Below are 57,671 nucleotides of genomic sequence, written 5' to 3' on the forward strand. Positions count from 1 at the left end.
GAAGAAGAAAATAAAGAAGAAACAACAGAAGAAATAGAAGAGTCATTAAAACCGGAAACACCAAAGGTGACAGAGGAACCAAATGTATTAGAGAAGCCAGAGGTAACAGACAAACCGGAGATCTTAGTAACACCAGAGGAAGAAGAAAATAAAGAAGAAACAACAGAAGAAATAGAAGAGTCATTAAAACCGGAAACACCAAAGGTGACAGAGGAACCAAATGTATTAGAGAAACCAGAGGTAACAGACAAACCGGAAACACCAAAGGTACAAGATGTACAAGATAAAGTAGAAGTACAAAGTAAACAAGATGTACAAAATAAATCTGAAGTACCAACTAGTAAAGAAAATAATAAGCAATCAAAATTACTTCCTCAAACAGGGGGAGCATCAACTGAAGCTACTTCTATTATTGCAGGTATGTTCGCATTAATTTTTGGAGCGATGTTGTTTAGACGTAAAAAAAATTAATGAGCCTGAGAGTTAGTTCGGAAACAATATGTATGTAAAAAAGCGGAGACTATGGGTCTCCGCTTTTTTTATCCCGCATTAACGGGCAGTAAGACTCCCACCTCGAAAATCGGCGAATGTGAGGAAGTTAGGTGGGAGATAACTGCCCGTAAACCCCCCACTGATTAAAGTTTTACTTTATTATTTGCGTAATCAGCTAAGCTGGATAATGTTTATGGATGAACGATTTTAATAACATGCTGCACGTTTAATTTAGATTTTTTATAAACACATGCTTTATTTTTTTGCGAAATCGAGTGATTAGCGTAATGATAATAATACCGAAGATAATTTTCCAAATGTGTTGTTCAAGTACGATGAATATATCTTCTAAGTTTTCCCCTAACCAGTAACCACCGATTAAGAAGAATGATACCCAAAATAGGGCACCTGAATAAATTGTCATCGCAAAGCGGCGAAACGGTAAGTTGATAATTCCTGCAAAGTATCCTGTAAAGTGGCGGACGCCTGGAATGAAAAAGGCGATAAAGATTAGAAAATATCCGTATTTATCAAACCACATTTTCGTTAAATTAATTTTTCGTTCTGTTAAAAATACATATTTCCCGTATTTCTGAATGAAAGGCATGCCAAGTTTATTTCCTAAAAAGTATTGGAATGTCATACCTACGCTTGTCCCAATAAAGGATAAAATAATTAAAATTGGTAAACTTAAATCACCTTGATGTGATAAAAATCCTGCATAGGCTAATGTTGGCTCTCCTGGAAACGGAAGAGCAATATATTCTAAAAGTAATCCAATAAGTACTACATAATACCCATATTGCTGAAATAATTCGTGAATCCATTCCATGTTGTGCGCTCCTTTTTAAATTGAAGTTGTTACACATCTTCCTCTTTTTCACACTAATCGAACTGAAACAATAGTAGTAGAAGAGTTTGGCTGGAGGATTTAAGCTAGTATGATTTTTTGACAACCACTCGTGAGTGATATCATACTTAATATAGCTCTTTGCTAATTAGCAAAGAGCATTGAAGTGTAAATGTTACTATTAGTTAAAGTTATAGCGGTACAAAAATATGTTGAAATCTTCTTCTTTTGGTCCAAAATTAACTGCTTTTTCTTGTATACGTTGGAAGTTTTGTCTGTCATAAAATTCATAGTTGCATTCATTATCTGTATATAAATATAAAGATGTCACTTCTTCTTTTTTCATGTATTGGAATAAGTGATTTAATAAAGATTTCCCAACTCCAAGACCTCTAGATTCTTCGGATACGATGAATAATTGTATACAGCCTTGAAAATGATCTTCTTTTCCTTGAATTAGTTCTTTATATGTTTTTTGAACTTTTATAAATGCTTTTAAAAACTCTCTATTCTCTTTATTCGTCATGAATAGTTTCAGCGTGTTAAAGGCAAAGCTAACAGTATTATGGAATCTCTTTAAACGGTTTTTATCTTTTTCGGAATCGCCTAAAATGACACCGATAATTTTATTATCTTTTTCAGCTACCTTACTAAAGGAGCTTCCTAAAATGCAACTGTGTAGGTAGAAGTTTAATATTGAATTTAAAAATTTTTTATCTGTAATGAATTCATTAAATCCAAATGCCTCACCAATTAAATGTTTTATAGGCTCATAGTCTTCTTTGACAAGATTTCTATATTTTACTGTGTTCATAATTGTATACTCCCTTTATTAATGTAAATGACTTATTATAAATAGTAATGTCTCCTCTAAGGGGAGAGTCAATAGTTGCATGCGAAAAAATAAAAAGGAAGAGATTCAGGTGAAAACATTATTTTCTATTGGAGAAGTTGCAAAAATAAAGGATATTACGATAAAAGCGTTAAGGTACTATCATAAGATGGGAATTCTTATTCCAAAATATATTGATGAGTCAACAGGATATAGATATTATTCTATAGATCAATTCATTCACATTGATATTATAAAAAGCTGTAGAGAGTTGAATACCAGTATAGTAGAACTTCAAGAGATTTTTAAGGAATGTGATATGGATAAATTGCTGCAATTTTTACAATTAAAGAGAGAGGAAGCGGAAGAGCATATAAAGAAAATGGAAGAGGTAATGGAAACGATTGATGACTTACATGCGAAAGTAGGGAGTTCGCGGGAAATATTAAAGAGTGATGAAATCTCTATTGAATTTTTTGAACAGCGTTATGTCGTTGTTGCGCCTTGTAAAGAAGTAGGAAGTTTACAGGAGTTACTGTATTATTCCGATTTAGAGAAGATCGTGCAAGATTATGAAGAGAAAATGGCAATGGAAATGGGGATTCTCTACAATGTAAATGAAAATTGGGATGTAGAGCCGAAGTATGTTTTTAATAAAGTACAAGACCATGTACATATGGAAGAGATGCAAAATATAAAAGTATTACCGGGCGGGAAATATGTAACATTAGCGTATAGTAAAGAAAATGAGGAAGAACGTCGAAATACCATAATTAAATACATAAAAGAAAATAATATAGAAGTGGAGAGTTTTATTGAAGTGGAGTTAGTTAGTGATATTTTTAATACGGAGACGTATAGTTGTCAAATTCAAATTTTTATAGGGGATAGTGAGAATAAGAAGTTTTGATGCCATAATTTAATGGATGGAACTGTTCCAAAAGCCTAATTCCTAAATATATCGACTTAACTGCAAAATACGACAATAATAACCTGCCTATTAATAAGAGAGGCCGTCCCAAAAAACTTTTGGGACGGCCTCATTGGATCGTATTATTTACGTGAGAAACCTTCTTCATCAAGGTATTCCGCAGCTTCTGGATAAGAGTTGAATGTACCGTCTAAGTTTACGCCAGCGTAAACGTTCCACATGTCATCCTCTTGAATAAGAGTTAGGATATGTCCGTCTTCGTTACGCCATTCTTCTTCGGCAGCAGGTTCCATTGGTGCTACAATTTCCTCTTGCTCCTGTGATAGACGTTCAATTACTTTTTCAATTAATGAACGCAGTTCTTCTTCTGAAAACTCGCGGATGTTAATCATGCCTTTATCATCTGTTCTATAACCTTTAATGAAGTTTGCATATACAAATCCGTTTCCATTTGGGTGTAAATGATATACAACGTTCTTTTTATCTAAACGACTTTCTTCAAAGTGAAAGTTTACGCGTTTTAATGATACGTTCTTTCTTTCTAATTCCGGGAAAGATTCAATAATTGATAATTTTTCTTCAAAAGTTAGCATAGTGCCTCCAAGTATATAGTAAAAGATTTAATTTGTTCATTATAGCATAGTCAAGTTTGTTTCCAAAGGTAGATTCGTCATATTGCTGTTTTTTAGTTTGACTTGGGAAGGCCATTTGTAAATGTAGACGCTTACTTCACGAGACTGTAAAGAGTTTTTTATAAATACGCTAACGAATGATTTGTTTTAGATGTACAATGGAACGTGGACTTTATACGAAGGTGGTTATTTATATGTTTCAAAAAATAGCAAAGGAATGTTTAGCAGGCTTTACTGTTGCGATTGTTGCCTTGCCGCTAGCGATTGCATTTGGTATTGCTGCAACGGGAACGTCTGAGGGAGCACTTGTCGGATTGTATGGTGCAATTTTTGCAGGTTTGTTTGCGGCGTTATTTGGCGGTACACCGGGGCAAGTAACGGGTCCTACTGGGCCGATTACAGTAATTGCAACGGGCGTTATTGCAACTCACGGATTAGAAGCAAGTTTTATTGCATTTATGATGGCAGGGTTATTTCAAATTTTATTTGGTGTATGTAAGCTCGGCTCTTACGTTCGTTACATTCCGTATCCTGTTGTTTCAGGGTTTATGAATGGGATTGCACTGATTATTATTTTAGGTGAAATGAAGCACGTACAAAATAGCTTTCTGCTTGTGTTATTAACGATCATTGTAATGATTGTTTCTGGAAAATGGATTAAGGCCATTCCATCAAGTTTAGTAGCATTAGTAGGTGTTACAGTAACGTTGCCGTTATTTTCTTCTATGCTACAAGGAATTACGGTAAACTTACCAGTTGTAGGAACTCTTTCTTTAAATAAGATGATTGAAAAAATAGGTGCAATTCCAGAGGCGATGCCATCTCTTCACGTACCGAATTTAGACGCAAATGGCATGTTAGCACTTGTATTACCAGCACTTAGTATTGCTTTACTAGGATCAATTGACTCGTTATTAACGTCTGTCGTAATGGATAATGTGACGGGGACACGTCATAAAAGTAATAAAGAGTTAATCGGACAAGGTATTGGCAATATTGCGAGTGGTTTGTTCGGTGGATTAGCAGGAGCAGGTGCAACTGTTAGATCTATCGTCAATATAAGAAGCGGGGGGAAGACGGCACTGTCGGCTTGTATGCATAGTGTCATATTATTTATTTTCATTATGGGACTCGGTTCAGTGGTACAATATATTCCGCTTGCTGTATTATCAGGTATTTTAATTTTAACTGGCATCGGGATGTTTGATTGGGAAAGCATGAAGAAAGCACATGTAGCACCAAGAGGTGATGTGATTGTTATGTTCGTGACGATGGTTGTGACAGTGAAATTCGATTTAATGGTTGCTGTTGCGTTTGGCATTATTCTTTCCTTCATTATATACATGGTGAAGTGTAAAGAACGTAAAGCTTCTATTATAAAAGAAAAAGAAGCGACGTATACGATTCAGGGACCACTTTCATTTCTATCAGTAGATCGTATTTTTGCTTCTTTACAAGATGTGAAGTCACCAGTTAGTTTGCGTATGAAAGGTGTACATTATATGGATGTATCAGGAGCTATGGCCTTATTAAACTTTGTTGAGCAATCGGATAAAGCAGGAGTGCGTGTGACACTTGAACATGTACATCCGCATGTTGAAAAGACGATAGTAATGATGGCGAATGATGAGCAAAAAGAGAAGCTGCAGTTTTTAAAAGTTAAGGCAATATAACAATAAGAACCTTCACATGAATTGCGTTATAGAGTGTGAAGGTTCTTGTTATTTGTATATGTGCTTACTATGTATAAAATCATTATATCTAAATGTTATACGTCTGTTGACAATTGGTTTTCTACACAGTATAGTAACATCTTAGATTAGCAATGTGCTATTATAAGAAGGTATATGAATTTTGAGATTCCTTTATATTCAGAAGGAAGAGCTTTAAGCTGGAGGGAATATTTGATGTACAAACAGTTACCACATGGAGTGAAGATCGGGATTACACGATCAATTGTTGTTTCTTTTGAGAGATATATGAAAGAAATTGAATGGAATGAAGAAAAATTTGATATGCAGCAATTTGTTGAACAGTGGAAACAATATTTATACACAAAATCAACTTGGATTAATAAAGTAGATGACGAGTTGAAAGGACATCCAGATTTCCATCAAGCATTAGCGATGAAAGTAAATGAAAAAATTAATGAGCTTATTAGTGAGCAGCCGAGCGAAGAACAATTAGAGCTGTTAAACAAGAGCGAAGTAAAGCATGTAGATGAAATGTGTAAACTAGAAGCTGAGTATCATATTGAACGTTTATTAGTAACGAAGTAGATTTTACATAAAAAATAGAGCCTATCCTAAAGGTGTGATGACCATCTTTTAGGATAGGCTTTTTTGTATATTAGTCTTGTGGTACAAATGCTTTCCAGCTAGATAAATCCATATTTTGTTTCAAGATGGATGAAGCAGGGAAAACAAATGACCACGGTTTTGTAGTATTCGCTTTAATTTCAAGATTCGGTAACGTGAAAGCACCTTTAACAACGACTTCTCCAGAAGCATCTTCAATATGAAGAGGAAGTTGTTCTAGTTGAATGTTATCTTTACAGCCGTTACGAATTAGAAGTGTTGTATGTAAATCACCGTTCTCTTTCAGTGCGGCTTGTAAACCTAGGAAGTTAATTTCACCTTCATTTGGAGGTGTTAAATTGTCTACAAAATTACGTAAAGCATCTTTGCTTGCTTCAGGTAACTGAGATTCCCAAGATGGATCTAAATCTAGTTGATGCTTACTTTCAAGTTCGAAAGCTAATTCCCAATCTGATTGAGATAGTTCAGCTTCCGTTATTGTTTCTTGCTCAAATGTAAATACGAAAGGCATATTCACGTTTTCAGGAATATCGCCAAGTGCAGATAGGTTAAATGTTTTACGTGCGCACAGCTTTTTATCTTTGTTTAATAGAAGTAATGTAACTTCTTCGAAAGAAATTGGTTTTGGGACACTGCTGCGAATGAATGCAGCTACATCGTATGCGCCATCACGTTCTTCAATTTCAATTCCTGATAAAGAAATTTGATATTCTTGTAAACGTGGTAATTCTTTATGTAAAAATTGATAAATGTATTTTTGTTCTTGTGCTACGTCACCCCAGCTAGGATGGAAGTAAAGAACTGGCTTTACCGTTTTATTTTGAGAAGTAGTTTCTTCTTGTCCAAATAATTGATTACTAGAAACAGTAGTATCTTTTCCTTTTTTCTTTGCCTTTTTCAGGAATGATAACATAAATTTTCACCTCATGATTGTACGTTTTCTGGAACTGCTAAATGTCTCGCGATATATCGGCACATTTCTTTTTCAAAATTACCGTAAGTGTATAAGAAAATATCCAAACCTTCTTTTTGGTAAAGGCGAGTTGGATCTTCTTGTTGATATTGTCTTAAGCCAATACCTTCTTTCAAGTGAGTCATTGCATCTAAGTGATTTACCCAGTTTTGATCTAGGAAGTGTAAACCAACGTAGCGCAGTGATTGTTGTAAATCCGCATGGTCATTTAATTCTTGTACACGTTCGATATAGCTAGAAATTGTATCTTTTAAAACGATTTGTAAATCCTCAGGCGAATGTACGTCGTTCGCAGATAATGGCGGCAAAGTTTCAACCGCTAAAACTTCTTTAATAGATGCTGTTAAACTAGTGAAATCCCATTCTTCAGGAAGCATTCCTTCGAAAAGGTGCTGCTTAGCAATTGCATCCACAGAGTGTTCAATCATTGGAATAACAAGTTCTATCATATTTGTTTCTTCTTTTAGAAGGTTGTTACGTAGTGTGTATATAACATTACGTTGATCATTAATTACGTCATCTAATTTTAAATTATATTCACGCATTGAGAAATGACCACCTTCACAAATTAATTGTGTACGGTTAATGAAATCATGAACTTTAGATGTATTAATAAGCCCCGTTTTGTCAGGTTTCAGTGATTTCTCCAGCTTCTCTACTTCTTCATGAGCAAAGCGCTTTAGCATCTCATCTTCTAAAGATAGGAAAAATTGAGAGCTTCCCGGATCACCTTGGCGACCAGCTCGTCCTTTAAGCTGGTTATCAACGCGGCGAGATTCATGACGTTCTGTTCCAATTACATGTAATCCACCAAGGGCGTGGACACCTTCACCTAGTAAAATATCAGTACCTCGGCCTGCCATATTGGTAGCGATTGTAATTTGACCTTTTTGCCCGGCAGTTGCAATTAAGTCTGCTTCTTGCTCTGCACTTTTAGCGTTTAATAATTGATACTTTATGTTTGCTTCATCTAAATAACGAGCAACAGTTTCAGATTGCAAGATAGACATCGTCCCAATTAAAATAGGGCGTCCTTGCTTATGCTGTTTTAGAACTTCTTCACGCACAGCTTTATATTTATCATCAGCTGTTACATATACTACGTCATTTTTATCTTCACGAAGAATAGGACGGTTCGTTGGAATTGGAATAACTTCCATATTGTATACACGGTTGAATTCTTTTTCTTCCGTTTTTGCGGTACCTGTCATACCTGATAATGCCGGATACATACGGAAGAAGTTTTGAATTGTAATAGAAGCTTGTGTTTGGTTTTCTTCTGTAATTTCTAAACCTTCTTTTGCTTCTAGTGCTTGATGTAAGCCGTCACTTAAAGAGCGACCATCCATAACACGTCCTGTGAAAATATCTACAAGTAGTATTTTTTCATCATGCACAATATAGTCAACGTCAAGCTGGAAAGCGACATTGGCACGTAATGATTGAATCATATAATGGTATAGAGTTTGATGCTCTAAATCATATAAGTTATCGATGTCAAATAAATCTTCTATTTTTGTAATACCGTCTTCTGTAAAACTAGCTGATTTCGATTCTGCATCGTATGTATAGTGAAGGGTATCTTGGAATGATTTAATAACTTTTGCACATAAATAATGCAAATCAGAGCTACCTGATTTCTTCCCGGCAATGATAAGTGGCGTTTTCGCCTCATCAATTAAAACGCTATCAATCTCATCGATAATAGCAAAGTGATAGGGGCGCTGAACTTGATCATTTTGTGAAGCAGCCATATTATCGCGAAGATAGTCAAAGCCAAACTCTGTTCCAATACCGTATGTAATATCAGCTTTGTACGCAAGTTTCTTTTCAGAAGGATCGATTTGAGGAATATTTAATCCAACTTGTAAGCCTAGAAATTCATGGACTTGGCCAATTAACTCTTTATCACGCTTCGCTAAGTAATCGTTTACAGTAATAACATGAACGCCTTTTCCTTCAAGGGCACGTACATATGTTGGGAGAGAGGAAACTAATGTTTTCCCTTCACCAGTTGGCATCTCCGCAATATTACCTTCTAGTAATACAAGTCCTCCGATTAACTGCACATCGTAATGGCGTAATCCAAGCACACGTTTTGCGGCTTCGCGTACAACAGCGAATGCTTCTACTTTTATGTCATCAACTGTTTTACCATCCGTAAGCATACTTTTGAATGTGACAGTTTTGTGACGTAATTCTTCGTCAGGTAAATCAGCCATTTTTTTTTCCAAATCATTAATATCTTGAACGAGTTGTTCATATTTTTTTAGCTTTCTTTTTTGAGAATCTCCTAACAATTTCTTTACCGAATTCAGCATGTTGTAAACACTCCTCTTACTGACAATAGCTACATTATAGCACATGTTTATCTTGAACAAGTAGAAGTAGTAAATTGAAGAAAATACTGGATAAAAAAACATATATATGGCACATATTATATTTAAAACATAAAAAGAAAGAGAGTATTCAATATATAAGAAATTTGGTATGATAACTAAATGAGATAAAGTGATGATTCTCAAGTTGAATGAATAATATGGATTTAATATTTTATGTAGATTATATATTGAAAGAAAAGAGATAGAAGATGAATAAAAAGTTTGTAAAAGGCGCTGCGATTTTAACCGTTACAACGTTTATATCGAAAGTAGTGGGGAGTTTTTTTCAAATTCCATTGCAAAATATAGCAGGGGATGAAGTACTTGGAATTTTTCGCCTTGTTTTTCCTGTATATATGATAGCCTTAACTTTATCAGTAGCGGGAGTCCCGCTAGCAATATCCCAGTTAATAGCTGATCTTCATGAAAAGAATGATCGTGACGGAATAGCTAAATTATTTACGTCCGCATCTATTATCGGTGTTATATTTGGGGTGCTCGGATTTTTAATTATTATCATTGGATCGAGTGGCATTGCAAATATGCTTGGTGGGCAAGAGACGAGGCTAGCATTAATTGTTACTTCGTTTGCTTTATTAATCGCACCGTATATGGCAGTGTACCGTGGATATTTCCAAGGGTTCGGAGATATGATACCTACTGGTGTATCACAAGTAATTGAACAGTTGATACGCGTATTCTTTATGCTAACAATAGCCTATATATTTGTATATTGGAATAAAGGTAGTGATATCATAACTGGCGGAGCGATGATCGGTTCTTGTTTTGGTGTTATTACGTCACTCATATATTTGCGAATGAAATATGTGAAAAGCACGTATCGCTATAAGAGCGAAACATATTCATTACAAGATTTTAAGACAAACGCGAAAAACATACTCCGTGTTTCAATTCCAATTGCAATCGGAGCGTTATCGATGCCTGTTTTAAATTTAGTTGATTCTGTAACAATTCCACATGTGCTACATGAATCTTCTACAACTATTCAGGAACAATTTGGTATATATAGCCGTGGTTTTGCATTTACGCAATTAATTGTTGTATTTGCAAGTGCGATAGTATTTCCGTTAATTCCATTATTAACAGCTGCTTTAACAAAAAAAGATATTGCTTTAGCTAAACTGACAGTAAAACGTACAAATGAATTTGCGCACGTTTTAACAATGCCGATAACGATATGGCTTATGGCGCTTGCAGTACCGCTTAATGTTGCATTATTTACAGATACAAAAGGAAGTGGCATGTTAGCTATTTTAATTGGTAGCTCGTATTTCACATCACTTATGGTATTATCAATAGGAATCTTGCAAGGGATTAATCGTTCGATGCAAGCAGCATGGATTGTCATCGGTGTAAGTTTTGTAAAAATTGTATTAAATATAGCGCTAGTAAACCAATTCGGTATAAATGGAGCAGCGTATAGTACTCTAATTATTTATATAATGATTTGTATCGCAAATCATATTTATATTAGAAAAGATCTTTCCTATCCAATAGCTATAGGGAAATTTTTGGCTGTGATTGGAGTATCTAGTATTTTAGGTATAGCATTATACTTTGGGTCTACATTAATCAATGTGACAGATTCCAGGATTTTAGCAATGGTATATAGCGCTGTGGCGCTAAGTATAGCTTCAGTGTTATATGGCATATGTGCATTGAAACTAAACTGGATATCGAAAGAACAAATTCCATTTTTACGTAAATAAAATCGTTGATTATAGAAAATGAACAATATTATACATGGGTATGACTTGTTAGATGTTTGTGAAAGAAATCAATTTGAAGTTATCAAACCTTTCTCGGCAAGGAATGGATAACAATTTGTTTAATTACAAAAAGAGTTGATTGCGAAATGTTGGAGGAGATTAAGAGTGCGGTTAGTTTTATCAGGATATTATGGTTTTTATAATGTTGGGGACGAAGCAATTTTGCAATCAATTATTAAAGCGCTACATGAAGAGGATCCTACTCTTGAGCTTGTTGTACTTTCAAATGACCCCGACTATACAAGAAAAATGTACGGTGTAGAAGCAGTAAACCGATGGGATATAAGAGCGATTTACCGAGAAATAAAGAGAAGTAATGGTTTAATTAGCGGAGGCGGAAGTCTCTTACAAGATAAGACGAGTATTAAGAGTATTTTATACTATACGGGTATTATGCGGCTTGCCCGTTTTTTGAAAAAGCCGTATTATATTTACGCCCAAGGAATCGGACCTATTACGAAGAAGCAAAATCGTTTATTAGTGAAATGGCATGTATCAAAGGCTGAATATATATCAGTACGTGATGAAGACTCTTTTTTGTACTTAAAAGAAATTGGTATTAAGAAAGACATCGAACTTGTTCCAGATCCAGTATTAGCTTGTCAGCCAGAAGAAAAGAAATCCGATTGGCTTCAAAAACATGCGCTGCAAGGAAAGGTCGTTGCGGTTAGTGTAAGGTACTGGGATGCAAAAGAAGATTATATGAAGAAGTTAGCAGATACGCTGAAAAAGCTTAAGCAAGAGGGATATCATATTTTATTTGTACCGATGCATGGACCATTTGATCAAAATGCATCAAGGGATATCATTAATTTGATGGGAGAAGAAGCGCACATGCTCCCTTATAAAATGGATATTCATGAGAAAATCTCTATTTTATCAGAATGCTCTCTTTTAATAGGAATGAGACTGCATGCTCTTATATTATCGGCAGTTGCAAACACGCCTATGGTTGGAATTTCGTATGATCCAAAGATCGATTCGTTTTTACAACAAGTAAATCAGCCGATTATTGGGAATGTGGATGGAGACTGGACGACAGAAACATTACATAGTATGGCGATTAAGCAATTAGAGCAGACAGAATATGTACAGGAAATGTTAGGACAAAGGGTAGAGGAATTGCGAGAGCAAATTTCCATAGCGTCCAAATATATTATTAATGACTTGCATGCAAAAGAGTCTATAAAAAGAGGAATGGAATAGAGGCCATTCCTCTTTTTATTCAATAATTGAGTAGAAAGAAGAACAGGGATCACCTGTTCTTTTTTGCTATGTAAGTAAGAATTTGAAAGAGAAGCGTATTGAAGAAAAATAAAATGTCGACAAAAAATATAAAAAATGTAGAATAATGTCGAAAAAAACAAAAGGTTCGAGTTTTATTTTTCCTGAATATGTATGTTTTTAGTAGTTATTAATCTTAAAATCCTAACATTAGCATATAAGTAATATTGATATAAAGCGTTTTATACAAAAACACTTGGATAACGAGGCAGGTTTTGTTCAGAAAAATGAATTTAAGAATGATGTCGAAAATTACAGAAACATCGTGTCGATTAATGTCGTAATATCTTCATAGTTGGATATTGAAATTGTAAACGTTTTTCTGCTATAGTTGTAAATGGTTATACAAATATTGCTCAAATGTAGTTCTGACGTATTGTTTCGTACATTTAAAATATTCTGATTTTATAATCGGGTTATTTGAATTAAAAGTCGAAAGAATGAACGTTAGAATTACGAAAATTCACTTTTTTGTCGAATTTAAGAATTTAAATTCGGGTAAAAACGGTGTAATATGTTTATTATTCTATATTGTGGAATCATTTCTATATATAGGATCTTAATTACATTTATATTTACTAGTTTCAACATTAAATAGAATATCTATTTAAAACATTATGGAACTAGTATTACATTCCTGAAGGAGGAAATATATAAAATGGCAAAGACTAACTCTTACAAAAAATTAATCGCTGGTACAATGACAGCAGCAATGGTAGCAGGTGTTGTTTCTCCAGTAGCAGCAGCAGGTAAATCATTCCCAGACGTTCCAGCTGATCACTGGGCATTAGATTCTATTAACTACTTAGTAGAAAAAGGCGCAATTAAAGGTACAGATCAAGGTACATTCGCTCCTGAACAAGAAGTAACTCGTGCAGAAGCAGCTACAATGATGGCTATCACATTAAACTTACCAATCGAAGAGAACGCTAAACCAACTTACAAAGATGCTCAAAACCACTGGGCTTCAAAATACATCGCAGCTGTAGAAAAAGCTGGTGTAGTTGCAGGTAAAGGCGACGGCACATTCGCTCCAGACGGAAAAATCAACCGCGTTTCAATGGCAGCAATGCTTGTACCAGCTTTCAAATTAGACACTAAAGTAGCTGGTACTCCAGAAACTAAATTCGAAGATTTAAAACCTAGCTGGGGTAAAGACAAAGCTAACATCCTAGTTGAATTAGGAATTTCTGCAGGTACTACAACTACTACTTGGGAGCCTGAAAAAACTGTAACTAAAGCAGAAGCAGCTCAATTCATTGCTAAGACTGACAAGCAGTTCGGACAAAAAGCAGAAGCTAAAGTTGAGTCTATTAAAGCAATCAACGCTAAAGAGATCGAAGTTAAATTTGGCGCTACAGTGAAAGAAGAAGATGTGAAGAACGCGAAATTCACTCTTTCTCAAGGAACTAACGCAACAGCAGTTACTACAAAAATCGGTGAAGATAAAAAATCTGTAATCGTAACTTTAGATGGAGATGCAAAACTTAAAAATAAAGAAGCTTACGTTCTAACTGTTGAAGGCTTAAAAGCTGCTGATGGTAAAGAAATTCCAAAAGCATTAGAAGTTATCTTCTTTAATGACGAAGTAGCTCCAACTGTATCTACAGTATCTACTCCAGACGGAAAAGTTAAAGTAGTATTTAGTGAAAAATTAGATACAGCAAAAGCTGTAACTGTAATCGTTAATGGTCAAAAAGTAGACGGAAAAGTTGAAAATAATACTTTCACTTCTACTAACACTTTAAACCTTGAGAACGGTAAAGAATTCTCAGTTATCGTAACGGGTGCTCAAGATTTATCAGGTAACGAAATGGAAATGTACGAAGGTAAAGCTACTTACAAAGTAGAAAAAGACGTTACAGCTCCAGAAGTAAAAGAAATTAAAGGAAAAGACCTTGCTAATGGTACAGCTACATTAGAAGCTACATTTACAGAGGAACTTTCTGCACAAGGTACAGTAGTTGTAAAAAAAGGTAATACAGTAGTAAAAGAGGCTACAATTGCTCTTGATCAAGATAAAACAAAAGCGCTTGTTACAGTACCGGGTGCTCTTACAGATAAAGAAACAGCTGCAGATCTTACAGTTGAATTTGTTGGCTACAAAGATTTAGCAAACAATGTAGGTACTAAAGTATCTAAAGCAGTAAAAGTTACAAAAGATGTTGTAGCTCCTAACTTAGTTAAAGTTGTGGCAGATCAAAATAAAGAAGCTACATTTACTTTTGATAAAGATGTAACTAAACAAGACGGAAAAATTCGTGTAATCAATTTAGATACAAGCAGAGATGTAACTGGTGAAGTGACAATCGAAGCAGCAAAAGACAACAGCAAAGGTATTACATTAACATTCCCAGCAAAAGGTAACTACAAAGTAGCTGCTACAAAAGGTCTTGTAAAAGATGCAGCTGGTAATGAGTCTGCAGCATTTACTAAAGAAGTGAAAGTTGTAGAAAAAGAATCTGAAAAAGAAACAGATAAAGTAGCTCCAGCAGTAACAGGCGTGGCTTTTGATAAAGCTACAAATAAAATTACAGTAAACTTTGATAAAGAAGTAAAAGGTGGCCAAGTAGCTGAATCAGCTTCTAATGTAAACAATTACACATTAGCTGGTACTAAATTACCAGAAGGTGCTCTAATCGTATTAGACGGTACAAATGCAGTTATTGAGTTACCATCTACATTTACTTTCGAAAAATCAGAAACAGTTAAATTTACAGTAGCTAATGTTGCAAACAAAGACGGAGTGAAAATGGGTACGAAAAACCTATTATTAAACGTTGTAGATACAAAAGCTCCTGAATTCCAGTCAGCTAAAATTACAAAAGTTGACGCTAAAGAAATTACTTTAACATTCTCTGAAGCTGTGAACGTTGATGCAACTGACTTTGTTATTGACCTAAATGGTGTAGCGTTAACAGTAGCAAAAGCTGATGACAAAGCAGCTAAAGAAGTAGTACTTAAAGTAACAGCTCCAACAGATGTTAACTTAGCAACTGGTACATTAACACTTAAAACTAAAGAACTTAAAGATAATGCAACTTTAAATACAGTTGATACAGCAGCTAACAAACTTGTTGCTTTCAAACCAGTAACAGTAGCTCGCTAATTGAAATTTATTTCAATGGAAAGAGTCCACATTATGTGGGCTCTTTTTTTATGGTCTAATTTTCATATAAAACAATCTGTGAAAAAGTGATCATATTTTGAAGATTGATAGTTAGTTTATTGAGAAATAAAATGACAGCGTTTTCAAAATTAGAAAATCCCCCTATTAATATGTAAATTTTTTGTAAATTAACACCTTTTTTCGTTAAAAAAACATTCGAAAAGAAGTAGAAAATGTCGAATTATAATAATTTAAGTCGAATGTAGTCTGAAAATTGTATTTATTGTAAAAAACATTTAGGTGATGAAGTGGAAATATGTGCTATAATTCCAATTGTGTATTTGATATGAAAAATATACGAAGCGCGGTGATAGTAGTTTTTAGGAAAAAAAGTTTGTTCATTTCTATATTTTAGTATTATTAATATCTTAATAATACAATAAAAAGACTGAATTATCAGAATGTGTCGAATCTTCTTTTGAGAAAGTTCTTGATAACGAATAGTTTTGTATAGTATGATGAACTTGTTTCAAAAAATGGTATTTAAACCTTATATTTACATTTAACGGTTTGTATCATTTTATTATGTGAACTACTTTTCGCATGATATTTTGTATTTTTATTGTTTTATGGCTTTTTAAGTAACTAGTTTTCAAATTACATATGATATGAAACTAGTAGCACATAGTCCTAAAGGAGGAAAATAATAAAATGGCAAAGACTAACTCTTACAAAAAAGTAATCGCAGGTACAATGACAGCAGCAATGGTAGCAGGAGTTGTATCTCCAGTAGCAGCAGCAGGTAAATCATTCCCGGATGTTCCAGCTGATCATTGGGCATTAGATTCTATCAACTACTTAGTAGATAAAGGTGCAATCAAAGGTAAGCCAGACGGTACATATGGCCCAGCTGAAGCAATTGATCGCGCTTCTGCAGCTGTAATTTTCACTCAAATTTTAGGATTACCAGTTGATGAAAATGCTCAGCCATCTTTCAAAGATGCTAAAAATACATGGGCTGCTAAATATATCGCAGCAGTTGAAAAAGCAGGTATCGTTAAAGGTGACGGTAAAGATAACTTCTATCCAGAAGGAAAAATCGACCGTGCTTCTTTCGCATCTATGCTAGTAGGTGCTTATAACTTAAAAGAAAAAGTAGATGGCACATTAGTTACAACATTTGATGATTTAAGAGGACATTGGGGTGAAGAAAAAGCAAACATCCTAATTAATCTTGGAATCTCTGTAGGTACTGGTGGCAAATGGGAGCCAAATAAAACTGTATCTCGTGCAGAAGCAGCTCAATTTATCGCAGTAACAGATAAAAAATTCGCAAAATCAGATAACAGTGTTGCGAAAGTAACAAACGTTACTGCTACTGAGCCAACACAATTAACCTTAACTGGTACAGGATTAAACAACCTTACTGCTGAAGATGTCACGCTTGAAGGAAATAAAGCAATCGCACTTGAAGCAAGTAAAGATGGAAAATCTGCAGTTGTAACGTTAAGCGGAAAAATCGCTCCAAATAAAGAGCTTCCTGTTAAAGTAAAAGGCGATTCATTTAATGTGAAGTATGTATACGAAGTGAAAAAATTACGCGTAGAACAACTTACATTCGATGACGATCGTGCAGACCAAGCAGTTGTTTTCAAATTAAATGAAGAAAAAGGCAACGCTGATATCGAGTATTTAGATATCGCTGGTCATGATGTGAAATTTGTTGCGAATAATTTAGATGGTACTCCAGCAAATATCTTTGAAGGTGGTACTGCAGAGTCAACAACTGGTAAACTAGCAGTTGGTATCGACGAAGGTAAATACAAAGTTGAAGTACAAGTGACAAAACGTGGCGGCATCACAATTTCTAACACTGGTATCATCGAAGTGAAAAATCTTGATGCAGAAGCAACAGCAATTAAAGATGTTGTATTTGCGGTAGATACAGATAAAGCTGGTGTAAATTATGCTAAAGCTTTAAGTGGAACTGACTTCACATTAAACAGCAAAACATTAGTTGCTGGTGAAAAAGCTGGTATCCATAAAGTTGTTGCTCAAATTAACAAAGAGAACAAAGTTGTTGATCCTAGCGCGATTATCTTAAAATCATCTAACCCAGGTGTTATCTCTGTTAAAAACGGTGAAATTAAAGCAGAAGCAGCTGGTTCTGCAACAATTACTGTTAAAGTGGGCGATGTAACAAAATCATTTGATTTCGTTGTAAAAACGGATACTCGTAAACTTACAACTGTAAAAGCTAACCCAGATCAATTAAAAGTTGTAGATGGTAAAGAATTACCAGTAACATTCGTAACAACTGACCAATACGGCGATCCATTTGGTGCGAATGAAGGTGCTATTAAAGAAGTGTTCCCACAAACAGGCGCTGTAACTGAATTAGAGGTTATTACGACAAATGAAGGTTCTATCGGTACATCTTCTATTAAAGTTAAAGGTGCGAAAGTTGGAGCTGGTACAATCCACTTCCAAAATCCAAATGCAAGTGGTGAAGGTTACGGATCACTTCATGTTGAAGTTACGAAGAGCAACATCGGTCATGAAGCTCCACGCTTAGAGCTTGTTTCTAAAGCTGGTCAAAAAGGTGAAGCTGCTGACACTACACTTGGTGCTGGAAATACAGTAAACTATCAATTATCTAATTACACTACAGAAGGCGTATATGCTGATGCAGCTGATTTAGCAGGATATGAATTAAGAGTAGGTAATGAAGGTATCGCTTCAGCGAAAATCGAAGGAAAAACATTAAAAGTAACAGGTAAAAAAGCAGGTGTTACAGATGTTATCTTAACTAAAGATGGCGCTACAGCTGGACACGCAACAATTACTGTTACACAAGAAAACATCCAAATTACATCTGTTAAATTTAAAGATGTAGAAGTTGAGCAATTCGAAAACCGCAAAGTTAATATCGACAGAGTACTAGACGTTGTGAAGAGTGATAAAGATGATGTTCTAAATGGCATCAAATTAAACATCTCAACAGAACATAAAGTACGTATTGTTGATGAAGGTACAGAGCAAGGTAAAGTTTACCTAGATCGTAACGACAATGCTACATTTGACGGTAACGATGTTGCGCTTGGTTATGTAACAGCTGTTAAATCAAATGATACAGTATCTAAAGAAGGAAACGAACTATTTAATTTCTTAACTGACGAAACTGTTACTGAGAAAAATGACGTCTTCAAAGGTGTAACAACTGCGTTTGGAGATAAAGGTACAGTAATCTTTAAAGTTGTGAAAGACAGACTTGCACCAACTACTGAGTATGGTACAAAAGCTGTAACAATCAACGTTATTAAAGAAAACATCTAATAATTAGATTTGCAATCCCCATGTCATTATGACATGGGGATTGTTTTTGGTTTCGAAAAAAATAGGTCTCTTTAGAGGATTCTAAAGAGACCTATTTTTAATAATTATTTCTTAAACTTAAACATATCCCCGCTCAAATTCGAATCACTATACACGAACAATACCATGTTAATGTTGTTGTCTTTAATGTATTGATATACATCCTTTTCGTGATAGTGACGTAGATCGAGGATGGATGTGTGATTGAAGCTTTGTGCTAAGTGAGGTACGATTGCGTTTGCGAATGAGTCTTTTAGGACTAAAGCTCGTACATCATTTGGTGCATTGTTATTTTCGATGACGATTTCTGGATAGTCGTTTGTGTAATAGCCGGCGTATGATGTTGTGTCTTTTTGTTTTTCTACGCCGTATAGCTCATCTAATGTGCGATATACTGTGCCATTTACATCTTTTGCGGCTACGCTCGTAAAGTTGAAACCAGCTTTCGGTGTATAGTAGCATAGTTTTTCTCCAGTCGCATCGATCAGTTGGTATAGCTGGTTGTTAAAGCTTCCGACTAGATGTGTATTTGGAGCACAAGTACGAGTGTAATCTTCTGTTTTTATTTCTTTTCCTTTATATATAGAAGATTGTTGCGCGATTGTGTTCATTATATATTGATAGCCTAAGAAGGCACCATCCATATTCCAGTGATGGTCTGTTTTAAAGTACATACTTTGTATTTCTTCATTTGTATAGTTTTTCTTAAAATGTTCCATGAGTTTAATTGGCTTTACGTCTGCAGGAAGTTTATTTAGAAAGTAATTTAAATTTTCCTGCGCATATGTGTGAATATGAGAAGGTAATTTAAATGATAATGCATTCGTTTTGGACGGTGGTAAAGCAAAGTAAAACTCAATGTTTTGTTCTTTTAAAAACTGAGATAAGTCGTTTACAGCTGGCATAGCTTGGTCAATCTCATTATATTTTGTAGCCCAAGCAGGGTTTTTTAGAAGCCATTTATCATCTGTTAGAATAATATCGTTAATGAGAGACTTGCCCATTTTAATTTGGGTAAGCGTATAGTTTTTTATGAGATCATCTCTTCCGATTAATTGATCGTTTGTATATGTCTCAAAGTCTTTAAAGAAACTACCATTTAAGGCAGCTTCTTTTGTAAGAGCTGGTTTTTGAGCGAGCGGACGATTTTCAACGGGCGAAACTGCTCGGTCAGTTTTGAGAAGCGATAATATGCCAAATGAAAAGATAATGGTGAGAAAACCGATAAATAGGACGATGTTCCCCAATTTTTTCATAATAACTTTTCCTTCCTACATAAAGTGAAACTTTAATCAGTGTGGGTTTGTTCATCCCCACTGATTATTAGTTGAACCAATCGGGCTTTTCCGGGCAGCCCGCCCCCCACCTAACTTCTTTGCTTTCGCTGAATTTTGAGGTGGGGGTCTTACTGCCCGGAAAATAGCGGGATAAGTTAAAACCTGAAGTAAATAAATGGATTATACGTCGAATTAATTAAATACATAATCGAAACCATAAATAATGTTAGTAATAATATAGGACGTACAACTTGCATCGTGAATATATACGTTTTGGGTGCAAGTTCTAATATGTTTTTAACACGTTTCAAAATTGGTGTCGCTGCGATAAAGGCAATGATAAATATGACAATGTATTCATGTATATATAGCATTGTGTTGTCATCGATGAAAGATTGCCTCTCTATGCCAAACATCGCTTTTAAATATTGGAACGAGTATGCGAAGTTATCAGCTCGGAAGAAGACCCAACCGATCATAACGATGATTAGTACATATGCATGTTGCAGCGGCTTCCATAGCTTATTTAATATTTTCTCGAATCCAGCTTTTTCAATCGAGATAATAAAGCCGTAATATAATCCCCAGGCGATAAATGTCCAGCTTGCTCCGTGCCATAAACCGGTTAATCCCCATACGATGAAGAGGTTACGGTGATTTGCTAGTTTGGATACACGGTTTCCGCCGAGCGGAATGTATATATAGTCGCGGAACCAAGAGCCTAGTGTAATATGCCATCTTCTCCAAAATTCTGAAATGGATTTCGAGATGTACGGATAATTGAAGTTTTTCGGGAAATCAAATCCGAACATTTTTCCAAGTCCAATTGCCATATCAGAGTATCCTGAGAAATCGAAATAGATTTGAAGTGTATAGGCGATAATACCAATCCAAGCCGTTCCAGCGCTCATTTCAGATGGTGGTAAGGCAAAGATTTTATCTGCGACAAATCCAACTTGATTGGCGATTAACATTTTTTTCGCTAACCCTAAAACGAAAATTTGGATACCTTCTGTAAATCGTTCAAAAGAATGGATGCGCGTTTTAATTTGATCAGCAACGATATTGTAACGAACGATTGGTCCGGCAATAAGCTGCGGGAAAATTGATATATATAGTGCTAAGTTAAGTGGATTCTTTTGAACTGCGCCATCTTTACGGTATATATCGATGACGTATGACATCGCTTGGAACGTATAGAATGAAATTCCAATTGGTAGTGGAATAGGTTCCACATGAATAGATAAATGCAAAGTTTGATTTAAAATGTCTGTGAAAAAGGAAATATATTTAAAATAAGAAAGTAATAAAATATTTCCGACCACAGCCATAATTAAAAATGTGACTTTCATATTTTTTCGTTTATCATAATGATGCACGAGTAGGCCGAAGCAGTAGTTTAATATAATAGAAAAGAGCATTAAGAGGACGAATCGAGGTTCTCCCCATGCATAGAAAATTAAACTAAATGCAAGTAATACGAAATTACGTAGCTCGGCACGCACTATAAAATAGAAAAATAATACGAGAGGTAAAAAGATAAATAAGAAAACAGAACTACTAAATACCAAAGGACTCTCCTCACTTTTTTCAAAATACATTTCGTGCAAAAAACCGACATTTCTATTATATATTCTTTTAAATAAAAGTGCCTTTAATATTTTATCATGTTAATAATTCGATTAAAATGATTATCCTATATAATAGAAGAAAAGGGGAGCGGAATCCTTTTGACACTCACTATTTGGATAAGATAAGATGAATAAGGTGTGATTTGTTTGGAAGGGAAGAGATGGTGTGTTATTTAACTCATTTGAGTTTATTTTTTTATTTTTACCGATAGCATTTCTTTTATATTTTCTATTAAATAAATTTGGACATGCTACATTAGCGAAAGCTTGGCTCGTTGCGGCCTCTTTATTTTTCTATAGTTATTGGAATGTGAAATATTTACCGCTTATGTTAGTGTCACTCATTGTGAACTACTTTATCGGAATGAGGCTCGTAAAACATAAGAGTAAACTTCTTTTAACGGTAGGGTTAATATTTAATATAGGAATGCTTAGTTATTTCAAGTATTATGATTTTTTCTTGCAAAATGTTAATGCATTAATTGGAACTCATTTTACATTATTATCATTAACGTTACCGCTCGCGATTAGTTTCTATACGTTTCAAAAGATCGCATTTTTAGTAGATACGTATCGCGGGGAAACGAAGGCATGTCATTTTCTTGATTACGCATTGTTTGTAACATTTTTTCCGCAGCTTATTGCAGGGCCGATTGTGCATCATGCGCAAATTATGCCGCAGTTTGCTGACGATAGTAAAAAGCGCTGGCAATCGAAGTATATCGTTCTTGGTATATTTGTATTTGCAGTTGGTATTTTCAAAAAGGTAGGTATTGCAGATGTATTATCACCCTTTGTACATGAAGGGTTTGATGTGCAGCAATCATTAACATTTGTTGAAGCGTGGCTTTCGTCGTTAGCGTTTACGTTCCAATTGTATTTTGATTTTAGTGGATATAGTGATATGGCAATTGGAATCGCTTTAATGTTTAATATTAAATTACCTCAAAATTTTAATTCACCGTTTAAAGCAGTGAATATACAAGATTTTTGGCATCGTTGGCATATGACGCTTAGCCAGTTTTTAACGAAGTACGTATACATTTCTCTAGGAGGAAATCGAAAAGGAATTACGCGTACATACGTAAATATTATGATTGTATTTTTAATAAGTGGACTTTGGCACGGAGCTGGTTGGACATTTGTTTTTTGGGGATTCTTGCACGGTTTGGCTTCTGTCATTCATCGCTTATGGAGTAAAGCAGGAGGGCGCATGCCAGCCTTTGCTGGTTGGTTCGTTACGTTTTTCTTCATTAATATAACGTGGGTATTCTTTAGGGCAACATCGATGCATGATGCGGTGAAAGTGTTAAAAGGAATGTTTGGACTAAATGGAATCGAATTAGCAAATAGCGTATTCCCAGCATTTATAATAGAGAAGCTGCAATTTTTAAAAGAGTACGGTGTTTCATTTAGTGAAGGGTACCATGTCTCTTTATTAGATCCGAAAATGGTAGCGTATATTTTCGGAGCGTTATGTATTAGTTTCTTCTTAAAAAATTCAATTCAGTTAAAAGATTCATTCCGTCCGAATGTATGGACTGCTTTATTTACTGCAGTATTACTCGTATATAGCGTGTTACATTTAACGAGTATTAGTGAGTTTTTATACTTTAATTTCTAGGTGGAGAATATGAAAAACAAACATTGGCTTATTTTCGTTTTTGTATGTGTTTTTGTTCCTCTGGCAGGTGTCGGGATATTTAATAGCTATATAGATTCACTTTGGTTATTCCCGCATAAAAATAAGTGGAATGATGTTCAGTACGGGTTTAACGAGAGACAACAGAAAACAAATTATATAACGTACCGTCCGTTTACATATGATGGAGTTATACTTGGAAGTAGTAGAACGACTTTTATTAACGAGAATGACTTCACCGGGTTAAACGCATTTAATTATGCGGTAAGCAGTACAGATCCGCGTGAGTATGATGCATATATTGAATATGCAAAAGAACAAAAAGGTAGTGGACTCGAGTCTATTGTACTTGGTTTAGATTTCCTTGGAACGAACAAAAATAGGGAAATTGGTTTTGATAAACCAGAAGCGTATATTAATCAGGCGCAAAGTTTATTGTATCCGATTAAATCGTATGTAAGTATGGACGGGATTACTTATTCAAAGAATACAATTGCAAATTCCACCCATCATAGTACGAATCTTGACCGGTACAATCGAGAGAATATAAAATCGATGCGCGATTATACGAAAGAAGAACGTGATGCGCAAATAGCGGCGCAAGTAGATAAGTTTAGTAAAGAGATTTATGGCGGGAATTATGAGTATCAAAATATGAAAGAAATATTAGGAACAGTAAAGGCTCATAATCCGAACACGAAGTTTTATATTTTTACAACGCCTGTTTCAGAGCCTCTGTTCCGTACGATGATTCAATCAGGGCGATGGGAAGATTATAAAAAATGGCTTCATGACGCTGTAGATGTATTTGGAGAAGTGCACCATTTCATGTATCTAAATTCCGTTACAACGAATTTAGATAACTATATGGATGGGCATCATTTCAGACCGGAAGTTGGAAAGTTGATTGCGCATAAAGTTGTAAATGAGGAAGATAGCAACGTCCCGAAAGACTTCGGTATTGTTATTACGAAGGATAATATTGATGAGGTGTTGGAGGAGGTTCGGGCGTCTTTTCAATAAAAAAATAGGTCATAAATGTGGTCTAGTCTTTGCCGATTAGACTGTATAAAAAAGAAGAAGCAGCATCCATTTGGATGCTGCTTCTTTTATTCCGCCTCTAAATCAACAATTAAGTAGGCGAGTATAACGACGAAGAAAATACTAACGGACGGCGCTGTTAATACGTGTCCGGACATAAAGCCGATTCCGAGTGATAATATAATGGTGCTAGCTAATAGCATATATTTCACAGTTAATATTTTCTTGAAGTTTGTTATGATGCGAATGAATAATTTAATACCGAAGTATAGAAGCGGTATTAAGTAAATAAGGAAACCGACGATTCCGAATGCAAAGAATAGATCGTGGAAGTCCATTTCGATTAATTTAATTTTAACCGTATAGTTACCAGCATAGCCCATTCCGAATAATTTTTGTGATAGTGGTGCGTCTTTATAGTATTGTTTGTATACTTTTAAAAACTTATCGCGATCACTGTAAATTAAACTTTTGACCTCAGAGTCTGTTAGTTCACCTTTTGCATGTTTTTTCTCTGCGTCAGGATCTTCTTTAATTATTTTTCCTTCTTTTCTATCCTTTTCTTCTTGTACTGATTTTTTGTATTCGTATATTTGCATGTGGATGCCCATATTTTTTGCGATAGGAGTATGCGGTGTAAGGGCAATTAAACCTCCTAGTATAATAGCGGCAACAACTGTATTTACGAGATATGTGAATCCTTTTCCTTCTTTTTTGCGATGAACCATATATTCAATGAATGAGAATAAAAGTGCCACGCCAAGCGTTAGAACAATTGCACCATATCCTACTTTAGTTCCGACCATAATACTTGCATACATCGCGAGTATTGTTGGAATCCAGTAATAGATTTTCGAGAAAGAAGTTGTTTTATGAATCGAATAGAGTACTACGATTGGGAACATAATTGCAAAAATAGAACTTAAATCATTTCCAGCAAAGAACCAACCTCTTGAACCGATCTTTGAGTGAGGGTAGCTTGGGAAATCTGTACCAGTTTGCATCGCAACAATTAGTGTGATGCTTAAAATTAAAGTTGCATATAAGAAATATGTAATGATTTTATGAAATGCATATTCTTTATTTTTTAACTCTTTAAAGACGATAATATATCCAAACAGTAGTACAATTGGATATATGCTCTTTAAAATAAATTTCACTTCTTCGCCAAATGAAACTGGGGATTTAATCATCATATTATTTACAAGACCAATTGCTAGTACGATACCGAGTAGGCATAAATAGAGAATGTACTTTTTCGCTCCATGTTGATTTCTATGAAGAAGTAGATAACCTAATGCAAGAAGCATAAAGGCGAAACGGACTACGATTCCAACTGTTGCGCTCATGTGTAATACATAGATTGAAAAAGACGTTAATAAATCTAAAATTGGTTGAAACACAATGAATAGCAATAGGAAATGCGGGAAGTAGTTATCCGTTTGTTTCAACTTATTAACCATATATTCCTCCATTTCTTCATTCCTTTAGTTCAATACCCAAGAGATGGGGATAAAAGCCTTATTAATATAGTAAGGTGAATGAATTTCAATATTTGTTTTTTTGCATCAAACTTAAGAATACACCATTTCATTGTAATGGTAAATAGATGAAAAGCATGGATAAACCGACTTTAATTTCTATATTTTTTAACAAAATTGTATGTTTTATACGGAGATATATACAAATTACGAGGAAATTAGACAGAAGATTAAGAAAAAAGAAGGATTTTTAACATGCTTTCTATAATTATATAAGTATAATCTTTATGTTGAAAAGAGGGGTATATATAATGGAAGTAACAAGTAAAACGGAATCTGTTGTTGTGAAATATGAAGGGCGCGTAGCAACGGTTATGGTCAATCGTCCAGAGGTTTTAAATGCATTAGATGAACCAACGTTAAAAGAGTTATTACAAAAGTTGAAAGAAGTGGCGGAAAGTTCTGTTCACGTTGTTGTGTTGTGCGGAAGTGGCCGTGGTTTTTCTGCGGGTGGAGATATTAAATCAATGCTTTCAAGTAATGATGAAAGTAAGTTTGAAGGCATCATGAATACAATTTCTGAAATCGTTGTGACGTTATATACGATGCCAAAGCTTGTTATTAGTGCAATTCATGGGCCGACTGCTGGACTTGGATTAAGTATTGCATTAACAGCTGATTATGTCATGGCAGATATATCATCAGTTATTGCGATGAACTTTATTGGAATCGCTTTAATTCCAGATGGTGGCGGCCATTTCTTCCTTCAAAAGCGCGTCGGTGAAAATATGACGAAGAAAATCATTTGGGAAGGGAAGAAATTATCAGCGACAGAAGCGTTAGATATTGGTTTAATTGACGAAGTAATCGGTGAGGATTTCCAAACGGCTGTGAAGCAAAAAATTAATGAATGGTTACACAAACCAATCAAGGCGATGATTCAAACGAAACAAATTTTATGTGAAGTGAATCGTTCTAATTTAGAACAAACGCTTCAGCTCGAAAAGCGTGGTCAATATGCGATGAGACAAACAGCGGACCATAAAGAAGGTATTGCTGCTTTTTTAGAAAAACGTTTACCAGCATTTAAAGGGGAATAAAGTGAAACTTTAATCCGTGGGGATTTGTTTATCCCCCGCGGATTATTAGTCTTACTGCCCGTTAATTCGAGATAAAGGGAAGAAAGTGCTAACACATTTTAGTATAATTGTGTTAGCACTTTTTTTAACGAGTAATTCATGAAGAAAATTATCGGTATAATTTTACCTATATATTATACTTTGTACAGTACATCAACTCTTGCAGTACGGAATGCATGACTCTTTAAATAGAGAAAAAGATATGTAGATAGTGGAGGATAAATTATGTCAACTTATAACAGATTAGTAAGAGATCGTGTCCCAGAGAAAATTCTAATGTCTGGAAAAACATATACAGCACAAAAATTAACAGGACAAGCTTACATACAAGCGTTAGCGAAAATTGGTACAGAAGAAATTCGTGAATTTGCTTCGATGAAAGAGCGTGAACATGCGCTAGATTCACTTGCAGATGCACTTGAAATTATCGTTTCATTAGCGCGTGCAGAAGGTGCAACAATTGAAGATATAGAGCGTATTCGTAAGCAAAAAGAAGAAGAGCGCGGCGGATTTACAAGAGGGATTTATTTGATGGACGTTTCGGAAGAGTAGTTTAATAGAAAAAGCACAGCTTACTCAGTAGCGCTGTGCTTTTTTGCTGCAATTAGGCTAACGATTAAAAAGATAGCTGTTAATGTCCAGCCGATTGCAATAGAAGTAGTAGTGTGAATGACATAAGAAACTTGTAAACATAGTAATGAGGATAAAAACCAAATAAGTGCAATATGTACATGTTTTTTCGTTACATTCATTTTAATTATCTCCTTTTCACTTGCTAAACTAAATTTTAATATAATTTAGAAAATTATGCTATATGAGTAGAGGTTTTATCGTAATTTCGCTATACTAAATAGTAGAGAAAATGAGGAGGAAACGACAATGGCACATCATACGAAAGAAACGATGGAACTTATTAAGGAGCTTGTCTCTATTCCAAGTCCATCTGGAAACACGGCGAAAATTATTAGTTTTATTGAAAACTATGTAAGTGAATGGAATGTAGAGACGAAGCGTAATAATAAAGGTGCTCTTATTTTAACAGTTAAAGGAAAGAATGATGAGCAGCATCGTTTATTAACTGCACACGTTGATACGTTAGGTGCGATGGTGAAAGAAATTAAGCCTGACGGTCGTCTTCGTCTATCTATGATTGGTGGATTTCGCTGGAACTCTGTAGAAGGGGAATATTGCGAAATTGAAACGTCAAGCGGTAAGAAATATACAGGTACAATTTTAATGCATCAAACTTCTGTCCATGTGTACAAAGATGCAGGGGAAGCGAAGCGCGATGAGAAAAATATTGAAGTGCGTATTGATGAGCGTGTCTTTTCAGCAGATGCAGTACGTGAGTTAGGAATTGAAGTAGGAGACTTCGTTTCATTTGATCCACGCGTTCAAATTACAGAGAGTGGATACATAAAATCACGTCATTTAGACGATAAAGTAAGTGTAGCAATTCTATTAAAATTGATTAAAAGATTGCAAGATGAAAAGGTAACATTGCCATATACAACACATTTCTTAATTTCTAATAATGAAGAAATTGGATACGGTGGAAACTCAAATATTCCAGAAGAAACGGTAGAATATTTAGCAGTTGATATGGGAGCGTTAGGTGATGGACAAACATCTGATGAATATACAGTATCCATTTGTGCGAAAGACTCTAGCGGTCCATACCATTACGCTTTACGTAAGCATTTAGTTGAACTGGCGAAAGCGAACGCTATTGAATATAAAGTGGATATTTATCCATACTACGGATCAGACGCATCAGCTGCGATTCGCGCCGGATTTGATGTGAAACATGCGTTAATTGGAGCTGGTATTGATTCTTCTCACGCATTTGAGCGTACGCATGAAAGCTCAATTGCACATACAGAAGCACTTGTTTATGCATATGTGTTATCAGAAATGATAGTAGAATAGTGAGAGGGTGGTTGATTCTATGAATCAGCCACTTTTTTGTGTATAAAAACTACTTAAATTGTATTTTATTTTACAATATTAAGAAAGTAGGTTTACTACAGAATTCTAGTATTATAAAATGATAGAGGCGCACTAATTTTTTTTGTTCGGATTTATTATGATTTGCATATTAAGATTACGCGTTATTATAAATGATTTTTGAGAGGAGTATTATTTTTTATGAAGTATCGTGCAGTCGCGGCTGGTCTTTTAGCCGCAAGTTTATTATCATCTCCAGTAAGTAGTTTCGCAGCAGGGAAAAAGTTTTCGGATGTTCCTACATGGGCGCAGGAATCGGTTGACTATTTAGTAGGGAAAAAAGCGCTTGATGGAAAACCAGATGGAACGTTTTCTCCATCGGAAGCAGTAGATAAAGGATCAGCTGCAAAAATATTAGCAGTCGTTCTTGGTTTACCAATTGATCCAAAAGCGAAACCATCTTTTAAAGATTCGCAAACTCATTGGGCAGCACCATATATTGCTGCGGTAGAAAAAGCAGGTGTAATTAGTGGAGATGGTACTGGGAAATTCAATCCATCAAGCCAAATTAACCGTGCATCAATGGCATCTATGCTTGTACAAGCATATTCATTAGATAAGAAAATTATTGGAGAACTTCCAACGCAGTTTAAAGATTTGGAACCTCATTGGGGTAAGAAACAAGCTAATATTTTAGTAGCTTTAGAGATTTCAATGGGTACAGGAAATGGTTGGAATCCTGACGGTACTGTAACTCGTGCTGAAGCAGCTCAGTTCATCGCGATGGCAGATAAAAATAAAACAAATACATCGAAAAGAATGTATATGAATAGAAACTTTATTACATATCATCAAGCATCATTATCATCTGGTATTACTGACACTCAACATAAGCCACAAATGCTTGAAGTGAAAGAGCAAAGAGCGGATGGTTGGTTAAAGGTTGTAACAAGTAAAGGTGAGAAATGGACACCATCACAAGAAAAAACAGAGTCTATTAATCAAGAATTCACTACATATCAAGAAGCTTCACATACGTCTACAGTGGCAGGCACACATAAAGCACAACAAGTAACTGTTATTGAAGAAAAAGATAGCTGGATTCGTATCCGTATGGGGGCTGGTTTCCAATGGGTGGATAAAAATCAATTAAACCCAGTGAAGCAAGGTAACTTCCTAGAAGGTAAAGCGATTATTATTGATCCAGGTCATGGTGGAATTGACTCGGGGAACCCTGGTTATTATGAGAAAGAAAGTAAAACCGTATTAGATGTATCATTACGATTAAAGAAAATATTTGAGAAAAAGACACCGTTTACTGTGTTATTCACTCGTACAGATGATACTCGTCCAGGAGTAGACTCAACAGATTCATTGAAAAAACGAGTAGAGTTTGCACAGAAAAATAATGGAGATATTTTTGTAAGTATCCATGCTAATGGTTCTGAATTTAAAAATGGACAAGGCACAGAAACATTATATTATGAGTCAGCACGAGCACGAGCAACGAATCCAAATGTAGAAGAGAGTCGTTTATTAGCAGAAAAAATTCAAAAACGTCTTGTGAATGCACTTGGAACAAAAGATCGTGGTGCGAAACATCAGGACTTATACGTGACTAGAGAAAATACAATGCCAGCTGTATTAACAGAATTAGCATTTGTAGATAATAAAAGTGATGCAGATAAAATTGCTACACCAGAACAGAGACAAAGTGCAGCAGAAGCTATTTATCAAGGTATTTTAGATTACTACGAAGCAATGGGTAACAACGTATCTTCTTTCCGTTAATAAATAAAAGAGATTGCCATAGGCAGTCTCTTTTTATCTATAAAACAAATTATAAAGGTTTCTCTTTATTTCGGGCATATGATATCATTTAATTTTATATGAAAAAAGTATTTGAGTAATTTTGATCATAACAATTTTAAACGATAAAGGATGATAATAGATTGAGTAATCATAGTAAAACACCTGCATGTATATATACGTATGCATTTCGCGAAGAGGAGCGTGCTTTATGTTACTTGGAAATGCGCTCGTTCTTTGGGATGGAGTCTCACGTTAATATTTTAAAAAGTGAAGTCAAGATTGCTCCGAGTAGAAGTCCGTTTATTAAAGAGCGCGTCGAGGTTATGTATGAAGGGGACGACTTAGAAAGCATTTTAAAACAAGTGGAACAAATTGATTTAGCGGGAGCGACATTCAAAGTTATCTTCGTTAAAATCAATGATCTTGGTAAAGAAAATAAAATTGAATATGGAGAAAGACGCCTTATTGAACGAGACCTCGGTATGCATATTGAAGGAGAAGCGGATGTTCGTAATCCAGAGCGTGTATTCGGAATTGTTCCTCTTGGAGGACGATGGTACTTCGGACACTATGTAGAAAGTGATCCAGTTTGGTATCATCACATAAAAAAACCGCATAGCTATTCGACATCACTGAGCACACGTGTTGCTAGAGCTGTCGCAAATATCGCTGTACCAAACCCGGAGGGAGTACGAGCGATTGACCCGTGCTGCGGAATTGGAACAGTAGTAGTAGAAGCACTTTCTATGGGAATTAACATCGTTGGTAGAGATATAAATCCACTTGTGGTGCTTGGAACGAGAAAAAACATTGCACATTTCGGGTTTGAAGGAACAGTAACAAAAGGTCCAATCGAGGAAATTACTGAGAACTACGACGTTGCAATTATCGATATGCCGTACGACTTATTTACGCATGCAACACCAGAAGACCAGTTCTCCATTCTTTCAAGCGCGCGCCGCATCGCTAAAAAGGTAGTCGTTGTCACGATGGAAACAATGGACGACATGATCCATGAAGCAGGATTTGAAATTGCAGATCGCTGTATCACAAGAAAAGGATCATTTTCTAGACAAATTCTTGTTTGTGAATAGGAAAGGTCACCCGTTTATTAAATTAATAAATTACAGGATAGTTAGTCCATTATGAGGCTGATTATCCTTTTTTATTTAACAACAAATACAAAAACTCCATTTTGAATAAAGATTGATCAAAATGGAGTTACCCTTTTTAGCTAAGTATGAGATTTTTATAAAAAAGTTTGATTATTTTACTGAGCCTTAATGAATAACATTTCAAGAATACCAATAAAAAGCATAATCAGTCATAACTGAAGAATCACCCAACTGATGTAACATAGCTGAAATATTCCCTCTATGATAGGTTCCATGATTCACAACGTGTAAGACCATTTCAGATATACTTGTTTCTCTTAATCCTGCCCATGGATTATCCAACATTATTCTCTTTTCCATATCTTCCTGTCTGTTCAAAAAGGTTTTAAACCGGGATGTTAAAGTATGAAATTCCGTTTCTAAGTCTTCAATGGGCAGTTTCTCAATCTTTTCTTGAATTTGAAATGAAGATTGCATTGCTTCATTCATACTCTGACCCTCAAGGGTATGAAGCCATCCATATTCCACCAAATAGAGATGAGATAAAACCTTTGAAACAGAAGAAAAGACACTTTTCATTTCCTTTTGATATTTCTCAGGAGAAAGTGTCTTAAGATGATCAATAATCCGTTGATTTGCCCATACATGATAGTTATATAGATTTTCTACATGATTTGCCATACAATCGCCTCCTTATCATCACGTTTTTTAATGTTCTTTATCAGAATGAATTATTCCTTTAAATATCATTACTTATTTGATGAGATCTTCAACTAAATGGCCCAATTGTTGAACAAAGATCAAAGCAATCTTCAACTAACCTGCCCCGTTAGTTGAAGTACATTTCTTCACAATGTTTATCGTTAGATTAACATAAATATCCAACGAGAAAACATCAAACCTCTAAGAAATCTATAGAGGTTTGATGTTTTTAATCAATCTTTTTTACAAAGCTACACTTGTGACAAAAAAGCTTATTTTTTCATTTTGTGGTGATTCTGAATTCTTAAGTTGATGGCATGCCTGTGTAGGTGACCTTTTTTTGGTTTGTATCAATGTGTGATTAGTTGGTAGTTTAGATGGGAGATTTGACGGGATTTGTTGAATAGACGATATATCTTGAGAGTTGTTTTGTTAGTAAATTACTCTTCTTTCGTCTTCTCTTGTTGTGCAATTAGTAAATTGCGTAATACGTGTCCGCGGTAACTTTCTAGTTTTCGTCCTTCATGATAGCGAACACCTAATTTCTTTAGTTCAGCTACGTACCAGCCTTTCGTTCCGTAATACATGAGACCACTTCCTTCTTTCTTTTGAACAGTATATGTGCCTGGGCGAGAGAATTTTCTTGTTTATTCATGAAATTCGCGGAGTTTAATATTGAATATTCAGTTTATTTTCATTATGATTAACTTATTATCGGATGACAGTGATTAGCCTCGCTGTAAGCCCGAATACCTTTTTGAAAATGAATAGAGGAACAACTTCTTTCCACTTGAACTTCCTTAGCAGAAGTACGAGCTATAAGGATAAGGGTAGTAAAATTCAATGCAAATGTGTACATTGTTTTTCTGGCTCTTAACATAGTAATGGAGGATGAAATATGCGTAAAGGGACTTTTTTTATGGCAGGACATTCGAGACTTCCGAAAGGGATGGCTGTTCGCAGTATGTACGAGACACTAACAATTACAATTGAGGCAGATCATAAATATCATGTCATTATTGAAGCGTCATGTACGCTTGCGACAGAGCATGGTAGAGACTTCGTCGCTCAAATGTTGAGAGGACATAGTTTGCAAGATGGTATTGAAGAAATCGTTCAAGATATTACGGACCATTATCAAGGAAAAGCGCAAAATGCTATCGTTAGTGCGGTGAAAGATTTACATCGCCAATATGTAAGTTATTTAAATGATGAACAGCCCAGAGGAGAGTACGAGGAAACAACACCATAAAAACTATCTAGTTTACAACCATAAACGAGAGCCAGTTGTATTTCTTTTAAAGAGATACGACTGGCTTATTTTATTGAGGAGGCAAGAACTATGAAAAAGTTAAATGAAGTGTAAGTTGTAAAACAAGAGATGAAAAAAAGAGGGTGCGTAGAAAGTAAGGGGATTTTTAAAATGTATAAAGTATGTAGAGAAAATAATAAAAAACGAATTGACAGTTAGAATATTTTGAATTATTATTTAATTAATAAGATCCATACGAGAAATTAGCCTTCTCTATATTCGATCTTGCTTTCCTGTTTTACAAATATTTTCATACAAACTGTCTATTATTATTGTACTTTAAGAGATTAAAGAACACTCGTAATTATGAGCCAGTTGTACGTTTCTACGATTTTATGTCGTGGATGCGTATGACTGGCTTTTTCGATGTTAGGGCAGTAAGACCGAATCTCAGCATAAGAAGATAAGGATAACTGTCTGTAAAAAACGTCAATAAGTTCTTCATATTTAAATTAGGGAGGAATTGAAATGTCGATTATTACAGAACAAAGTACGAAGATGAAATTTGCAAAGAAATATGAGGGGTATGAAATTGCTCCTCATCCAGAGCATAAACGTTTATATCATATTACGCTAAACCAGCAATTGCTTAAGCAGTTTTTTGAAGAGGTAAAAGAGCATTCAGAGCAGTCACTGCAATATATTCCTTATTCTCGATTTAATCTTGCGGATGGAATGAGAAAGATTTTTGGGCAATCATTTATGGATAACATTCGCGGCATTATTCATGACCGTGAAACGGGCGGATTTACAATTGGGGTACAAGGTGAAACGTCAGATCCAGCAGACTACGTGAAATTTGCAACAGCATTAACACATTTAATCGGGGAGCCAAACTTTGATGCAATGACAGGAACGTATTATGCTAGATTTAATGTGAAAGATACGGATAGTAGTGATTCATATCTTCGTCAAGCGTACCGATTATTTACACTGCATACAGACGGTACATTCGTTGATGAGCCGACAGATTGGCTTCTTATGATGAAAATTGAAGAGCAAAATGCAGTAGGAGGAGAATCCCGTTTACTACATTTAGACGATTGGGAAGATCTTCAGAAATTTAGAAATCATTCGCTCGCATCTGTTAAGGTTACGTATAAAGCACCACCAAGTAAAAATGCGCAAGAAATCGTCTATCGTGAAACGTTTTTTGATGTGAATAACGCACCATGTATTTGTTTTATTGATCAGTTTGCCTATCCAGATAATATTGAACAAGCAAACTATTTGAAAGACTTATCATATTCTGTTGAAAACTCACCAGCAACACATGCATTGAAATTACCAATTGGTGACTTAGTTCTTTTAAACAACTTATTTTGGATGCACGGAAGAGCTGCATTTGAAAAAAATAAAGATTTATATAGAGAACTAATGCGTCAACGTGGTTGTTTTTCTAAATAAGTTTGTATGGCGGGTCTTAAAAAAGGCCTGCCTTTCATCATATTAAGGGGGAAGTAGGATGTATGACTTTATAATTATTGGCGGAGGAATTGTTGGCCTTTCAACGGGAATGGCTTTAACGAAAAAATTCCCTCGTGCGAAAATCGCGATCATTGAAAAAGAAAAGGAACTTGCACATCATCAAACTGGACATAATAGCGGAGTAATTCATTCTGGAATTTATTATAAACCAGGGAGTTATAAAGCGAAGTTTGCCAAAGAAGGAAATGCAGCTATGGTTCAATTTTGTAAAGAAAATGACATCGCTTATGACATGTGCGGAAAAGTAATTGTCGCTACAGAAAAGGACGAACTTCCTCTTTTACATAACTTATATGAAAGGGGCTTACAAAACGATTTACATATTCTGAAAATAGATAAGGAAGAATTAGCTGAAATTGAACCGCATGTAAAAGGACTTGGCGCAATCCGTGTTCCTTCTTGCGGAATTGCTGATTATAAAGGAGTAAGTTATGCATTTGCCCGTTTGATTCAAGAAAGCGGGGGAGAAGTACATTTAGGAACAACAGCGGAGCGTATTACTGAGAAGAAAGACGCTGTAACAATTGAGACAAATCAAGGTGTATTTAAAACGAAATTTCTCATTAACTGCGCCGGCTTACATAGCGATCGTATTGCGAAAAAGACAGGCATATTAACGGATATGAAAATTGTTCCGTTCCGCGGTGAATATTACGAACTTGTCCCAGAAAAACGCAATCTCGTCAAACATTTAATTTATCCAGTTCCAAACCCAGAATTCCCGTTTTTAGGTGTTCATTTCACAAGAATGATAAACGGGGATGTACATGCAGGACCAAACGCAGTAGTAAGCTTTAAGCGCGAAGGTTATACGAAAACGGACTTTGATATGAAAGACTTCATGGAAACAATGATATACACAGGCTTTTGGAAAATGGCGATGCCAAATATGAAAGAAGGCATAAAAGAAATGGTGCGCTCATTTAGTAAACAATCATTTTTAAAAAGCTTACAGCGCTTAATACCAGAACTTACAGAGAAAGATATCGTGCCAACCCATGCAGGAGTAAGGGCACAAGCCATTTTATCAAACGGAAATATGGTTGATGACTTTTGTATTATCCCCGGCATCAATTCTCTGCACATTTGCAATGCACCATCTCCAGCGGCAACGGCTAGTATAAAGATTGGTGAGGAGATTGCTAAGCAAGTGCCAGATGTGGTGGCGGTTAGGGTTTGATGGGTCAGGGTGATTTGAGTCATAAATCCGCCTCGTTTTGAAGCGTAATATTACCGTGAATCATGAATTTGAAGAATCCCTTCTCACAAAGTGAAGCTTTAATCAGTGGTAGTTTTTCCTCAGCATTAGGACTACGAAATTGAAAAATATTTAAAGAAAATACGATATCACTTCTATTTCTAGTTTATTAAAGTAGGCTTTATAGTAAGGATTTCTAAAAATATAAAGGAGGGATATGCTTTGTTTCCAGGTACTTTATATGAAACACATGTTAAAACAAAAAATTTAGAAGTGGCAAAAGAGTTTTATACTAAACTTGGATTATTTCATGCTCGCACTATTGAAGAACGCCGTGTAGCTTTCTTTTGGTTTGATAAAGAAAATAAGAAGGAACAAATGCTGGGCATTTGGGAAGTATCGGAAGAAGCATTCCATACAAGTCACTTTGCATTCAAGGTTAACTATGAAGAAATCATTCATGCAAGAGAATGGCTTCTTAATAAAGGAATAAACCCAAGGGCTGCTTTCGGTCTTGAACCTTCCGAGCCTATGGTTCAAACTTGGACACCTAGTGCAAATCTTTATTTTTATGATCCTGACGGCAATTCTTTAGAATTTCTATGTTTACTCCCTGAAAAGAAAAAAGTAAAACAAGATGTCATGTATTTGAGTGAGTGGGAAAGCTTGGAGAGTGAAGAATAAATTCGATTTTCAACTCAAATCCCGCAAAATTATGGCTTAAATCACCCCCGGAGTTTTCGGGGGATCTTTTTGTTTTAGGGCTAATAATCACCTACTGTATAAAAAAATAGACAGTAGTATGTATTTTTCAAAAAATGTATACAGATTTATCCCGCATTAACTGCCCGTAAAAGCCCGATTGGTGTGGGCTAATAATCAGTGGGGGATGAAGCCCCCCCACTGATTAAAGTTTCACTTTATACTCTATGCGTTGGCATGATACTTGCATTGAAAATAGTATTAACATATAGGGGAGAGATAGAAATGAAGGTTAGTAAAATATACACAACAATTGATGCTCACGTAGCTGGGGAACCACTTCGAATCATTACGGGCGGAGTGCCAGAAATAAAAGGAGAAACGCAATTAGAAAGACGAGCATACTGCATGGAACATTTGGATCATCTTCGCGAGGTTCTTATGTATGAACCGAGAGGACATCACGGAATGTACGGTTGTATCATTACTCCGCCCGCAAGTCCTCACGCTGATTTTGGCGTATTATTTATGCACAATGAAGGCTGGAGTACGATGTGTGGTCATGGAATTATCGCTGTTATTACAGTAGGAATTGAAACTGGTATGTTTGAAGTGATAGGGGAAAAACAAAAGTTCATTATTGATAGCCCTGCCGGGGAAGTTATTGCGTACGCAAAATTTAACGGGAGCGAAGTAGAGTCTGTATCATTTGAAAACGTTCCTTCGTTCGTATACAAAAAAGACGTTCCTATCAAAATAGATGACTATGAATTTCAAGTAGATATCGCATTTGGCGGGGCGTTCTACGCTGTTGTAGATAGTAAAGAATTTGGTTTGAAAGTCGATTTCAAAGATTTAGCTGCAATTCAAACGTGGGGCGGTAAAATTAAACATTATATTGAAAGTCAAATGGAAGTAAAACATCCACTTGAAGAAGATTTAAAAGGAATATACGGAGTTATTTTCTCAGATGAACCGAAAGGAAAAGACGCTACTTTACGAAATGTAACGATCTTTGCTGATGGGCAAGTAGACCGTTCCCCTTGCGGTACAGGAACATCCGCAAGAATCGCAACTCTTTTTGAAAAAGATGCGTTACAAAAGGGAGGAATTTTCGTCCACGAATGCATTACTAACGGGAAATTCGAGGGGGAAGTATTGTCGGTAACCGCAGTAGATACATATGGAGCTGTCATTCCGAAAGTAACGGGGAATGCATTTATTACAGGATTTCATCAGTTCGTTGTAGATCCGAGGGATGATTTGAATCGGGGATTTTTGTTAGGATAAGAGGAGGAGGTGGAAAGATATGCTAGTCATAAGCGCGAACGAACAACGAAACTTAGTAAATATGAAGGAAGTCATTGAATACGCGGCGCTTGCTTTAAAAGAATTTTCAGCAGAAAGAACGATCACACCAATTCGCGGCTCATTACCATTTGCGAACGAGCAAAATACCGCATTAATTATGCCTTCAGTAGCGGAAGGACTCGAAGCGCTCGGTTTAAAAGTAGTAACGGTAGCTCCACATAATAAAAAGATAGGAAAGAAAACGATAAACGGGATCGTTATGCTATCAGACTTTCAAACGGGAGAACCAATCGCACTTTTAGAAGGATCGTACTTAACGATGATTCGAACAGGCGCCTTGTCAGGAGTAGCGACAAAACATTTAGCTCGTCATAACGCAAAAAACTTATGCATTATCGGTACCGGTGAACAAGCGAAAGGAATTGCAGAAGCTGTATTCGCGGTTAGAGATATCGAAAAAGTAATTTTATACAACCGAACGGAAGAAAAAGCCTATGCATTCGCGCAATATATACAAGAGAAATTCAATAAACCGGCTTACGTCTACAGGGATCCAAATGAAGCAATAAGCGAAGCAGACATCATCGTCACAACAACGAATGCATCCACACCAGTCTTCTCAGAAAAACTACAAAAAGGCGTCCACATAAACGCCGTCGGTTCATTCAGACCGAGCATGCAAGAACTACCATCTCACGCCATCGCTAACGCAAACAAAGTAGTAGTCGAATCAAAAGAAGCAGCACTCGAAGAAACGGGTGACCTTCAAGTTCCTATAAAAGAAGGATTATTTGAAGCGAGCGACATCCACGCCGAACTTGGTCAGATTATAAGCGGGGAAAAGGCTGGTAGGGAGAATGATGAAGAGATTACTATTTTCAAATCAGTAGGTTTAGCAGTAGTAGATATAATTGTTGCGAAGTATTTGTATGAAAAAGCGGTGGAGAATGGAATGGGTACTATGATTCAGTTGTGAGGCTGCCTTTTGGTGGTCTTTTTGTTTATAATGCGCGTATGCATCTCAATTGTAATGTGTAGTGTTTGCAAAGAAATTATGTGATATATCATATATTCTGTTAAAATTAAACAAAAATGCATATAAGAAATTGCAGGTGAGAAACCTTGGATTTAGTTCGAAAATTAACTTGTATTTATGGCTTAGGGCTTTGCTGTGGGTTGTGGAGTAAAGCTGAAGTAATTCAATGGTGTGATAAATTGATTGAAGCAAGTGACAGTCCGCCATATGAAATAATTGAGATATCCTTAATGTCTAAAGCAAAGATAGATGATATTGAAGGGAAGTTATTTGAGTTTAGTAGCACAGTTGATGAAGAATACACTGTTAAGTTAACTCTTTCCGTCATTCATGAAAAACTAAAAAAACATGAACTGACCATTGAAGAATCAATTAAATGCACCACTAGACTTTTAGTCAACAGGGGGGTGCATTGGGAGGCGGAATACTTTGAATTGTATAGTCTAGACGATAGCTATGACTTAGCTAAAGATGGTGTTCATTTTGATTTAAGTCAAGTTATTCATACATATATTGAAATGTTAAGTATTTATAGTAAGTATTTTAGTGGGTTTGAAAAACTGTATTTTAAAGTAATGGGAAATGAATGGAGATTTTAATGTATATCAGTATTTGATTAGCTTTGTTTGTCCCTTATTTTCCAATTGGAGAATAAGGGACAAAGTTTTATGAAGGAGTAAATTTAGATATCAAGTATGCAGATTTTTTTACCATTCCCGCCATTCTTCTGTTATATCTTCTTCGGATTCTAAGCCAGCTATTCGTGCTGCTGTATCGATAAATTCATAGAGATCTTCTCTTTCCATTGTTTCGATAAAATAGTCATGTTCCTCATTTAATTCATTTATATTAACAACTACTTCTTTAACGACTTGCATTACTTCGACTTCGGTTGGAGTCTCGCCTAATTGCTCTAGATGGTTAATGTAAGTGTCAAGAACCTTATTTGTTGCACTTATATTTTCTTCAGTGAAAAACTCGCCATCTTCATCATGCTCAACCCATGGGGTTGTTGGTTTGTTTTTTTTCAATTCATCAAATGTCATAAGAGCCTCCTAAAAGTGTTTTTTATCTTTAATCTCATTCTACATTTTCAATTATATATAACAACCATTTCAGAGAAACTTTCTGTAGGCTGCTAGTTTTTCAACTCATTTTACGAGGCTACCTATTCGTGGTCTTTTTATTTTACTCCCCGCATAAATATAGTTTATTGCAAGAATTCATTAATAGATTTCAAACTGTCTATCTTTGCGAAAAAGTTTGACAATACATACGGGTAGTGGTAATTTAAAACCTATAAGAAAACTCGGTATTAATTCCGAGTTTTCTTATAGGTGTAAATAGTCGAGAGGGGTCGAAATATGAAGAAGAAGTTGTTTGCATTACCATTTGTCCTACTATTACTTATTGCATTAGCGGCTTGCTCAGGGGAGAAAGATTCTTCGAAGCAAGCAGGAACTAGTAAATCAGGGACTCCGAAAGATGGAGGAACGTTAACGGTTGGTGTTAGTGATAATCCAGATACGATGAACCCGCTTTATGCGAATGATCGAGTGTCATTAACGATACAGCAAGCTTTATATGCACCGCTGTATCATATGGAAGACGGTAAGAAAAAGTTTGTTCTTGCTGAGAGCTTTACGCCTTCAGAGGATCAATTAACATGGACTTTAAAATTAAAGGATAATTTGAAATGGCATGATGGTAAGAAAATTACATCAGATGATATTGTATTTACATTCAAATCTATTCTAGATGAGAAGCAAAATAGTTCAAGCCGTGAAAACTTTATTTTTAAAGGAAAGCCGCTTGAGGTGAAAAAAGTGGATGAGCTAACGACTCAATTTGTATTACCACAAGTAAGTGCATCTTTCGAAGGGGTTATGAACGATTTCTTCCCAATTCCGAAACATGTATTTGAAGGTGAAGCAGATTTAGTGAAGAGTAAGAAAAACCTACAACCTGTAGGATCAGGTCCATTTAAGTTAAAAGAGTTTAAATCAGATGAATATGTTGCGTTAGAGCGATTCGACGATTATTTTGCTGGTAAAGCGAAATTAGATTCTGTCGTGTACCGCGTTGTAAAAGACCGTAATACAGCAAACGTTTCACTTCAAAATGGTCAAATTAATATGAAGATGATCGAACCGCAAGACTTTAAGAAATTAGATAGCACTGGGAACTTCTCAATGGTCACATTCCCTGAAGGTAGATTATTCTACTTAGCTTATAACTTTAATACAGATCTTATGAAGAAAAAAGAAGTGCGCCAAGCAATTGCGCATGCATTAGATAAGAAAGAAATGATTAACTCAGCGTTCGTTTCTAGTCAATTTGCAGAACCGGCAAATTCAATCTTAACGCCAGACGCTATGTATTATGCGAAAGATATTAAAGAGTATAAGTATGATCAAAAAGAAGCGAAAGATTTATTAGCAAAAGCTGGTGTAAAAGATAAAGAAAAAATCCGCGTTATGTATGTAACGAATAATAAAATCATGGAAAGTCTAGCACTTTATACACAGCAAAAATTACAAGAAGTTGGCTTACAAGTTGAACTAAATGCATTAGATGCTAGTGCGGCAAGTGAAAAAGGCTTAGATAAAGAGAATAAAGAATATGACATTACATTTGGTGGTTACATAATGGGACCAGAGCCAGATTCATATAAGAGCTTATTCTTAAGCAATGCGGAATACAATTATGCACGTTATAAAAATGCTGACTTCGATAAGTTATGGGAAGAAGCTGCGGTTGAAACAGATAAAACAAAACGCGCAGAGCTATACCATAAAATTCAAGATACAGCGAGAGAAGACTTACCTTATCTTCCAATCGCATATCCGAAAGCAGTTATTGCAGTAGATAAAAAGTTTGATGGATTAAAAGAAGCAAAAGCAATTCCAGTTACAATGTTTGAAGATCTATCAAAGATTTATGAAGTGAAATAAGAAACTGTAAAGAAGCTGGTGAAAATCAGCTTCTTTATCCCGCTTTAATGGGCAGTAAGACTCCCACCTCAAAACTTGGCGAATGCGAGGAAGTTAGGTGGAAGTCCCACTGATTAAAGTTTCACTTTATCTTGAGGGGGGAAGTTTGTGTATAAAGTAATTGCAAAGAGGCTGTTAAATGCAATTCCGCTTTTATTTGTTATTTCTATTATTTCTTTTTTATTAATAAAACTAGCGCCGGGCGATCCCGTTCGAAACTTTGTAACGCCGAATATGAGTCCGATTGACGTTGAACGTATTCGCAAAAGTTTAGGACTAGATCAGCCGATTTACGTGCAATATTTTTTATGGTTAAAAAATATTTTAACAGGGAATTTTGGATACTCACTTCAAAACCATCGTCCTGTTTTAGAACTTATTACAGAAAGATTACCCGCAACAATCGGGTTAATGGGATCATCTTTACTCGTCTCATTTGTAATCGCAATACCGCTTGGACTATTTACAGGTGTGAAAAAGAACTCGTTCTTTGATCGCATTGTGAACTTCATCTCCTATGTAGGAATCTCAATGCCTGTCTTTTGGTTCGCTTTACTATTAATCTACTTATTCTCTTTAAAGTTGAACATGCTTCCGAGTATGGGTATGCGCACAGTCGGTCAAGATTCCTTCTTGGATATTGTCCAGCACGGTATTTTACCTTGCATGGTGCTAGCGTTCCAAAACATCTCTGTCTATATGAGATATATTCGCTCAAGTACAATTCAGCAATTAGAGGAAGATTACGTACAAATTCAATATGCGTACGGTGCTTCACAGAAAACAGTTTTATTTAATCACGTACTTCGAAACGTATTAATACCGATCATTACAATCTTCGGATTATCCATTCCGAGTTTAGTAGGCGGAGCGTTCATTACGGAAACAGTATTCTCATGGCCGGGACTTGGTTCACTCGGGGTAAATGCTATTTTTAGATTTGATTATCCAATTATTATGGCAATCACATTATTATCATCGTTCATGTTAATTCTCGGTAATTTAATTGCTGATATTTTATATGGCGTAGTAGATCCACGCATTCGAATGAGGGGGTGATTTGGAATGAACAATAGGAGATTTCAAACGATAAAAAATAGTTTTACAAAAAATAAGTTTGTAGTAATGGGAGTTATTATACTGGGTGTTTTAACAATCGCGTCTCTTTTCGCATTCGTATCACCGTATGATCCTAGCAAAATGTCTATTCCAGATCGTTTACAAGAACCGAGTTTAAGTCATCCGTTCGGCACAGATGATTACGGAAGGGATTACTTAACGAGAGCGTTATATGGCGGACGAGTTTCCCTTGCTGTTGGTTTTCTAGCGATGGTTGTTTCCATTACAATCGGGACCGCAGTAGGAACAATTAGCGGATATTTTGGCGGAAAGTTAGACAACTTCTTAATGCGAATTGTTGAAGTTTTAATGTCAATTCCATCATTCTTTTTAATGCTACTATTAAATGCGTATTTAAAACCAGGAATTACAACGCTTGTTCTTATTATCGGATTATTAACGTGGATGGATACCGCGCGTATCGTAAGGGCAGAAACGTTATCTGTAAAAGAGCGTGAGTACGTTTTATATGCAAAAGTATCTGGACAAAAATCATTGATGATTATTGTAAGACACATCATTCCAAACATTTTATCAACCATTATAATCGCAGCGACATTAACGATTGCGACATCTATTTTAATGGAATCATCACTTAGCTTCTTAGGATTAGGTATTAGAGAACCAGATTCTTCTTGGGGCAGCATGCTAAATAATGCGCAAGGATATATAGGTGAAGCTTGGTATTTAACACTCTTCCCAGGGTTCCTTATTTTATTAACAGTACTAAGTTTTAACGTAATCGGTGAAGCGTTGAAAAAAGCTTTCGCGCCAAAAGGGGCTCATCATGAGAACTAATGCTTTAAATGAGGGGGAGTGAAAAGCGTGTCTGAAAAACTATTAGAAGTGAAAAACTTAAAGACTTCTTTTTTCATAGAAGACGGCGAAGTAGAAGCGGTTCGCGGCGTTTCATTTAGCTTGAAAAAGGGTGAAGTCGTTGGGATTGTTGGCGAATCGGGAAGCGGAAAGAGCGTTATGGCGAAATCCGTTATGGCCCTCGTTACGTCGCCAGGGAAAGTGAAAGAAGGAGAGATTCTTTTTCAAAATGAAAACGTGCTTTCTAAATCGGAGAAAGAATTGCGTTCGATTAGAGGAAATCAAATTTCACTCATATCTCAAGATCCAATGTCGGCATTAAACCCAGTTGTGAAAATTGGTAAGCAAATGACGGAAGTAATTATTCGGCATCAAAAAGTGAAAAAGAAAGAAGCACAAAATATCGCGGTCAACTTACTAAAACAAGTCGGTCTTTCTTCACCGGAAGAAAGGGTAAAACAATATCCGCATGAACTAAGCGGCGGTATGAAGCAGCGGGTTATGATCGCAATGGCAATGTCTTGTAACCCAGACCTTCTCATTGCGGACGAACCGACGACTGCGCTTGATGTAACGATACAAGCACAAATACTAGATTTAATGAAAAACTTAAAAAACGAAACGAATATGTCGTTACTTCTTATTACGCACGATCTTGGAATTGTTGCGCAAAACTGTACACGCGTTATTGTTATGTACGGTGGACTTATTATGGAAGAAGGACAGGTACTTGATATTTTCCAATCGCCGAATCATCCATATACGAAAGGGCTATTAAACTCTCTGCCAAAAATATCGAACGGAGTAAAAGAAAGACTAGCACCAATTCAAGGTGTAACGCCCAACTTACTACACCCGCCGAAAGGTTGCCCATTCGCAGAGCGTTGCCCACATAAAATGGACATTTGTGAAAAAGAACGTCCACCATATTTTGAAATCGAAAACGGAAGACGCTCCATGTGCTGGCTAAACGATAGGGCGGTAGGTGATTCACATGCATGAAGAAAACTTAATTGAAGTTCGGAACTTAAAAAAGTATTTTCCTATCAAAAAAGGACTATTCGGCAGAAAAACAGAGCAATTAAAAGCAGTCGATGACCTAAGCTTCACAATTAAAAAGGGTGAAACATTCGGACTAGTAGGGGAATCCGGCTGCGGGAAATCAACGACAGGAAGAAGTATCATTCGCTTACACGATGTAACGTCAGGTAACATCCTATTTGACGGAAAAGATATCGCGGACCTAAAGGAAAGTGAACTAAAAGAATACAGAAAACGAATGCAAATCATTTTCCAAGACCCATACGCATCATTAAACCCGACAATGAACGTATTCCAAATTATTAGCGAACCGATGAACATTCATGGCTCTTACACAGCCGAAGAAAGAAAAGAAATCATTCTAGACCTTCTCAAAAAAGTAGGACTAAAAGAAGAACACCTATATCGCTATCCGCACGAATTTAGCGGAGGCCAAAGACAGCGCATTAGCATCGCGCGCGCACTATCTGTAAAACCAGACTTTATCCTATGTGATGAACCAATCTCAGCACTAGATGTATCAGTCCAAGCACAAGTGGTAAACATGCTGCAGGACATTCAAGAAGAAACAGGCGTCACATACTTATTCATCGCACATGACCTATCCATGGTAAGACACATCTCAGATAGAATCGGAGTCATGTACTTAGGAAACATAGTAGAAATTGCCGACAGCGAAGACTTATACACAAAACCGGCACATCCATACACACAAGCACTACTCTCATCCATGCCAGAACCAGATCCAACAAACACAGGCAAAGAACGGATCATTCTGCAAGGGGAAGTACCAAGCCCACTAAACTCACCATCCGGCTGTAAATTCAGAACGCGCTGCAAATTCGCCACTGAAAAATGCGCACAGGAAGTACCGAAGATGGTTGAGATTGCGAAGGGACATGAGGTGGCTTGTCATTTGTTTTAGGGGGGAAAGCATCGGGGGGGGGGGGCCTGGTGCTTTTTTCTTTTATGTGGGGGTGTGGGATTAGTTGTAGACTAATGGTCAGCGACTGTCTATATTTGCATCTCCTATCATATAATTCCCCTTATTTTTTAACTATGATTTTAATGACGAACTTCTTTTTGTTGGGAAAGCACGTAAAGTAAGACAACGTATTAAAAAGCATTTTGAAGATAATGTATCACCAATTAAAAATCATCGTGATGAAGTGTATTGTATTGATGTATGTATTGTAGAAGATCCGATGGAAAGAGAAATTTACGAAACATATATGATTAACGAATTTCAAGCGAAGTATAATGTGGATAAAGTATTTTATAAATAACATCAACGTAAAACATGATCTTGGTACTACATCAAGATCATGTTTTTTATATGCAATAAAAACGATTGATTATTCTTAATCATTCGACAAAATACAACAATTTAAGATCGTATTTTTTGCTATGATAAGTAAGGAATTTATATATCGTGTTATTGGGGGATAAAAAGAGATGTTGAAAAAATTGACTACATGTATTTTAGGGGGCGCTTTAGTATTCAATTTATCTGGTTGCGGCAATACATCCGACAAAACTTCTTCAGAATCTAAAGAAACCAATTCTAAACAAGAAGAAAAGAAAGTACAAACAACTGATGAGGCGAAACCGAAAGAGAATGCAAAGCAGAAAAATACAGAACAAACAAAAGAGAAATCAAAGGTAAAAGAAAAAGAGTATGCTGTAAACAAGGATTTTCATACACCTAAATTTGATGTAACTGTAAAAAGAGTTGTAGAAAGAGATAAGGTTGGTAAAGAAAGTATAGGAATCCAAGAACCTGAAAATGGACATGTCTTTATTGTTGTAGAAGTAGAAGGGAAAAACATCACAAACGAATCGATGAAATTAGCCGTTTTACCATCAGTGGATTTAGTGGATGAAAATGATAATGCTTACCAAAGTGATGTGTGGGCAGCTAGTAGTTATGAGGTTGAAAAAGGCGAGACCTCTACTATTACTAAGGAATTAAAACCAGGGGAGGTAAAGAGACAAAATAAAGTTTACGTGATTAATAAAGAAAAATTTGATACAGGAAAATGGTATGTACTTGTTAACCATGAGTATAAGGAACAAATTAAATAGTGTTTATTTATTAAGAGGAGATAGCTCCTCTTTTTTTGTTACAAGTTAACACAAAATTCCGTTTTGAGGACACTATTAAATTTTTAAGTTGATGGAGATAGGACGCTACCCCTAGACGAAGAGATTACTATTTTCAAATCAGTTGGTTTGGCTGTAGTAGATATTATCGTTGCGAATTATTTGTATGAGAAAGCGGTGGAGTGCGGGATAGGATTGAGTTTTGAGGGACTGCCTTTTGGTGTTCTTTTTTGCATAAAATCTTGTAAAGCAAGAAAAAGTAGAATATTTAATGATTAGAATTGATAATATTCTACTATTCAATAGAAAGATAAAACGTTTAAAAGTTCAAAATAATACATTATAATATTTTTAGTAAAATTAACCAAAATATATTTTACTTATTATGTATTAAAGGGGAAATGAAAATGGCTGGACAAATTCGTATGTCACCAGAGGAGCTTAAATCAAAAGCGACTCGATATGGACAAGGTGCAAATCAAATTGAGGATATTTTACGTCAATTACAAAACTTACAAAATGAATTAAGAGGAGAATGGGAAGGTCGTGCTTTCGAAGGTTTTGATCAACAGTTCAATGAATTAAAGCCAAAAGTACAAAGCTTTGCACAGCTATTGCAAGAAATTAATATGCAGCTGAATAAAACTGCAGAGGCTGTTGCTTCTCATGATGAAGAATTATCACGTAATTTCGGTTTGAAATAAAAATTGTTTTACTCTATATAACAAGCATTTCAAATGAGCCATACAGCTTATATTGTATGGCTCATTTGATTGCGTGCCCAGCTTAGCTGGACACACGTTTAAAAAGAGTGATATTGATAGAGAAATTTCATATATCTATTGGGATTTCTTTGGCATGTTCTGAAAATTAGAGAAAGGATTTGAGTGATGGGACAATTTCAAAGTAATTTTCAAACGGCACAACAAATTGCTACGCAGATGAGAACAGCTTCGAATATGATCCAAAGTGCAACAACTCGTTCTATAACAAAGGCGACGCGTACAACACTATCTGTTAATTCCAAAGCACAAGAAGCGAATCAACAAATGTTAGATTTTACGAAACAATTTTCTACTGCCTTTCAACAAGCGGTCGATAATATTCATTCAGTAGCCCAAGAGTTTGAGAGAATGGATAACGAACTTCACAACACTTTTCGCTAATGTGACAACCTACATAAAGGTAAAATGGTAGGAGGAATATGATGAGTCAAGATATTGAAAAACAAATCAATCAAGTAAATCAAAAGTTAAGAAGTGTATTTGAAGAACAAGACCGAAATCAATCCGCGATTCACATTCAGGAGCAAGCGGAAGCAGATTTTTATGAATGGAGAGGTCGAAGCCATCGTTTGTTTGATCGAATTTTAGGAACTTGGCATGATGATAGAGAAATGTCTCAGTTTTTTATGAATACATATCAAGATGCAAAACATATTGAAAGAAAAGTCACATTTGAATTGGAAAACAAAAAAGAAACGCTGCTTAAAGAAAGACGAGACCTTAGTGATTTAGAAAACGACCTTTCCTATCAACAACAACAATTAGCAAGGGAGGTCAATGCATGAGTTTAAATATGTATTTAGGAGAAGTACAAAGCCAAACTCAAAGCATGAATGCTGTATGTACCGCTACCATTCAAGGCATGGAACAAGCCATTCAGTCGATTGACGCTTTTGCAACTGATACTGTGTTACAAGGGCAAACATATAGCAGTGCAAAATCATTTTTTGTACAAACCTTTCGTCCTTTAGCGCAAGGAATTATTTATCTGTGTGAAGAGTTAATTCGTCAGAACGATGCTTTTCCAAGTCAATTTCAATCACAAGTCGCTTCCACAGATGTAATTGAACAAGAAATATTAGAACAAATTCGAGAAATTGACCGAATGAAAGCAAGTATGGAAGCCATCAGTCAAGCTATGCCAATCCCAGGTATGGAAGCTATGGCAAATCTTTTTACTGTCATGAGGAAAAAACTGCAAGAAAAATTAGAACATCTATATGAATTTAATTATACTTCTAGTAGTAATTATGATACAGCACTTCAACTAGCTGCTAGTATCGCACAAGGTTTAGCAGAGGTACAAAGTGGAAAAGGTTTTAGTCCTGCAAGTGGTACATTTAGTACACAAGGGTTGAATATGGAATGGACAACTTCTATTCAAGCGATTACAGAAGAGAGGGCACGACAAGCTGCCAATTCAATTGAAGAAGGTGAAATGTGTGGTAAGCTACCTGAAAAATCTACTGGTGAAAAAATTTGGGACGGTATTGTAGATGGTACGGAACAAGCAGTTAGCGATACAATAGATGGAATAAAAGCTTTAGGAGACTGGGAAACGTGGGAAAACATGGGGAACGCTGCTTTGCACCCTATTGATACCCTTAGTACCATGTATAATGCATTATCGGATTCATTTATTAATGATGTAATAAATGGAGACGCAGAAAGTCGGGCAAAGTGGGGAAGTTATGCTTTAACTCAAATTGGGCTAGGTCTCATTGGTGATAAAGGATTAAGTAAAGTATCGAAGGTAGCAACTACTGCAAATCTAACAAAAGGTATGTCCAGAGTAACTAATTCTGCTAAATATAGAAATGCAATAAACGTATTAAATAATTTTAATTTAAACATTGGAAACCGTTTTGCTTATGCTGGTATTGGGGGAAGTTCTTTAAAATCTAGCTTTATTGATACTTATCAAACAGCTAAGGATAAGCTATCACCTTATCAATATACTAAAAGGACTACGGATGGTGACATTTTTGTTGGTAAATTATATGGAGAAGATGTAATTCTTAAAGATGTTAAAGTTGATGAAATTACTTATTCTAAGAGAACCCGAGAAGAAACTGATCAACTTCGGAAGGAATTTGATAGAAGTGTCAGAAAAGATTTTCTTAAATCCTTAGTTAATGACCCTGTTAAGCTTGCTGAACTTAAGAATGCTGGTATATTAGATGGGGATATAGAATTGATGAAAAGAGGAAAGCCTCCAATAGGGTGGCAAGTACATCATAATCTTCCATTAGATGATGGAGGGACAAATGCATTTGAAAATTTAACTTTAATACAAAATCACCCATATCATAAAGCTATAACTAATACACAACGTACATTAACTAAAGGCTTACAACCTGGAGATAGTGTAGACATAAGCTGGCCTATACCGAAATATAATATCTACCCTAAAGGGGAATAAATTTAGAAAGAGGTTTTTATATGTGGAAAAATATGATTTTGGAAATTGGAGATATATTGAAAAGTGTTAATTATAAGCTGAATACACCCGCAACGGATACTGAAGTTCAAAGATTAAGAGAACATGTAAAAGAGAAATTTAATGTTGATTTACCGAGGGAATACGAAGAGTTTCTTAAAACTGTAAATGGTTTAGACTTTGATGGACTGGTACTTTACGGAGTTGATTCTTCTTTATTAGAAACAAAAAAAGATGAACATATTTGCGGCTTTATAGACACGAATGAGATTTGGTATGAAAATGAATTTCAAAAAGAGTATCTTTTCTTTGGCGATTCAAATATTGCGTGGTTTTGTAAAAGTTTATCAGACGGTACTTATTTAGAACTTGATAAACCATCAGGTACGGTAATGAACACATATAATGATTTTAATACAATGCTTGAGGAAGCGTTAAAAATAACCCTTCTTTAATAGGAGGTAGTAAAAATTATGTTTAATTTTTTGAAAAAACACATTGTAGCAGACGAGAGTGTTAAATCTAATCAAACACCTATTTTTTATCCTTTACCAAAAGAAGAGATAGCAGAAGCAGAAGATTTGTTGAAAATGCAATTCCCCAAAGAACTAAAACGTTTCTATGAGGAAATTGGCTATGGATTTTTAAAGACTAATAAGACTCTTATTAACAGATTCATGGACCCATTTTCTGTTGCAGATTTTCGTTTAAGACAAGATATTTATGAATATAATCCTAATTTCGACGATGTCGATGATGAAGAATCACTAGTATTTTTTGAAGTATCAGAGATTAGCTTTTTAACAATTAAATTTAAACAGGAAAATGAATTAGGTCAATGTCCTATATATTATGGTTCAACGGAAATAGCGGATTCTTTAGAAGAATTTTTAATAAAAATGGATGGAAATCCTGACTATTATATTTAATCTTTTTAAGACTTGCTTTAAGGTGTAGCATTTGAAAAATATCTAATCATGAGTAAAAAAGCTTATGTATAACCTGCATAAGCTTTTTTAATGTCCATTACCTTTTTTTATTGAAAGTACTTTGAATAGAAGATACAATCAGATTTAGGTAAGCGATAAACCTTATACTTCTAACCAATAAATAGAAGCTTTTAATAATTGTTATGAAATATACAATGCCTTGATATAGTGATGGTTATACAGTATACATGTCAAAAGCAAAATCTACGAATTCTGAGTTCATCGCAATGGTTGAGGATAAGCTGAGACTTGAATATAAGGCTTCGTAAACGCTGATATAACAGTGTTTTTGATTGTTTAGCGGTAATGTAAAGTTACCAACAAATTTCTTTTCGTACCAACAAATAATGTTAATGCATTTTAATAAACACCGTCTTTTATTGGTTTGTAAATCAAACTAATGAGAGGCGGTGTTTTTTGTTTTGACTGAATTTGAATTACAGCTAGGTAATTTTATGCTGTACTGTTCAAGTAAAAACTTATTGACTAAAACGCTGAAAAGCTATGATCAGACTCTAAATGGTGGAGCACACAACAGTGAAGAGTTCTTTAAAAACGATATAAAAATAGTCAGTGAATCACCTTCAAAAATTCTAGGTGTAAAAACAGTAGAATACAATATGCCTAAGTTAAATATGGATGGCACTCCTACAGGAGAGTATGGAAATAAAGTATTCACAAAAACCATTTATGATCCTAAAATTATAAGTGATAAGGAATTTATTAACCGTGGAATTGAAGCAGCTAATGACGCTAAATTAAAAACTAGTGATGGAGTTCTTTCAAGAGAATGGACAGGTGTTGACAGTAAAGAGATAACTTGGAGAGGATACCATAAAGGTGGAGAAATCTCTTCTTTTTTTCCAGAATAAATTAAAGATATACGAGGAGAGATATGTATGCAAAGAGAATTTAGATTAAAAGATGAGGATTTACTAGATTTAACTCATTTTCCTATACAAGCAGTGTTTAATATGGTAGATGATGAAAGATTTTTAAAGGTAATCAATTCAGTTTGTGAAGGAGTAGGATTTGGAGAGGAATATGGCGCATGTACTTTTCCAGGAGATTTGGATGAGTATGATATTGCCAATGGAGATTCATTTGAAGGTGTAGAATTTGCATTATACAGTGGTGATGAGGTAATAATTGATTATCAAACACTTTATCATTATTTAAAAAAAATGTGTGAGGGTTATTCAAAAAAGTATCCAAACACAATTAAGAGATTAGAAGACAGTCTTAAAAAATTTATTGAATTATACAATATTAATAGGTAGAGACTATTTATAACTTACCCAAAATCATTATAAAAGGGTTACCGCCACATTGCCATCAAGCTAAAATTTTATTGTACCCCCAGAACGAGATTTTGTGCTAATTGGTCACAAAAAAGCTAGTTTTTTGGTTTTTAATATTTTAATTAGAAAAAGAAGACTACTATTTGCTTTTTAGTCTTCTTTTATTTGCTTTTTAATAGGTTGATATATATTTTAAAAGAAATTAAAGGTGAAATGTGTGGTAAGCTACCTGAAAAATCTACTGGTGAAAAAATTTGGGACGGTATTGTAGATAGGACGGGACAAGCAGTTAGCGATACAATAGACGGAATAAAAGCTTTAGGAGATTGGGAAACGTGGGAAAACATGGGGAACGCTGCTTTGCACCCTATTGATACCCTTAGTACCATGTGTAATGCATTATCGGATTCATTTATTAATGATGTAATAAATGGAGATGCTGAAAGTCGTGCTAAATGGGGAAGTTATGCTTTAACACAAGTTGGAGTAGGACTTATTGGTGATAAAGGATTAAGTAAAGCAAGTAAATTAGGTCAAGCGGGTAAAGTGACCAAACTAGCAAAAAATAAGATTCCGCAAGCTATTTCACATATTACAAGTAATTTACAATTGGGAGATCGCTTTGCTTTTGCTGGTGGAAATAGTTTGCGATTTAGATCTGATACGCCTGATTTTAAAAAAGCTGAAGAAAAGCTGTCGACCTATCAGTTTGCTAGGGGTGAAAGTGATTCCGGTGGGAGTAATTTTGTTGATGAAAATCATACATCTTCACTTTCTAATAGGGAAATTATATCTAATTTACAACATACAGAAAAATTTAGACCAAATACACTCAAACATATCCTAGAGGGTGAAATAAATTGGCGTGGTGACGCAATGGGTTATCATACTGAAGTATTGGAGAATACACCTGGAAAAATAATTAGCGGAACAGAAGAGATATTAAATGATCAAGGCATCTATAAAGCTAGGGTAGAAGTAAATGGAACCCCTAAAACTGGAAATAGAGGATTTTCCACATTTTTCCCTAAAGATTGGAGCCCACAAAAGATTGTAGATAATATAAATGAAGCATATAATAATAGAACGTATGAATTTGGTAACACATATTCTGGAATAGGTTCAGAGGGTATAAGGATTAGCATGTATATAGATGGGAATGGGAAAATTATCTCTGCTTTCCCATCGGAATAAATTTTATCTTTAGTATAAAGGAGTACAATAGTAATGAAATATCCATATAGCTTTGAAGTACTTACCAATGGAAAACTAGTTATGAGGCTTCCTCAAGAAATTAAACTTATTGAGACTTTTTTAGGCGTTGAAGTTTCTGCGTTTGGAGATTGGATTTTAGAAGAAATACATAGTGTTTTAAATGGGAAAGAAAATTACGTAGTAGTAAATGGAAACATTTGCGGTTTAGAAATTCGGAAAGATACAACTACTGTCCTAGACAATTTGGCTGAAGATGGTAAGGGAGATTTTTGTGAGATAGAAACGATTGAATTAGTAGATTTAATTCATATTTGGCTAGATAAACAAAAAGAATTTAAAAAAGGAAAAAATAAAGAATTGAAATAATAGATAGAGCTGACTTCTTATAGAAGTCAGCTCTATCTATTATTTCATATTTCTCCCATTATCTCAGGTTTTAAAGTCTTTTTTCCTAGATAATTATCAGCAATAGTCATTGCAAAAGAATCTAAAGGTATTTAGATATGATGATGGGTGGAGAGATAGTTCACATTATTAGGAAACCAAATTCTGTAGGAGTATATGTTGCAGAAGTTAAAAGTAGGGGTCTTCCAAAACAAGCGAAATCTTCGTTTTTTTCCTGAATATTGGAATGAAATTCAAAATAAAGATTAAAAATGGTAGTAAACTTCAATCACCAAATGATGAATTAATTGGATCATTTGAGGAATATTGTGAGATAAAATTACCAACTGATTTTATAGATTTTTTGAAAAAATATAATGGTTCTATTCCAATTACTAATGTTTTTTTACATGAAAAAAACGAACTTTTAATTGAACGTTTCTTATGTTTGTTTATAAAACCAATAGCCGAAGGTTTTCCGCAGGTGTGAGTCCAGATGGATTCTATATCGGAAAAATCTCCGGCTTTTTGTAATTGCCGATAAGCCTGGATCTTACTAATGGATGGATCTCTTTTTCGGGATGGGAATAACCAGGTATTTTCTAAAATTTGGTATACGAATAGACTTCATCAAAAATAGAAGTAAGATTAATCATGCGTTCTTTCTTCGTTTCCCCCTCTTTGATTTTGAATTCTTTTCTCTTTTTCCGTTTTAACTTTACTATGGTTCTGTTTGAATTTGGAGTAAATCGCTGACACTGAATCCTGTATGGATCCCAATAAGGGAGAGAATATAGTCTCGTTCAGAATAATGACGTTTGAGAACCCATTTCATATCTTCAATCTGTTCTTTATTTCTGAGGGGGTGGACATCAATGAGATGTGGTTTTTTGTTCACGGATTTTTAACATCTTTATTTACAGTGTTTTGAATGTGAACTAATAATAAAAAGTTTGCTTTCAAATTAGAAAAGGTTAGTCCCTCACTTCACTCCAGCTAAAAACCTCACACCTAAAAACAAAGGGGAACTCAATTGTTCAAACTCATATAAAGTTTCAATCTTGTCTAAGCATCCATTAGGATATACAATTGACCATCTATTTTTCTTTACATAATCTCCAGATACAGTCCATATCAACTATAGATTCTTGTCTTATGCTAAATGTAATCAAAAAGCAAGTAGATAAAGATAATGACTAAAACATTAACTCTAGATACTTTTTTGATGAATATTATAAATAAACAGGAGGTAATGAAAAATGATTAAAACATTATTAGCAGGAGCACTTTTAAGTACAGGATTGGTAGCGGGAGGTGCAGTAGGTGCAGATGATGCGAAAATGGACAATTTAAAGTCAAATGAAGATAGTTCAAATCAAGTAATTACACAGAGTGCAGATGGAACAACGTCTTTCTCACAAAACTTTGATTTACCTAAAGATGCAGTGCCAGCAACTCCTAAAGGAGACGCAAAAACTGTTGAAAGAACAGAAGGTACAGACTCTCAAGAAGGAAAAATGGTACCAACAAAAGAAGGTACAGATTCTCAACCTGGATTTGAAATGGGAGCCCCTGAAAAACCAGAGCATGCAAAAACTGTTGAAAGAACAGAAGGTACAGACTCTCAAGAAGGAAAAATGGTACCAACAAAAGAAGGAAATTAAATAATATATAGTTATAACGAAGAGCATCCAAAAGGGGTGCTCTTTTTATATTGTAGGGATTAACTAGTTTTACTCAATATAGAACTGTAGGAGGAATTCAAGCTAGAATATGGATTACTGTCTCTTCAAATCATGGTGTTTGAAGCACTAGTTTTGGTGGTAACGTTACAACATAAACATTTTATTAGAGATTTTTTGAATTTACATACACTCTAGATAAACTACATATCAACTTCAGATACTTGTTTTATGATACAAGTAATCAAACAAAAGGAGGGCAATACAAAATGATTACAACAGTATTAACAGGGCACTCTTTTAAGTACAGGAGATTATTAATAGGTGGAGAAAATGTTGAGGATGTACAGACAGATAAACATATTCCATATGAAAAAAATGAATTACAGCAAACTCTAGAAAAGTACGATTCGAAGAAATTTGAGTTATAAAAAGAAAATAGATAAATATAGTGAAAATAGATAAATTGACAAGAGAAAAGCACTTTGTGTATATCACAGGTGCTTTTTATTTTCATTTTGATATAGGGCTTGAATTAAATTTTTACACTAAAATTTATACGGCAAAAAGGGGGGAGTTCATTGCACAAAGTTATTTATGGAATATTAATTTTAATTTATACTTTGTATTCATTTTTTGTAAGTGATGGAAGTGAAGTAAGGTTTATTATGGTGTTAACTATAGTACTTATCTTTTCTGTGGTTTTAGAAAAAGGAAATGCAAACAAAACGACTGATTAAAGGTCTTTTTGTTTGCATTTTTTAGTTGGCTATTAAAGTCCAGATGTTTTAGGGATAGCACGAAATCGCCATCAAGCTTAAAGAATCATTTATCCCCAAACAATAAAAATGAGCTTTTTATTACAAGTTAGCACCAAATTTCATTTTTGGGACACTATTAAATTTTTAGTTGATGAAAACACCCGCCTAAAATAGAAAACTTTTAACCTATTATCATTTATTCCGTAGCTTTTAAGGTATTTAACACGACCTTGGTTGCGTC

At 35.2% G+C, this 57,671-nt stretch carries 54 protein-coding genes and 5 pseudogenes (1 of these 59 running past the window's edge); 45 read left to right on the forward strand and 14 right to left on the reverse strand.

Going from position 1 to position 57,671, the window contains the following annotated elements; translation table 11 throughout:
- Nucleotides 1-471, forward strand: a 471-nt coding sequence (locus SB773_RS06600; protein WP_410589096.1) for an LPXTG cell wall anchor domain-containing protein, incomplete at its 5' end; no start/stop codon positions are given.
- A 247-nt stretch (nt 472-718) separates the two neighbouring features.
- Here SB773_RS06600 and SB773_RS06605 read toward each other — a convergent pair.
- Both SB773_RS06605 and SB773_RS06610 read right to left on the reverse strand, forming a co-directional pair.
- Nucleotides 719-1,324: a DedA family protein gene (locus SB773_RS06605; protein WP_137076415.1), complete on the reverse strand. Its 606-nt coding sequence runs from the start codon at nt 1,322-1,324 to the stop codon at nt 719-721.
- A 199-nt stretch (nt 1,325-1,523) separates the two neighbouring features.
- A complete protein-coding gene (locus tag SB773_RS06610; RefSeq protein ID WP_002125531.1) occupies nt 1,524-2,156 on the reverse strand; it encodes a GNAT family N-acetyltransferase in 633 nt (210 codons plus the stop codon).
- A gap of 79 nt (nt 2,157-2,235) precedes the next feature.
- Between SB773_RS06610 and SB773_RS06615 the strand changes: the two genes are divergently transcribed.
- Nucleotides 2,236-3,084, forward strand: a complete 849-nt coding sequence (locus SB773_RS06615; protein WP_410589099.1) for a MerR family transcriptional regulator — start codon at nt 2,236-2,238, stop codon at nt 3,082-3,084.
- A gap of 143 nt (nt 3,085-3,227) precedes the next feature.
- Here SB773_RS06615 and SB773_RS06620 read toward each other — a convergent pair whose 3' ends face one another.
- Complete coding sequence (locus tag SB773_RS06620; protein ID WP_002010927.1) at nt 3,228-3,698, reverse strand: hypothetical protein; 471 nt, start codon at nt 3,696-3,698, stop codon at nt 3,228-3,230.
- A 233-nt stretch (nt 3,699-3,931) separates the two neighbouring features.
- Between SB773_RS06620 and SB773_RS06625 the strand changes: the two genes are divergently transcribed.
- Both SB773_RS06625 and SB773_RS06630 read left to right on the forward strand, forming a co-directional pair.
- Nucleotides 3,932-5,410 (forward strand): SulP family inorganic anion transporter, encoded by a 1,479-nt coding sequence (locus tag SB773_RS06625; protein WP_410589101.1) that lies wholly within the window; start codon nt 3,932-3,934, stop codon nt 5,408-5,410.
- A gap of 234 nt (nt 5,411-5,644) precedes the next feature.
- Nucleotides 5,645-6,016, forward strand: a complete 372-nt coding sequence (locus SB773_RS06630; protein ID WP_002125538.1) for a hypothetical protein — start codon at nt 5,645-5,647, stop codon at nt 6,014-6,016.
- A 70-nt stretch (nt 6,017-6,086) separates the two neighbouring features.
- Here the strand turns inward: SB773_RS06630 and SB773_RS06635 are convergent, their stop codons facing one another.
- Nucleotides 6,087-6,968: an accessory Sec system S-layer assembly protein gene (locus SB773_RS06635; RefSeq protein ID WP_410589104.1), complete on the reverse strand. Its 882-nt coding sequence runs from the start codon at nt 6,966-6,968 to the stop codon at nt 6,087-6,089.
- Between the two features lie 11 nt (nt 6,969-6,979).
- Nucleotides 6,980-9,349: an accessory Sec system translocase SecA2 gene (secA2, locus tag SB773_RS06640; protein ID WP_410589106.1), complete on the reverse strand. Its 2,370-nt coding sequence runs from the start codon at nt 9,347-9,349 to the stop codon at nt 6,980-6,982.
- A 269-nt stretch (nt 9,350-9,618) separates the two neighbouring features.
- On the opposite strand from secA2, the gene SB773_RS06645 reads away from it, so the two are divergent.
- From SB773_RS06645 to SB773_RS06660, 4 genes are all read left to right on the forward strand, one after another.
- On the forward strand, nt 9,619-11,139 hold the full coding sequence (locus SB773_RS06645; RefSeq protein ID WP_410589108.1) for a putative polysaccharide biosynthesis protein: 1,521 nt from the start codon (nt 9,619-9,621) through the stop codon (nt 11,137-11,139).
- Nucleotides 11,140-11,304: 165 nt separating this feature from the next.
- Nucleotides 11,305-12,405, forward strand: a complete 1,101-nt coding sequence (gene csaB / locus SB773_RS06650; protein ID WP_410589110.1) for a polysaccharide pyruvyl transferase CsaB — start codon at nt 11,305-11,307, stop codon at nt 12,403-12,405.
- A gap of 736 nt (nt 12,406-13,141) precedes the next feature.
- On the forward strand, nt 13,142-15,592 hold the full coding sequence (locus tag SB773_RS06655) for an S-layer homology domain-containing protein (RefSeq protein WP_410589112.1): 2,451 nt from the start codon (nt 13,142-13,144) through the stop codon (nt 15,590-15,592).
- A 711-nt stretch (nt 15,593-16,303) separates the two neighbouring features.
- The gene (locus tag SB773_RS06660; protein ID WP_410589114.1) at nt 16,304-18,928 is read left to right on the forward strand and encodes an S-layer homology domain-containing protein; all 2,625 of its coding nucleotides are present in this window, start codon (nt 16,304-16,306) and stop codon (nt 18,926-18,928) included.
- Nucleotides 18,929-19,032: 104 nt separating this feature from the next.
- Here SB773_RS06660 and patB1 read toward each other — a convergent pair whose 3' ends face one another.
- Both patB1 and SB773_RS06670 read right to left on the reverse strand, forming a co-directional pair.
- On the reverse strand, nt 19,033-20,223 hold the full coding sequence (gene patB1 / locus SB773_RS06665; protein WP_410589116.1) for a secondary cell wall polysaccharide O-acetyltransferase PatB1: 1,191 nt from the start codon (nt 20,221-20,223) through the stop codon (nt 19,033-19,035).
- A 176-nt stretch (nt 20,224-20,399) separates the two neighbouring features.
- Nucleotides 20,400-21,815 (reverse strand): MBOAT family O-acyltransferase, encoded by a 1,416-nt coding sequence (locus tag SB773_RS06670; RefSeq protein WP_410589118.1) that lies wholly within the window; start codon nt 21,813-21,815, stop codon nt 20,400-20,402.
- Nucleotides 21,816-22,041: 226 nt separating this feature from the next.
- Between SB773_RS06670 and SB773_RS06675 the strand changes: the two genes are divergently transcribed.
- The gene (locus SB773_RS06675; RefSeq protein WP_410589120.1) at nt 22,042-23,499 is read left to right on the forward strand and encodes an MBOAT family O-acyltransferase; all 1,458 of its coding nucleotides are present in this window, start codon (nt 22,042-22,044) and stop codon (nt 23,497-23,499) included.
- Between the two features lie 9 nt (nt 23,500-23,508).
- Entirely contained in the window at nt 23,509-24,540 is a 1,032-nt protein-coding gene (locus SB773_RS06680; protein ID WP_410589122.1) for a hypothetical protein, read from the forward strand.
- An 86-nt stretch (nt 24,541-24,626) separates the two neighbouring features.
- On the opposite strand, the gene SB773_RS06685 is transcribed toward SB773_RS06680, so the two are convergent.
- The gene (locus tag SB773_RS06685) at nt 24,627-26,021 is read right to left on the reverse strand and encodes an O-antigen ligase family protein (protein ID WP_410589124.1); all 1,395 of its coding nucleotides are present in this window, start codon (nt 26,019-26,021) and stop codon (nt 24,627-24,629) included.
- Between the two features lie 329 nt (nt 26,022-26,350).
- Between SB773_RS06685 and SB773_RS06690 the strand changes: the two genes are divergently transcribed.
- Both SB773_RS06690 and SB773_RS06695 read left to right on the forward strand, forming a co-directional pair.
- Complete coding sequence (locus SB773_RS06690; RefSeq protein WP_002150258.1) at nt 26,351-27,139, forward strand: enoyl-CoA hydratase; 789 nt, start codon at nt 26,351-26,353, stop codon at nt 27,137-27,139.
- 264 nt (nt 27,140-27,403) lie between these two features.
- Nucleotides 27,404-27,730: a phosphoribosyl-ATP pyrophosphohydrolase gene (locus tag SB773_RS06695; RefSeq protein WP_410589127.1), complete on the forward strand. Its 327-nt coding sequence runs from the start codon at nt 27,404-27,406 to the stop codon at nt 27,728-27,730.
- A gap of 20 nt (nt 27,731-27,750) precedes the next feature.
- On the opposite strand, the gene SB773_RS06700 is transcribed toward SB773_RS06695, so the two are convergent.
- Entirely contained in the window at nt 27,751-27,930 is a 180-nt protein-coding gene (locus tag SB773_RS06700) for a hypothetical protein (protein WP_060752228.1), read from the reverse strand.
- A 127-nt stretch (nt 27,931-28,057) separates the two neighbouring features.
- Between SB773_RS06700 and SB773_RS06705 the strand changes: the two genes are divergently transcribed.
- From SB773_RS06705 to SB773_RS06715, 3 genes are all read left to right on the forward strand, one after another.
- A complete protein-coding gene (locus SB773_RS06705; RefSeq protein ID WP_016101729.1) occupies nt 28,058-29,107 on the forward strand; it encodes a M42 family metallopeptidase in 1,050 nt (349 codons plus the stop codon).
- Between the two features lie 219 nt (nt 29,108-29,326).
- A complete protein-coding gene (locus tag SB773_RS06710; RefSeq protein ID WP_410589129.1) occupies nt 29,327-30,916 on the forward strand; it encodes an N-acetylmuramoyl-L-alanine amidase in 1,590 nt (529 codons plus the stop codon).
- A gap of 161 nt (nt 30,917-31,077) precedes the next feature.
- Nucleotides 31,078-32,031, forward strand: coding sequence for a TRM11 family SAM-dependent methyltransferase (locus SB773_RS06715; RefSeq protein WP_410589131.1), 954 nt, complete (start codon nt 31,078-31,080; stop codon nt 32,029-32,031).
- 201 nt (nt 32,032-32,232) lie between these two features.
- Here SB773_RS06715 and SB773_RS06720 read toward each other — a convergent pair whose 3' ends face one another.
- Nucleotides 32,233-32,733: a DinB family protein gene (locus SB773_RS06720; protein ID WP_001273686.1), complete on the reverse strand. Its 501-nt coding sequence runs from the start codon at nt 32,731-32,733 to the stop codon at nt 32,233-32,235.
- A 461-nt stretch (nt 32,734-33,194) separates the two neighbouring features.
- Nucleotides 33,195-33,341 (reverse strand): YflJ family protein, encoded by a 147-nt coding sequence (locus SB773_RS06725; RefSeq protein ID WP_000291372.1) that lies wholly within the window; start codon nt 33,339-33,341, stop codon nt 33,195-33,197.
- Between the two features lie 311 nt (nt 33,342-33,652).
- Here SB773_RS06725 and SB773_RS06730 point away from each other — a divergent pair, with 311 nt between their 5' ends.
- The 7 genes from SB773_RS06730 to SB773_RS06760 all read left to right on the forward strand — a co-directional run bounded on the left by SB773_RS06730 (nt 33,653) and on the right by SB773_RS06760 (nt 40,400).
- Nucleotides 33,653-34,006, forward strand: a complete 354-nt coding sequence (locus SB773_RS06730) for a DUF3870 domain-containing protein (RefSeq protein ID WP_001225455.1) — start codon at nt 33,653-33,655, stop codon at nt 34,004-34,006.
- A gap of 528 nt (nt 34,007-34,534) precedes the next feature.
- On the forward strand, nt 34,535-35,473 hold the full coding sequence (gene glaH / locus SB773_RS06735) for a glutarate dioxygenase GlaH (protein WP_219374908.1): 939 nt from the start codon (nt 34,535-34,537) through the stop codon (nt 35,471-35,473).
- Between the two features lie 58 nt (nt 35,474-35,531).
- Entirely contained in the window at nt 35,532-36,734 is a 1,203-nt protein-coding gene (gene lhgO / locus SB773_RS06740; RefSeq protein WP_410589135.1) for an L-2-hydroxyglutarate oxidase, read from the forward strand.
- Nucleotides 36,735-36,974: 240 nt separating this feature from the next.
- The gene (locus SB773_RS06745) at nt 36,975-37,436 is read left to right on the forward strand and encodes a VOC family protein (protein WP_002125581.1); all 462 of its coding nucleotides are present in this window, start codon (nt 36,975-36,977) and stop codon (nt 37,434-37,436) included.
- A 255-nt stretch (nt 37,437-37,691) separates the two neighbouring features.
- Nucleotides 37,692-38,744 carry a proline racemase family protein gene (locus tag SB773_RS06750; RefSeq protein ID WP_410589137.1) on the forward strand — a complete coding sequence of 351 codons (1,053 nt, stop codon included), beginning with the start codon at nt 37,692-37,694 and terminating at the stop codon, nt 38,742-38,744.
- 19 nt (nt 38,745-38,763) lie between these two features.
- Entirely contained in the window at nt 38,764-39,741 is a 978-nt protein-coding gene (locus SB773_RS06755) for an ornithine cyclodeaminase family protein (RefSeq protein WP_410589139.1), read from the forward strand.
- A 146-nt stretch (nt 39,742-39,887) separates the two neighbouring features.
- The gene (locus SB773_RS06760; protein WP_410589141.1) at nt 39,888-40,400 is read left to right on the forward strand and encodes a protein kinase; all 513 of its coding nucleotides are present in this window, start codon (nt 39,888-39,890) and stop codon (nt 40,398-40,400) included.
- 108 nt (nt 40,401-40,508) lie between these two features.
- Here the strand turns inward: SB773_RS06760 and SB773_RS06765 are convergent, their stop codons facing one another.
- Nucleotides 40,509-40,847, reverse strand: a complete 339-nt coding sequence (locus SB773_RS06765; protein ID WP_410589143.1) for a hypothetical protein — start codon at nt 40,845-40,847, stop codon at nt 40,509-40,511.
- Between the two features lie 318 nt (nt 40,848-41,165).
- On the opposite strand from SB773_RS06765, the gene SB773_RS06770 reads away from it, so the two are divergent.
- From SB773_RS06770 to SB773_RS06865, 20 genes and pseudogenes are all read left to right on the forward strand, one after another.
- Nucleotides 41,166-42,755 carry an ABC transporter substrate-binding protein gene (locus tag SB773_RS06770; RefSeq protein ID WP_016101720.1) on the forward strand — a complete coding sequence of 530 codons (1,590 nt, stop codon included), beginning with the start codon at nt 41,166-41,168 and terminating at the stop codon, nt 42,753-42,755.
- Nucleotides 42,756-42,902: 147 nt separating this feature from the next.
- The gene (locus SB773_RS06775) at nt 42,903-43,853 is read left to right on the forward strand and encodes an ABC transporter permease (protein ID WP_002125592.1); all 951 of its coding nucleotides are present in this window, start codon (nt 42,903-42,905) and stop codon (nt 43,851-43,853) included.
- 6 nt (nt 43,854-43,859) lie between these two features.
- On the forward strand, nt 43,860-44,711 hold the full coding sequence (locus SB773_RS06780) for an ABC transporter permease (protein ID WP_002186601.1): 852 nt from the start codon (nt 43,860-43,862) through the stop codon (nt 44,709-44,711).
- A 27-nt stretch (nt 44,712-44,738) separates the two neighbouring features.
- A complete protein-coding gene (locus tag SB773_RS06785; RefSeq protein WP_410589146.1) occupies nt 44,739-45,731 on the forward strand; it encodes an ABC transporter ATP-binding protein in 993 nt (330 codons plus the stop codon).
- Complete coding sequence (locus SB773_RS06790) at nt 45,724-46,695, forward strand: ABC transporter ATP-binding protein (protein ID WP_002087305.1); 972 nt, start codon at nt 45,724-45,726, stop codon at nt 46,693-46,695. The genes SB773_RS06785 and SB773_RS06790 overlap by 8 nt, the downstream gene beginning before the upstream one ends.
- 139 nt (nt 46,696-46,834) lie before the next feature.
- Nucleotides 46,835-47,056: pseudogene (locus SB773_RS06795) on the forward strand (nucleotide excision repair endonuclease); the annotation flags it as partial.
- A gap of 169 nt (nt 47,057-47,225) precedes the next feature.
- Complete coding sequence (locus tag SB773_RS06800) at nt 47,226-47,855, forward strand: hypothetical protein (protein ID WP_410589148.1); 630 nt, start codon at nt 47,226-47,228, stop codon at nt 47,853-47,855.
- A 123-nt stretch (nt 47,856-47,978) separates the two neighbouring features.
- Nucleotides 47,979-48,152, forward strand: coding sequence for an ornithine cyclodeaminase (locus SB773_RS06805; protein ID WP_255449034.1), 174 nt, complete (start codon nt 47,979-47,981; stop codon nt 48,150-48,152).
- A 128-nt stretch (nt 48,153-48,280) separates the two neighbouring features.
- Complete coding sequence (locus SB773_RS06810) at nt 48,281-48,577, forward strand: WXG100 family type VII secretion target (protein ID WP_002125598.1); 297 nt, start codon at nt 48,281-48,283, stop codon at nt 48,575-48,577.
- 186 nt (nt 48,578-48,763) lie between these two features.
- Nucleotides 48,764-49,039, forward strand: a complete 276-nt coding sequence (locus tag SB773_RS06815; protein ID WP_003193249.1) for a TIGR04197 family type VII secretion effector — start codon at nt 48,764-48,766, stop codon at nt 49,037-49,039.
- A 41-nt stretch (nt 49,040-49,080) separates the two neighbouring features.
- Nucleotides 49,081-49,443 carry a DUF3958 family protein gene (locus SB773_RS06820; protein ID WP_016094664.1) on the forward strand — a complete coding sequence of 121 codons (363 nt, stop codon included), beginning with the start codon at nt 49,081-49,083 and terminating at the stop codon, nt 49,441-49,443.
- A complete protein-coding gene (locus SB773_RS06825) occupies nt 49,440-51,080 on the forward strand; it encodes a T7SS effector LXG polymorphic toxin (protein ID WP_410589151.1) in 1,641 nt (546 codons plus the stop codon). The genes SB773_RS06820 and SB773_RS06825 overlap by 4 nt, the downstream gene beginning before the upstream one ends.
- A gap of 20 nt (nt 51,081-51,100) precedes the next feature.
- A complete protein-coding gene (locus SB773_RS06830) occupies nt 51,101-51,553 on the forward strand; it encodes a YrhA family protein (protein ID WP_074594986.1) in 453 nt (150 codons plus the stop codon).
- A gap of 18 nt (nt 51,554-51,571) precedes the next feature.
- On the forward strand, nt 51,572-52,027 hold the full coding sequence (locus tag SB773_RS06835; RefSeq protein ID WP_215562722.1) for an SMI1/KNR4 family protein: 456 nt from the start codon (nt 51,572-51,574) through the stop codon (nt 52,025-52,027).
- Nucleotides 52,028-52,260: 233 nt separating this feature from the next.
- Nucleotides 52,261-52,356, forward strand: a pseudogene (locus SB773_RS06840) (sporulation transcription factor Spo0A); the annotation flags it as partial.
- A gap of 153 nt (nt 52,357-52,509) precedes the next feature.
- A complete protein-coding gene (locus SB773_RS06845) occupies nt 52,510-52,959 on the forward strand; it encodes a CdiA family toxin C-terminal domain-containing protein (RefSeq protein WP_410589154.1) in 450 nt (149 codons plus the stop codon).
- 27 nt (nt 52,960-52,986) lie between these two features.
- Nucleotides 52,987-53,367 (forward strand): ribonuclease toxin immunity protein CdiI, encoded by a 381-nt coding sequence (gene cdiI, locus SB773_RS06850; RefSeq protein WP_410589156.1) that lies wholly within the window; start codon nt 52,987-52,989, stop codon nt 53,365-53,367.
- Nucleotides 53,368-53,592: 225 nt separating this feature from the next.
- A pseudogene (locus tag SB773_RS06855) lies at nt 53,593-54,582 on the forward strand (EndoU domain-containing protein); the annotation flags it as partial.
- A gap of 33 nt (nt 54,583-54,615) precedes the next feature.
- Nucleotides 54,616-54,969 carry a type II toxin-antitoxin system toxin gene (locus SB773_RS06860; RefSeq protein WP_000877044.1) on the forward strand — a complete coding sequence of 118 codons (354 nt, stop codon included), beginning with the start codon at nt 54,616-54,618 and terminating at the stop codon, nt 54,967-54,969.
- A 265-nt stretch (nt 54,970-55,234) separates the two neighbouring features.
- Nucleotides 55,235-55,381: pseudogene (locus tag SB773_RS06865) on the forward strand (SMI1/KNR4 family protein); the annotation flags it as partial.
- 51 nt (nt 55,382-55,432) lie between these two features.
- On the opposite strand, the pseudogene SB773_RS06870 reads toward SB773_RS06865, so the two are convergent.
- A pseudogene (locus SB773_RS06870) lies at nt 55,433-55,885 on the reverse strand (tyrosine-type recombinase/integrase); the annotation flags it as partial.
- Between the two features lie 361 nt (nt 55,886-56,246).
- On the opposite strand from SB773_RS06870, the gene SB773_RS06875 reads away from it, so the two are divergent.
- From SB773_RS06875 to SB773_RS06885, 3 genes are all read left to right on the forward strand, one after another.
- Nucleotides 56,247-56,651, forward strand: coding sequence for a hypothetical protein (locus tag SB773_RS06875; protein WP_002125610.1), 405 nt, complete (start codon nt 56,247-56,249; stop codon nt 56,649-56,651).
- 287 nt (nt 56,652-56,938) lie between these two features.
- A complete protein-coding gene (locus tag SB773_RS06880; protein ID WP_002125612.1) occupies nt 56,939-57,100 on the forward strand; it encodes a hypothetical protein in 162 nt (53 codons plus the stop codon).
- Nucleotides 57,101-57,250: 150 nt separating this feature from the next.
- Nucleotides 57,251-57,409 (forward strand): hypothetical protein, encoded by a 159-nt coding sequence (locus SB773_RS06885; protein ID WP_002087303.1) that lies wholly within the window; start codon nt 57,251-57,253, stop codon nt 57,407-57,409.
- A 217-nt stretch (nt 57,410-57,626) separates the two neighbouring features.
- Here SB773_RS06885 and blaIII read toward each other — a convergent pair whose 3' ends face one another.
- Nucleotides 57,627-57,671: the final stretch of a class A beta-lactamase BlaIII gene (gene blaIII, locus SB773_RS06890; protein WP_002016516.1), read on the reverse strand. The gene runs 903 nt beyond the window's last position; the window shows 45 of its 948 coding nt (coding positions 904-948); the start codon falls outside the window, past its right edge — the gene reads right to left on this strand; its stop codon occupies nt 57,627-57,629.

It is taken from the genome of Bacillus sp. SIMBA_074, from assembly GCF_046534555.1.
In the GTDB taxonomy this organism is placed as follows: Bacteria; Bacillota; Bacilli; order Bacillales; family Bacillaceae_G; genus Bacillus_A; species Bacillus_A mycoides.

Bases quoted from the DNA above. Each gene is read 5' to 3' on its own strand.
- SB773_RS06820 (WP_016094664.1), top strand. From the start codon at position 49,081: ATGAGTCAAGATATTGAAAAACAAATCAATCAAGTAAATCAAAAGTTA.
- SB773_RS06620 (WP_002010927.1), bottom strand. From the start codon at position 3,698: ATGCTAACTTTTGAAGAAAAATTATCAATTATTGAATCTTTCCCGGAA.
- SB773_RS06755 (WP_410589139.1), top strand. From the start codon at position 38,764: ATGCTAGTCATAAGCGCGAACGAACAACGAAACTTAGTAAATATGAAG.
- SB773_RS06880 (WP_002125612.1), top strand. From the start codon at position 56,939: ATGATTACAACAGTATTAACAGGGCACTCTTTTAAGTACAGGAGATTA.
- SB773_RS06730 (WP_001225455.1), top strand. From the start codon at position 33,653: ATGCGTAAAGGGACTTTTTTTATGGCAGGACATTCGAGACTTCCGAAA.
- SB773_RS06810 (WP_002125598.1), top strand. From the start codon at position 48,281: ATGGCTGGACAAATTCGTATGTCACCAGAGGAGCTTAAATCAAAAGCG.
- SB773_RS06815 (WP_003193249.1), top strand. From the start codon at position 48,764: ATGGGACAATTTCAAAGTAATTTTCAAACGGCACAACAAATTGCTACG.
- SB773_RS06615 (WP_410589099.1), top strand. From the start codon at position 2,236: ATGCGAAAAAATAAAAAGGAAGAGATTCAGGTGAAAACATTATTTTCT.
- SB773_RS06660 (WP_410589114.1), top strand. From the start codon at position 16,304: ATGGCAAAGACTAACTCTTACAAAAAAGTAATCGCAGGTACAATGACA.
- SB773_RS06750 (WP_410589137.1), top strand. From the start codon at position 37,692: ATGATACTTGCATTGAAAATAGTATTAACATATAGGGGAGAGATAGAA.
- SB773_RS06655 (WP_410589112.1), top strand. From the start codon at position 13,142: ATGGCAAAGACTAACTCTTACAAAAAATTAATCGCTGGTACAATGACA.
- SB773_RS06800 (WP_410589148.1), top strand. From the start codon at position 47,226: ATGTTGAAAAAATTGACTACATGTATTTTAGGGGGCGCTTTAGTATTC.
- SB773_RS06625 (WP_410589101.1), top strand. From the start codon at position 3,932: ATGTTTCAAAAAATAGCAAAGGAATGTTTAGCAGGCTTTACTGTTGCG.
- SB773_RS06830 (WP_074594986.1), top strand. From the start codon at position 51,101: ATGTGGAAAAATATGATTTTGGAAATTGGAGATATATTGAAAAGTGTT.
- SB773_RS06680 (WP_410589122.1), top strand. From the start codon at position 23,509: ATGAAAAACAAACATTGGCTTATTTTCGTTTTTGTATGTGTTTTTGTT.
- SB773_RS06725 (WP_000291372.1), bottom strand. From the start codon at position 33,341: ATGTATTACGGAACGAAAGGCTGGTACGTAGCTGAACTAAAGAAATTA.
- SB773_RS06835 (WP_215562722.1), top strand. From the start codon at position 51,572: ATGTTTAATTTTTTGAAAAAACACATTGTAGCAGACGAGAGTGTTAAA.
- SB773_RS06780 (WP_002186601.1), top strand. From the start codon at position 43,860: ATGAACAATAGGAGATTTCAAACGATAAAAAATAGTTTTACAAAAAAT.
- SB773_RS06645 (WP_410589108.1), top strand. From the start codon at position 9,619: ATGAATAAAAAGTTTGTAAAAGGCGCTGCGATTTTAACCGTTACAACG.
- SB773_RS06700 (WP_060752228.1), bottom strand. From the start codon at position 27,930: ATGAATGTAACGAAAAAACATGTACATATTGCACTTATTTGGTTTTTA.
- SB773_RS06630 (WP_002125538.1), top strand. From the start codon at position 5,645: ATGTACAAACAGTTACCACATGGAGTGAAGATCGGGATTACACGATCA.
- SB773_RS06605 (WP_137076415.1), bottom strand. From the start codon at position 1,324: ATGGAATGGATTCACGAATTATTTCAGCAATATGGGTATTATGTAGTA.
- SB773_RS06860 (WP_000877044.1), top strand. From the start codon at position 54,616: ATGAAATATCCATATAGCTTTGAAGTACTTACCAATGGAAAACTAGTT.
- SB773_RS06875 (WP_002125610.1), top strand. From the start codon at position 56,247: ATGATTAAAACATTATTAGCAGGAGCACTTTTAAGTACAGGATTGGTA.
- glaH (WP_219374908.1), top strand. From the start codon at position 34,535: ATGTCGATTATTACAGAACAAAGTACGAAGATGAAATTTGCAAAGAAA.
- SB773_RS06825 (WP_410589151.1), top strand. From the start codon at position 49,440: ATGAGTTTAAATATGTATTTAGGAGAAGTACAAAGCCAAACTCAAAGC.
- SB773_RS06720 (WP_001273686.1), bottom strand. From the start codon at position 32,733: ATGGCAAATCATGTAGAAAATCTATATAACTATCATGTATGGGCAAAT.
- SB773_RS06610 (WP_002125531.1), bottom strand. From the start codon at position 2,156: ATGAACACAGTAAAATATAGAAATCTTGTCAAAGAAGACTATGAGCCT.
- SB773_RS06685 (WP_410589124.1), bottom strand. From the start codon at position 26,021: ATGGTTAATAAGTTGAAACAAACGGATAACTACTTCCCGCATTTCCTA.
- patB1 (WP_410589116.1), bottom strand. From the start codon at position 20,223: ATGAAAAAATTGGGGAACATCGTCCTATTTATCGGTTTTCTCACCATT.
- SB773_RS06690 (WP_002150258.1), top strand. From the start codon at position 26,351: ATGGAAGTAACAAGTAAAACGGAATCTGTTGTTGTGAAATATGAAGGG.
- cdiI (WP_410589156.1), top strand. From the start codon at position 52,987: ATGCAAAGAGAATTTAGATTAAAAGATGAGGATTTACTAGATTTAACT.
- secA2 (WP_410589106.1), bottom strand. From the start codon at position 9,349: ATGCTGAATTCGGTAAAGAAATTGTTAGGAGATTCTCAAAAAAGAAAG.
- SB773_RS06635 (WP_410589104.1), bottom strand. From the start codon at position 6,968: ATGTTATCATTCCTGAAAAAGGCAAAGAAAAAAGGAAAAGATACTACT.
- SB773_RS06770 (WP_016101720.1), top strand. From the start codon at position 41,166: ATGAAGAAGAAGTTGTTTGCATTACCATTTGTCCTACTATTACTTATT.
- lhgO (WP_410589135.1), top strand. From the start codon at position 35,532: ATGTATGACTTTATAATTATTGGCGGAGGAATTGTTGGCCTTTCAACG.
- SB773_RS06790 (WP_002087305.1), top strand. From the start codon at position 45,724: ATGCATGAAGAAAACTTAATTGAAGTTCGGAACTTAAAAAAGTATTTT.
- SB773_RS06710 (WP_410589129.1), top strand. From the start codon at position 29,327: ATGAAGTATCGTGCAGTCGCGGCTGGTCTTTTAGCCGCAAGTTTATTA.
- SB773_RS06695 (WP_410589127.1), top strand. From the start codon at position 27,404: ATGTCAACTTATAACAGATTAGTAAGAGATCGTGTCCCAGAGAAAATT.
- SB773_RS06765 (WP_410589143.1), bottom strand. From the start codon at position 40,847: ATGACATTTGATGAATTGAAAAAAAACAAACCAACAACCCCATGGGTT.
- SB773_RS06705 (WP_016101729.1), top strand. From the start codon at position 28,058: ATGGCACATCATACGAAAGAAACGATGGAACTTATTAAGGAGCTTGTC.